At 67.5% G+C, this 53,424-nt stretch carries 64 protein-coding genes (2 of these 64 cut by a window edge); 36 read left to right on the forward strand and 28 right to left on the reverse strand.

From position 1 onward, the window contains the following. From AM590_RS08060 to AM590_RS08085, 6 genes are all read left to right on the forward strand, one after another. A protein-coding gene (locus AM590_RS08060) for an acyl-CoA dehydrogenase family protein (RefSeq protein ID WP_058827026.1) crosses the window boundary here: on the forward strand, positions 1–246 show its 3' end. Its footprint begins 906 nt before the window's first position; 246 of the gene's 1,152 nt are visible here — the last part of the coding sequence; its start codon lies beyond the left edge, outside the window; it ends in the stop codon at positions 244–246. 104 nt (positions 247–350) lie between these two features. After that, positions 351–1,124: a pyrroline-5-carboxylate reductase gene (gene proC, locus AM590_RS08065; protein ID WP_082677690.1), complete on the forward strand. Its 774-nt coding sequence runs from the start codon at positions 351–353 to the stop codon at positions 1,122–1,124. Beyond that, positions 1,117–2,001, forward strand: coding sequence for a glutamate 5-kinase (gene proB, locus AM590_RS08070; RefSeq protein ID WP_058827028.1), 885 nt, complete (start codon positions 1,117–1,119; stop codon positions 1,999–2,001). Before proC ends, proB begins: the two co-directional genes overlap by 8 nt. Beyond that, complete coding sequence (locus AM590_RS08075; protein ID WP_058827029.1) at positions 1,994–3,328, forward strand: glutamate-5-semialdehyde dehydrogenase; 1,335 nt, start codon at positions 1,994–1,996, stop codon at positions 3,326–3,328. The genes proB and AM590_RS08075 overlap by 8 nt, the downstream gene beginning before the upstream one ends. A 113-nt stretch (positions 3,329–3,441) precedes the next feature. Further along, positions 3,442–4,104, forward strand: a complete 663-nt coding sequence (locus AM590_RS08080) for an AIM24 family protein (protein ID WP_058827030.1) — start codon at positions 3,442–3,444, stop codon at positions 4,102–4,104. 154 nt (positions 4,105–4,258) lie between these two features. Next, positions 4,259–5,062 carry an N-acyl homoserine lactonase family protein gene (locus AM590_RS08085; protein ID WP_058827031.1) on the forward strand — a complete coding sequence of 268 codons (804 nt, stop codon included), beginning with the start codon at positions 4,259–4,261 and terminating at the stop codon, positions 5,060–5,062. Positions 5,063–5,237: 175 nt separating this feature from the next. On the opposite strand, the gene AM590_RS08090 is transcribed toward AM590_RS08085, so the two are convergent. Together AM590_RS08090 and AM590_RS08095 are read right to left on the reverse strand one after the other, a co-directional pair. Beyond that, on the reverse strand, positions 5,238–5,819 hold the full coding sequence (locus AM590_RS08090; RefSeq protein ID WP_058827032.1) for a DsrE/DsrF/DrsH-like family protein: 582 nt from the start codon (positions 5,817–5,819) through the stop codon (positions 5,238–5,240). Continuing rightward, the gene (locus tag AM590_RS08095) at positions 5,816–6,067 is read right to left on the reverse strand and encodes a sulfurtransferase TusA family protein (RefSeq protein ID WP_058827033.1); all 252 of its coding nucleotides are present in this window, start codon (positions 6,065–6,067) and stop codon (positions 5,816–5,818) included. Before AM590_RS08095 ends, AM590_RS08090 begins: the two co-directional genes overlap by 4 nt. Before the next feature lie 267 nt (positions 6,068–6,334). Here AM590_RS08095 and AM590_RS08100 point away from each other — a divergent pair, with 267 nt between their 5' ends. The 8 genes from AM590_RS08100 (at position 6,335) to AM590_RS08130 (ending at position 11,497) form a co-directional block, all read left to right on the forward strand. Next, on the forward strand, positions 6,335–7,522 hold the full coding sequence (locus AM590_RS08100) for an MBL fold metallo-hydrolase (protein WP_058827034.1): 1,188 nt from the start codon (positions 6,335–6,337) through the stop codon (positions 7,520–7,522). After that, positions 7,523–8,014, forward strand: coding sequence for a YeeE/YedE family protein (locus AM590_RS08105; protein WP_008093165.1), 492 nt, complete (start codon positions 7,523–7,525; stop codon positions 8,012–8,014). Then, positions 8,011–8,475 carry a DUF6691 family protein gene (locus AM590_RS08110; protein ID WP_058827035.1) on the forward strand — a complete coding sequence of 155 codons (465 nt, stop codon included), beginning with the start codon at positions 8,011–8,013 and terminating at the stop codon, positions 8,473–8,475. Before AM590_RS08105 ends, AM590_RS08110 begins: the two co-directional genes overlap by 4 nt. 505 nt (positions 8,476–8,980) lie before the next feature. After that, positions 8,981–9,130, forward strand: coding sequence for a hypothetical protein (locus AM590_RS20795; protein WP_172795776.1), 150 nt, complete (start codon positions 8,981–8,983; stop codon positions 9,128–9,130). Positions 9,131–9,150: 20 nt separating this feature from the next. Further along, positions 9,151–10,170, forward strand: a complete 1,020-nt coding sequence (locus tag AM590_RS08115) for a sulfite exporter TauE/SafE family protein (RefSeq protein WP_058827036.1) — start codon at positions 9,151–9,153, stop codon at positions 10,168–10,170. Positions 10,171–10,313: 143 nt separating this feature from the next. Then, positions 10,314–10,694 (forward strand): helix-turn-helix domain-containing protein, encoded by a 381-nt coding sequence (locus AM590_RS08120; protein WP_004977164.1) that lies wholly within the window; start codon positions 10,314–10,316, stop codon positions 10,692–10,694. A gap of 109 nt (positions 10,695–10,803) precedes the next feature. Continuing rightward, a complete protein-coding gene (locus tag AM590_RS08125) occupies positions 10,804–11,010 on the forward strand; it encodes a hypothetical protein (protein ID WP_058827037.1) in 207 nt (68 codons plus the stop codon). Between the two features lie 94 nt (positions 11,011–11,104). Then, positions 11,105–11,497: a response regulator transcription factor gene (locus tag AM590_RS08130; RefSeq protein ID WP_058827038.1), complete on the forward strand. Its 393-nt coding sequence runs from the start codon at positions 11,105–11,107 to the stop codon at positions 11,495–11,497. 30 nt (positions 11,498–11,527) lie between these two features. Here AM590_RS08130 and AM590_RS08135 read toward each other — a convergent pair whose 3' ends face one another. Both AM590_RS08135 and AM590_RS08140 read right to left on the reverse strand, forming a co-directional pair. Continuing rightward, positions 11,528–13,282: a bacterio-opsin activator domain-containing protein gene (locus tag AM590_RS08135; protein ID WP_058827039.1), complete on the reverse strand. Its 1,755-nt coding sequence runs from the start codon at positions 13,280–13,282 to the stop codon at positions 11,528–11,530. 156 nt (positions 13,283–13,438) lie between these two features. Beyond that, a complete protein-coding gene (locus AM590_RS08140) occupies positions 13,439–15,454 on the reverse strand; it encodes a PAS domain S-box protein (protein ID WP_058827040.1) in 2,016 nt (671 codons plus the stop codon). A gap of 405 nt (positions 15,455–15,859) precedes the next feature. Between AM590_RS08140 and AM590_RS08145 the strand changes: the two genes are divergently transcribed. Together AM590_RS08145 and AM590_RS08150 are read left to right on the forward strand one after the other, a co-directional pair. Further along, positions 15,860–16,162, forward strand: coding sequence for a UPF0058 family protein (locus tag AM590_RS08145; protein WP_058827041.1), 303 nt, complete (start codon positions 15,860–15,862; stop codon positions 16,160–16,162). Positions 16,163–16,246: 84 nt separating this feature from the next. Next, positions 16,247–17,989: a DNA mismatch repair protein gene (locus AM590_RS08150; RefSeq protein ID WP_058827042.1), complete on the forward strand. Its 1,743-nt coding sequence runs from the start codon at positions 16,247–16,249 to the stop codon at positions 17,987–17,989. Between the two features lie 75 nt (positions 17,990–18,064). Here the strand turns inward: AM590_RS08150 and AM590_RS08155 are convergent, their stop codons facing one another. After that, positions 18,065–18,286: a hypothetical protein gene (locus tag AM590_RS08155; RefSeq protein ID WP_058827043.1), complete on the reverse strand. Its 222-nt coding sequence runs from the start codon at positions 18,284–18,286 to the stop codon at positions 18,065–18,067. 237 nt (positions 18,287–18,523) lie between these two features. On the opposite strand from AM590_RS08155, the gene AM590_RS08160 reads away from it, so the two are divergent. Next, positions 18,524–18,712, forward strand: a complete 189-nt coding sequence (locus tag AM590_RS08160) for a hypothetical protein (RefSeq protein WP_058827044.1) — start codon at positions 18,524–18,526, stop codon at positions 18,710–18,712. Positions 18,713–18,756: 44 nt separating this feature from the next. On the opposite strand, the gene AM590_RS08165 is transcribed toward AM590_RS08160, so the two are convergent. The 3 genes from AM590_RS08165 to AM590_RS08175 all read right to left on the reverse strand — a co-directional run bounded on the left by AM590_RS08165 (position 18,757) and on the right by AM590_RS08175 (position 22,803). Beyond that, on the reverse strand, positions 18,757–21,111 hold the full coding sequence (locus AM590_RS08165) for an ATP-dependent DNA helicase (RefSeq protein WP_058827045.1): 2,355 nt from the start codon (positions 21,109–21,111) through the stop codon (positions 18,757–18,759). Between the two features lie 78 nt (positions 21,112–21,189). Further along, positions 21,190–21,576, reverse strand: a complete 387-nt coding sequence (locus AM590_RS08170; RefSeq protein ID WP_058827046.1) for a winged helix-turn-helix domain-containing protein — start codon at positions 21,574–21,576, stop codon at positions 21,190–21,192. Positions 21,577–21,618: 42 nt separating this feature from the next. After that, positions 21,619–22,803 carry an MFS transporter gene (locus AM590_RS08175; protein WP_058827047.1) on the reverse strand — a complete coding sequence of 395 codons (1,185 nt, stop codon included), beginning with the start codon at positions 22,801–22,803 and terminating at the stop codon, positions 21,619–21,621. An 89-nt stretch (positions 22,804–22,892) separates the two neighbouring features. On the opposite strand from AM590_RS08175, the gene AM590_RS08180 reads away from it, so the two are divergent. Together AM590_RS08180 and moaC are read left to right on the forward strand one after the other, a co-directional pair. Then, the gene (locus AM590_RS08180) at positions 22,893–24,329 is read left to right on the forward strand and encodes an NAD(P)H-hydrate dehydratase (RefSeq protein ID WP_256364937.1); all 1,437 of its coding nucleotides are present in this window, start codon (positions 22,893–22,895) and stop codon (positions 24,327–24,329) included. Beyond that, positions 24,326–24,853 carry a cyclic pyranopterin monophosphate synthase MoaC gene (gene moaC, locus AM590_RS08185; RefSeq protein ID WP_058827048.1) on the forward strand — a complete coding sequence of 176 codons (528 nt, stop codon included), beginning with the start codon at positions 24,326–24,328 and terminating at the stop codon, positions 24,851–24,853. The genes AM590_RS08180 and moaC overlap by 4 nt, the downstream gene beginning before the upstream one ends. A 41-nt stretch (positions 24,854–24,894) precedes the next feature. Here the strand turns inward: moaC and hflX are convergent, their stop codons facing one another. Beyond that, entirely contained in the window at positions 24,895–26,196 is a 1,302-nt protein-coding gene (gene hflX, locus AM590_RS08190) for a GTPase HflX (RefSeq protein ID WP_058827049.1), read from the reverse strand. A 240-nt stretch (positions 26,197–26,436) separates the two neighbouring features. On the opposite strand from hflX, the gene AM590_RS08195 reads away from it, so the two are divergent. Continuing rightward, positions 26,437–26,766 (forward strand): FUN14 domain-containing protein, encoded by a 330-nt coding sequence (locus AM590_RS08195; RefSeq protein ID WP_058827050.1) that lies wholly within the window; start codon positions 26,437–26,439, stop codon positions 26,764–26,766. Between the two features lie 27 nt (positions 26,767–26,793). On the opposite strand, the gene AM590_RS08200 is transcribed toward AM590_RS08195, so the two are convergent. Further along, positions 26,794–27,510 carry a ribosome assembly factor SBDS gene (locus AM590_RS08200; RefSeq protein ID WP_058827051.1) on the reverse strand — a complete coding sequence of 239 codons (717 nt, stop codon included), beginning with the start codon at positions 27,508–27,510 and terminating at the stop codon, positions 26,794–26,796. 125 nt (positions 27,511–27,635) lie between these two features. On the opposite strand from AM590_RS08200, the gene AM590_RS08205 reads away from it, so the two are divergent. Continuing rightward, positions 27,636–27,950 carry a NifU family protein gene (locus AM590_RS08205; RefSeq protein WP_004043595.1) on the forward strand — a complete coding sequence of 105 codons (315 nt, stop codon included), beginning with the start codon at positions 27,636–27,638 and terminating at the stop codon, positions 27,948–27,950. Positions 27,951–28,076: 126 nt separating this feature from the next. Here AM590_RS08205 and trxA read toward each other — a convergent pair whose 3' ends face one another. Both trxA and AM590_RS08215 read right to left on the reverse strand, forming a co-directional pair. Further along, the gene (trxA, locus tag AM590_RS08210; RefSeq protein ID WP_058827052.1) at positions 28,077–28,412 is read right to left on the reverse strand and encodes a thioredoxin; all 336 of its coding nucleotides are present in this window, start codon (positions 28,410–28,412) and stop codon (positions 28,077–28,079) included. A 111-nt stretch (positions 28,413–28,523) separates the two neighbouring features. Then, on the reverse strand, positions 28,524–29,183 hold the full coding sequence (locus AM590_RS08215; protein WP_058827053.1) for a 2,5-diamino-6-(ribosylamino)-4(3H)-pyrimidinone 5'-phosphate reductase: 660 nt from the start codon (positions 29,181–29,183) through the stop codon (positions 28,524–28,526). Between the two features lie 120 nt (positions 29,184–29,303). On the opposite strand from AM590_RS08215, the gene AM590_RS08220 reads away from it, so the two are divergent. Further along, the gene (locus AM590_RS08220) at positions 29,304–30,413 is read left to right on the forward strand and encodes a glycosyltransferase family 4 protein (protein ID WP_058827054.1); all 1,110 of its coding nucleotides are present in this window, start codon (positions 29,304–29,306) and stop codon (positions 30,411–30,413) included. Between the two features lie 15 nt (positions 30,414–30,428). Here AM590_RS08220 and AM590_RS08225 read toward each other — a convergent pair whose 3' ends face one another. Next, positions 30,429–30,806, reverse strand: coding sequence for a hypothetical protein (locus tag AM590_RS08225; RefSeq protein WP_058827055.1), 378 nt, complete (start codon positions 30,804–30,806; stop codon positions 30,429–30,431). 100 nt (positions 30,807–30,906) lie between these two features. Here AM590_RS08225 and AM590_RS08230 point away from each other — a divergent pair, with 100 nt between their 5' ends. The 3 genes from AM590_RS08230 to AM590_RS08240 are packed head-to-tail and all read left to right on the forward strand — an operon-like array spanning position 30,907 to position 34,857. Beyond that, entirely contained in the window at positions 30,907–32,190 is a 1,284-nt protein-coding gene (locus AM590_RS08230) for a Single-stranded DNA binding protein (RefSeq protein ID WP_058827056.1), read from the forward strand. Further along, positions 32,187–34,070, forward strand: a complete 1,884-nt coding sequence (locus tag AM590_RS08235; protein ID WP_058827057.1) for a hypothetical protein — start codon at positions 32,187–32,189, stop codon at positions 34,068–34,070. Before AM590_RS08230 ends, AM590_RS08235 begins: the two co-directional genes overlap by 4 nt. A 4-nt stretch (positions 34,071–34,074) precedes the next feature. Continuing rightward, positions 34,075–34,857, forward strand: coding sequence for a metallophosphoesterase (locus AM590_RS08240; protein ID WP_058827058.1), 783 nt, complete (start codon positions 34,075–34,077; stop codon positions 34,855–34,857). Positions 34,858–34,909: 52 nt separating this feature from the next. Here AM590_RS08240 and AM590_RS08245 read toward each other — a convergent pair whose 3' ends face one another. Then, entirely contained in the window at positions 34,910–35,200 is a 291-nt protein-coding gene (locus AM590_RS08245; protein ID WP_004968107.1) for a hypothetical protein, read from the reverse strand. Next, positions 35,197–35,475 carry a hypothetical protein gene (locus tag AM590_RS08250; RefSeq protein ID WP_058827059.1) on the reverse strand — a complete coding sequence of 93 codons (279 nt, stop codon included), beginning with the start codon at positions 35,473–35,475 and terminating at the stop codon, positions 35,197–35,199. The genes AM590_RS08245 and AM590_RS08250 overlap by 4 nt, the downstream gene beginning before the upstream one ends. A 90-nt stretch (positions 35,476–35,565) precedes the next feature. On the opposite strand from AM590_RS08250, the gene AM590_RS08255 reads away from it, so the two are divergent. After that, complete coding sequence (locus tag AM590_RS08255; RefSeq protein WP_058827060.1) at positions 35,566–38,406, forward strand: DEAD/DEAH box helicase; 2,841 nt, start codon at positions 35,566–35,568, stop codon at positions 38,404–38,406. Positions 38,407–38,430: 24 nt separating this feature from the next. Here AM590_RS08255 and AM590_RS08260 read toward each other — a convergent pair whose 3' ends face one another. Beyond that, positions 38,431–38,820, reverse strand: coding sequence for a hypothetical protein (locus AM590_RS08260; protein ID WP_004977200.1), 390 nt, complete (start codon positions 38,818–38,820; stop codon positions 38,431–38,433). Between the two features lie 91 nt (positions 38,821–38,911). Beyond that, positions 38,912–39,313: a helix-turn-helix transcriptional regulator gene (locus tag AM590_RS08265; protein ID WP_004063545.1), complete on the reverse strand. Its 402-nt coding sequence runs from the start codon at positions 39,311–39,313 to the stop codon at positions 38,912–38,914. Between the two features lie 98 nt (positions 39,314–39,411). Here AM590_RS08265 and AM590_RS08270 point away from each other — a divergent pair, with 98 nt between their 5' ends. Beyond that, the gene (locus tag AM590_RS08270; protein ID WP_058827061.1) at positions 39,412–40,032 is read left to right on the forward strand and encodes a hypothetical protein; all 621 of its coding nucleotides are present in this window, start codon (positions 39,412–39,414) and stop codon (positions 40,030–40,032) included. Between the two features lie 87 nt (positions 40,033–40,119). Continuing rightward, entirely contained in the window at positions 40,120–40,860 is a 741-nt protein-coding gene (locus AM590_RS08275) for a bifunctional 2-polyprenyl-6-hydroxyphenol methylase/3-demethylubiquinol 3-O-methyltransferase UbiG (RefSeq protein ID WP_058827062.1), read from the forward strand. A 73-nt stretch (positions 40,861–40,933) separates the two neighbouring features. Here the strand turns inward: AM590_RS08275 and AM590_RS08280 are convergent, their stop codons facing one another. After that, positions 40,934–41,251 carry a hypothetical protein gene (locus tag AM590_RS08280; protein WP_058827063.1) on the reverse strand — a complete coding sequence of 106 codons (318 nt, stop codon included), beginning with the start codon at positions 41,249–41,251 and terminating at the stop codon, positions 40,934–40,936. Between the two features lie 101 nt (positions 41,252–41,352). Further along, on the reverse strand, positions 41,353–43,569 hold the full coding sequence (locus AM590_RS08285; protein WP_058827064.1) for a CDC48 family AAA ATPase: 2,217 nt from the start codon (positions 43,567–43,569) through the stop codon (positions 41,353–41,355). Positions 43,570–43,647: 78 nt separating this feature from the next. Between AM590_RS08285 and AM590_RS21255 the strand changes: the two genes are divergently transcribed. Further along, complete coding sequence (locus AM590_RS21255; protein WP_004977212.1) at positions 43,648–43,782, forward strand: hypothetical protein; 135 nt, start codon at positions 43,648–43,650, stop codon at positions 43,780–43,782. A 27-nt stretch (positions 43,783–43,809) separates the two neighbouring features. On the opposite strand, the gene AM590_RS08295 is transcribed toward AM590_RS21255, so the two are convergent. Further along, complete coding sequence (locus AM590_RS08295; RefSeq protein ID WP_058827065.1) at positions 43,810–44,046, reverse strand: hypothetical protein; 237 nt, start codon at positions 44,044–44,046, stop codon at positions 43,810–43,812. Then, on the reverse strand, positions 44,046–44,474 hold the full coding sequence (locus AM590_RS08300; RefSeq protein ID WP_058827066.1) for a DUF5796 family protein: 429 nt from the start codon (positions 44,472–44,474) through the stop codon (positions 44,046–44,048). Before AM590_RS08300 ends, AM590_RS08295 begins: the two co-directional genes overlap by 1 nt. 142 nt (positions 44,475–44,616) lie before the next feature. Here AM590_RS08300 and AM590_RS08305 point away from each other — a divergent pair, with 142 nt between their 5' ends. Together AM590_RS08305 and AM590_RS08310 are read left to right on the forward strand one after the other, a co-directional pair. Next, complete coding sequence (locus tag AM590_RS08305; protein WP_058827067.1) at positions 44,617–45,486, forward strand: shikimate kinase; 870 nt, start codon at positions 44,617–44,619, stop codon at positions 45,484–45,486. Then, positions 45,483–45,794: a chorismate mutase gene (locus AM590_RS08310; protein ID WP_004063556.1), complete on the forward strand. Its 312-nt coding sequence runs from the start codon at positions 45,483–45,485 to the stop codon at positions 45,792–45,794. The genes AM590_RS08305 and AM590_RS08310 overlap by 4 nt, the downstream gene beginning before the upstream one ends. 107 nt (positions 45,795–45,901) lie before the next feature. Here the strand turns inward: AM590_RS08310 and AM590_RS08315 are convergent, their stop codons facing one another. Both AM590_RS08315 and AM590_RS08320 read right to left on the reverse strand, forming a co-directional pair. Beyond that, on the reverse strand, positions 45,902–46,903 hold the full coding sequence (locus AM590_RS08315; protein WP_058827068.1) for an arsenic resistance protein: 1,002 nt from the start codon (positions 46,901–46,903) through the stop codon (positions 45,902–45,904). A gap of 220 nt (positions 46,904–47,123) precedes the next feature. Next, positions 47,124–47,510, reverse strand: coding sequence for a CopG family ribbon-helix-helix protein (locus AM590_RS08320; RefSeq protein WP_058827069.1), 387 nt, complete (start codon positions 47,508–47,510; stop codon positions 47,124–47,126). A gap of 103 nt (positions 47,511–47,613) precedes the next feature. Here AM590_RS08320 and AM590_RS08325 point away from each other — a divergent pair, with 103 nt between their 5' ends. The 4 genes from AM590_RS08325 to AM590_RS08340 all read left to right on the forward strand — a co-directional run bounded on the left by AM590_RS08325 (position 47,614) and on the right by AM590_RS08340 (position 50,306). After that, the gene (locus tag AM590_RS08325) at positions 47,614–48,471 is read left to right on the forward strand and encodes a hypothetical protein (protein ID WP_058827070.1); all 858 of its coding nucleotides are present in this window, start codon (positions 47,614–47,616) and stop codon (positions 48,469–48,471) included. Positions 48,472–48,537: 66 nt separating this feature from the next. Continuing rightward, a complete protein-coding gene (locus tag AM590_RS08330; RefSeq protein WP_058827071.1) occupies positions 48,538–49,005 on the forward strand; it encodes a GNAT family N-acetyltransferase in 468 nt (155 codons plus the stop codon). 204 nt (positions 49,006–49,209) lie between these two features. After that, complete coding sequence (locus AM590_RS08335) at positions 49,210–49,776, forward strand: LysE family translocator (protein WP_253805905.1); 567 nt, start codon at positions 49,210–49,212, stop codon at positions 49,774–49,776. 104 nt (positions 49,777–49,880) lie between these two features. Beyond that, positions 49,881–50,306 carry an OsmC family protein gene (locus AM590_RS08340; RefSeq protein ID WP_058827073.1) on the forward strand — a complete coding sequence of 142 codons (426 nt, stop codon included), beginning with the start codon at positions 49,881–49,883 and terminating at the stop codon, positions 50,304–50,306. 75 nt (positions 50,307–50,381) lie between these two features. Here the strand turns inward: AM590_RS08340 and AM590_RS08345 are convergent, their stop codons facing one another. Next, the gene (locus AM590_RS08345; protein WP_058827074.1) at positions 50,382–51,182 is read right to left on the reverse strand and encodes an aminoglycoside N(3)-acetyltransferase; all 801 of its coding nucleotides are present in this window, start codon (positions 51,180–51,182) and stop codon (positions 50,382–50,384) included. 84 nt (positions 51,183–51,266) lie between these two features. Between AM590_RS08345 and AM590_RS20800 the strand changes: the two genes are divergently transcribed. After that, positions 51,267–51,518, forward strand: a complete 252-nt coding sequence (locus tag AM590_RS20800) for a hypothetical protein (protein WP_172795777.1) — start codon at positions 51,267–51,269, stop codon at positions 51,516–51,518. 2 nt (positions 51,519–51,520) lie between these two features. On the opposite strand, the gene AM590_RS08355 is transcribed toward AM590_RS20800, so the two are convergent. The 4 genes from AM590_RS08355 to AM590_RS08365 all read right to left on the reverse strand — a co-directional run. Next, positions 51,521–51,745, reverse strand: coding sequence for a hypothetical protein (locus AM590_RS08355; protein WP_058827076.1), 225 nt, complete (start codon positions 51,743–51,745; stop codon positions 51,521–51,523). A gap of 119 nt (positions 51,746–51,864) precedes the next feature. After that, entirely contained in the window at positions 51,865–51,993 is a 129-nt protein-coding gene (locus AM590_RS21260) for a hypothetical protein (protein WP_256364938.1), read from the reverse strand. 61 nt (positions 51,994–52,054) lie between these two features. Beyond that, positions 52,055–52,846, reverse strand: a complete 792-nt coding sequence (gene surE, locus AM590_RS08360; protein WP_050458986.1) for a 5'/3'-nucleotidase SurE — start codon at positions 52,844–52,846, stop codon at positions 52,055–52,057. Positions 52,847–52,962: 116 nt separating this feature from the next. Then, positions 52,963–53,424 carry the final stretch of a small ribosomal subunit Rsm22 family protein gene (locus AM590_RS08365; RefSeq protein WP_058827077.1) on the reverse strand. The gene runs 942 nt beyond the window's last position, so 462 of the gene's 1,404 nt are visible here — the last part of the coding sequence; its start codon lies off the right edge, out of view; it ends in the stop codon at positions 52,963–52,965.

Genomic DNA, 53,424 nt, shown 5'->3' on the forward strand with positions numbered 1-53,424 from the left:
AACTGGCGCGCCGCCGAGAAGGTCGAAAACAACGAGGACGCCGGCTTCTGGGCGGCCGCCGCCAAGACGAAGTCGACCGAGACGGCCGTCGACGTGGCCGAACGCGGCATGCAACTTCACGGCGGCCGGTCGGTCCTCAACGAGTACAAGATTTCGCGGGTCTACCGCGACGTGCGCATCCCGGTCATCTACGAGGGCGCAAACGAGATTCAGCGCAACCTCATCTACCGGCAGGGCGCGCTGTAAGGCGGTCCGGTCACGGCCCCAGAACTGACAACTCGTTTTCCGGTTTGGCATGGCTTGACCGGAACGCAGTTACTTTCTGAGCGTCGTACCTTGAGTCAGCACCAATGGTACGCACGAGTGTTATCGGCTGTGGAAACATGGGGAGCGCCCTTCTCACCGGTCTCTGGAAGGCGGGCGGCCACTCTGTCGTCGCCTGCGACCTCGACCCCGACGCTCTCGCCGCGGTCGCCGACTACTGTCAAGAGACGACTGACGACGTGTCGCGCGCGGCCGACGCCGACGTGGTGTTCGTCGCGGTCAAGCCCGACATCGTCGAGGCCGTCCTCTCGGAACTCGACCTGTCTCCCGACCAGACGCTCGTCACGATTGCCGCGGGCGTCCCGACCTCGTTCGTCGAGGCGCGCACCGACGCCCGCGTCGTCCGCATCATGCCGAACCTCGCCGCCGAGACCCGTGACATGGCCGCGGCGGCGACCGGCGACCTGACTGACGAGGTCCGCGAACTCCTCTCGGACGTGGGCGAGTTCGTCGAGGTCGAGGAGTCGCAGATGGACATCGCAACCGCGGTCAACGGCAGCGGCCCGGCCTTCGTCTTCTATCTCATCGAGGCCGTCACGCAGGCCGGCGTCGCGGGCGGACTCTCCGAGGAAGACGCCGAAACCCTCGCCGCCCAGACGTTCAAGGGCGCTGCCGAGACCGTCGTGCAGGACGACCGCAGCGCCGACGAACTCATCGACGCGGTCTGCTCGCCGAACGGGACGACCATCGAGGGGATGGAGGTCCTCTGGGACAGCGCCGCCGACGAGGCCGTCACCGAGGCCGTCGTCGCGGCCGAGCGCCGGTCGAAGGAGCTCGCGGAGGAGTTCGCCGATGAGTGAACTGAGCGAGACGGCGGAGACGACGGGGACGACGGAGGTCGCCGAGCCCGACGCCGACGCGGTCGCCGCCGCCCGCGACGCCGCCGCCGAGGCGGACCGCGTCATCGTCAAGGCCGGCACCAACTCGCTGACCGACGAGGACTCCAACCTCGACGACGACAAACTCGACAAGCTCGTCGACGACATCGAATCGCTCCTCTCGCGCGGCAAGGAGGTGCTTCTCGTCTCCTCGGGTGCGGTCGGTGCCGGCATCGGTCGCCTCGACCATCCCACGGCGGACCGCGACACCCTCGAAACGTCGCAGGCGCTGTCGACGGTCGGCCAGAGCCTCCTGATGCACCGCTACACCGAGAGCTTCGAGCGCTACGACCGGAAAGTCGCCCAGATCCTCATCACCCAGCACGACCTGGAGAACCCCGAACGGTTCACCAACTTCCGGAACACGGTCGAGACGCTTCTGGAGTGGGGCGTCGTGCCCATCATCAACGAGAACGACGCGGTCGCCACCGAGGAGCTCCAAATCGGCGACAACGACATGATTTCGTCCAACATCGCGGTCGGCATCGGGGTGGACCTGCTCGTGACGCTCACCGACGTGGGCGGCGTCTACACCGGGAACCCGAAGGAGGACCCCGGCGCCGCGCGAATCGAGGTCGTCGGCGACAACTACAGCGACGTGGAGGACATCGTCACCGCGAGTTCGACCGGCGGCTTCGGCGGCATCCAGACGAAGGTCCGCGGCGCGCGCGACGCCGCCGAGTACGGCATCCCCGCCGTCATCGCACAGTCGACCGAACCCGACGTGCTGGCGAAGATAGCCGAGCGCGAATCGGTGGGAACAATGTTCCTCCCCCTCGATGGTGAACTCGATGACTGAGCGAGACACGACCGCGCAGGTCGAACAGGCACAGTCGGCGGCGCTTCGGCTCGCCAACGTCGACGCGGCCGACCGCGACGCCGCGCTCGGAGCCATCGCGGACGCCATCCGCGACAACAGCGAGGCGATTCTCGCGGCCAACCGCGAGGACGTCGAGGAGGCCGAGGCGATGCTCGCGGACGGCGAGTACACGCAGGCGCTCGTGGACCGCCTCAAACTCGACGAGGCGAAACTCGACGACATCGCCGGGATGGTCGAGTCCGTCGCCGAACAGGACGACCCGCTCGGCGAGACGCTGGCGGCGAGAGAACTGGACGAGGACCTCGAACTCTACAAGCTTTCTGTCCCCATCGGCGTCGTCGCGACCATCTTCGAGTCGCGCCCCGACGCACTCGTCCAAATCGCCGCGTTGGCGCTGAAGTCCGGCAACGCCGTCATCCTCAAGGGCGGCAGCGAGGCGAGCGAGTCGAACCGCGTGCTGTACGAGACGATTCTGTCCGCCACCGAGGAGCTCCCCGACGGCTGGGCGACGCTCATCGAGGCCCACGAGGAGGTCGACCGCCTGCTCGAACTCGACGACATGGTCGACCTCGTGATGCCCCGCGGCTCCTCGGAGTTCGTCAGCTACATCCAGGACAACACCCAGATTCCCGTGCTCGGCCACACCGAGGGCATCTGCCACGTCTACGTCGATGAGGCGGCCGATATCGACATGGCGGCCGACATCGCCCTCGACGCGAAGGTGCAGTACCCCGCGGTCTGCAACGCCGTCGAGACGCTCCTCGTCGACGAGTCCGTCGCCGCCGACTTCCTGCCGACGGTCGTCACGCGCTACCGCGACGAGGGCGTCGTCCTCCGCGGCGACGACGCGACCCGCGAGTACGTCGATATCGACCCCGTGACCGACGACGACTGGGACACCGAGTACGGCGACCTCGAACTCTCCATCAAGGTCGTCTCGGACCTGTACGACGCGGTCGACCACATCAACGCCCACGGCTCGAAGCACACGGAGTCCATCGTCACCGACGACGCCGAACGTGCCGAGACGTTCATGACCGGCGTCGACGCGGCCAGCGTCTTCCACAACGCCTCGACCCGGTTCGCCGACGGCTACCGCTACGGCCTCGGTGCCGAGGTGGGTATCTCGACGGGCAAGATTCACGCCCGCGGCCCGGTCGGTCTCGAAGGGCTGACGACCTACAAGTACTACCTCGAAGGCGACGGCCAACTGGTCGCCACCTACGCCGGCGAGGACGCAGTCCCCTTCACCCACGAGGCGCTCGATGTCGAGTGGAACCCCGGACACCGAAGCCGACGGGACTGACCGCGGACGCCCTTCGGTCGTCGCCCCGCTTCGAGGTCTCGCGGCGGATAGAACTATATCCCTGACAGTCGCCTCTCCGGTAGAGTCGTCTCCGCTGCGACTCGGTGACTCCAATGGATTTAGACGAATTCGTCAGCACGCACGCACCGTCCGAAGGCGGCGAAGCCTTCGAACTCGAAAACTCGAAACTGCTCGACGTGGCTCTCGACGGGAGCGTCATGGCCAAGGCCGGGTCGATGGTCGGCTACACCGGTGACATCTCCTTCGAGCGGAAGTCCGCCGGCGGCCTGAAAGGGATGCTCAAGAAGAAGGCCACGGGCGAGGGCGACGTCATGATGCAGGCGACCGGCACCGGCCACCTCTATCTCGCAGACCAGGGCAAGGAGGTCCAGATTCTCGAACTCGACGCGGGCGAGGAACTGAGCGTCAACGGCAACGACGTGCTCGCGTTCGAGTCGAGCGTGAACTGGGACATCAAGATGCTGACGAGCATCGCCGGGGCGTCTTCCGGCGGCCTGTTCAACGTCTTCCTCGAAGGCCCCGGCCACGTCGCCATCACGACCCACGGCGAACCCATCGTCCTCCAGACGCCGGCCAAGACCGACCCCAACGCGACCGTCGCGTGGAGCGGAAACGTCTCGCCGTCGTCGAACCGCGACATCAACATCAAGGGCCTGCTCGGCCGCTCGTCGGGCGAGTCCTACCAGCTCGAATTCGCGGGCCACGACGGCTTCGTCATCGTCCAACCGTTCGAGGAAGTCGGCCCCGGCCAGTAGTCGGTCGGCACGACACCGACTCCATTTTTGCGCGCAGCGACCGTTTCGCCCGTCACTCGGAACGAACGGATCGAAACGACGCGTATCTCTAGTGCCCGGCGGACATATATTGATTGCCTGAACTGTTATGCCGGATCCGTCCTAATCCCGGCGCATGGGAGACATCAGCGTCCATCTGGTCGACCGCGGTCGCGTTCTCACGGATATGGGGTACGTCCTCGACGGGTACACGATGGGGAGCGCGTCGAACCGGAGTCCCGACCACGAAACGGCCGAGTTCGTCGTCTGGAACGCCGTCGTCGACGGCCCCGACCGGACGGTGCTGTGGGATACCGGAGCGAACCCCGAGGCGGGCGACGGCTACTGGCCCGCCCCGCTGTACGAGGCGTTCGAGTACGTCGACGCCGCGGAACACACGCTCGAAGGCGACCTCGATTCGGTCGGCTACGACATCGCCGACATCGACGCGGTGGTGATGAGCCACCTGCACCTCGACCACGCCGGCGGCCTCGCCGAGTTCGCGGGCACTGACGTCCCGATATACGTCCACGAGGAGGAACTGAAGTTCGCGTACTACTCGGCGAAGACGACCGAGGGCTCCATCGCGTACCTCGCCTCGGACTTCGACCACGACCTGAACTGGAACGTCGTTCACCGCGACGAGCACACGCTGTTCGACGGCTTCCGGCTCATTCACCTGCCGGGTCACACCCCCGGCGTGCTGGGCGCGCACATCGAGACGCCCGAGGGCGACGTGCTCGTCGCGGGCGACGAGTGCTACGTCGAGGGCAACTACACGGACGAGGTGCCGCTCGGCCCCGGCCTGCTCTGGAGCGAGCGCGACTGGTTCGAGAGCCTCCAGAAAGTGAAGGAACTCGAACGCCGGACCGGCGGCGACGTGCTGCTCGGCCACGACCTCGACCGGTTCGAGTCGTTCGGCGACGGCTGGAACGTCTGAGACGGGCGACGACGCGCTCGGAGGACTCTGATTTTCTCGGTCTCAATCGCGCGACGGCGCACAGCCGCAGCTCTCTATGCGTCCGAAAAACGGTGAAAAGGAACCACGGGGGTTGTGGGGGGTGGAGTAGGGTGGGGTGGGTGAGTGGATGGCTGGGGGGAGACGACGGGCCGGCCTAAATCATGAGTTGCACGTCGGCGTCGGCCATGTGCTGGAGGGCCGTCGCCGCGCCGACGCCGGTGGTGACGCCGTCGTAGAACTCGGCTTCGTCGTAGCCCATCAGTTCGATGGTCATCTGGCAGGCCTGGAGGTCCACGCCCATGTCGAGAGAGGTCTCGATGAGCTCCTCGACGGTCGCGGTCCCGTTTTCCTTGATCTTCTTTTCCATCATGCTCGTGGCGACGTTGTCCATGAAGGGCAACGCGGCGACGGCGTTCGGCATCGGCATGCTCGGGTTGCCGACCGCGCTGAGCTTCAGGTTCTTCGACTTCTCCTCGTGGAGGATGTCGAGCCCCCAGAACGTGTGGAAGACCACGACGTCCCAGCCGAAGGCGGCCGCCGTGCTGGCGAGGATGAGCGGCGGGTACGCCATGTCGAGGGTGCCTTTGGTCGCGATGATGGTCATCGACTTCTGTCCGTCGTCGTCGGTCGCCTCCCGGAGGTCGGAGACCTCCTCCTGCAGGGCTTGGACCTGCGCTCTGAGGTCTTCGACGGAGGCGGCTCCCGCGTCGACGGGCGCGTCGGCGTCCGAGCTCATTCCTTCTGGATGAAGTGGCGGAAGACCGCGTCGCCGTCTTCCTCGGCCTCTTCCTGTTCGAGCATGGAGACGCCGTCGGTGGAGTCGGCCCAGCCCTTCAGGTCGCTCATACTACCGGAGTCGGTCGCGACGACCTGCAGAATCTCGCCGCTTTCGAGGTCGTCGACCGCGCCGCGGGTCTTGACGACGGGCATCGGGCAGGACAGTCCTTTCACGTCGAGGGTCTCGGTGGGTTCGTATGTACTCATTTTCGAGGTCACCTGTGTTGGGTGTATTCCACAATATAGGGGTGCTTCGTAAAAGTGTGTCGGTTCTTGGGTAGACTACACAATACTTGGGCTCGGCATCGATGCGTGCCGGAATCGGTGGCTAAACGGGGGTTAGAACCATTGCACGCTCGCACGAGTGCGAAATCGCACTACGTTCTGACGATGGATTCTGAGTTAGTATTGCAAGAAACTCAAACTACCATCCGAAAGCTTAAGTCGGACCCACCGATAGTGGGTGATGCATACATGACCGTTCCAGACCTGCCGGAACTCGAAGTCGACGTGCCAGTCATCGAGCCCGAGACGCTGAAAGCCCGCATCGACGAGGGCGAGGCGCTCACCATCCTCGACAACCGCGTGCCGTCGGAACACGAGGACTGGCGCATCGACGGCGAGAACGTTTCGCACGTCAACATCCCCTACTTCGAGTTCCTCGACGAGGAGCTCGACGAGTCGCTGTTCGAAGACCTGCCCGAAGACGAGGAGTTCGTCGTCCTCTGTGCGAAGGGCCACTCCTCGGAGTACGTCGCCGGGCTCCTGATTCAGGAGGGCTACGACGCCGTGGCGCTCGAACGCGGCATGAACGGCTGGGCGAGCATCTACGAGTACACCGAACTGGAGACCGACGGCGACGCGCTCGTCGCGCAGTACCAGCGCCCCTCCAGCGGCTGTCTGGCGTACCTCGTCGTCGACGGTGACGAGGCCGCCGTCGTCGACCCCCTTCGCTACTTCGCCGACGAGTACGTCGCCGACGCGAAGGCGCTCGGCGCGGAACTGAAGTACGCCATCGACACGCACATCCACGCCGACCACATCAGCGGCGTCCGCACGCTGGTCGAAGACCACGGCGTCACGGGCGTCATCCCCGAGGCCGCGGAAGCCCGCGGCGTCGACTACGACACGCCCTACGAGACCATCGCGGACGGCGAGACGCTCACCGTCGGTGACACCGACATCGAGGCCATCCACACGCCCGGCCACACGACCGGCATGACGACCTACACGGTCGACAACGTGCTGTTCACGGGCGACGGCCTGTTCATCGAGTCGGTCGCCCGCCCCGACCTCGAAGACGGTGACGAGGGCGCGCCTGACGCGGCCGGCATGCTCTACGACTCCCTGCAGGAGCGCGTCCTCTCGCACGACGACGACGCTATCGTCGCCTCCGCGCACTTCAGCGACGCGGCAATCCCCGCCGACGACGGCAGTTACACCGCCACGCTCGGGGAACTGAAGGACACGATGGACGCACTTTCGATGCCCAAAGACGAGTTCGTGGAGTTCATCCTCTCGGACATGCCGCCGCGGCCGGCCAACTACATCGACATCATCGAGACGAACCTCGGCGTGCAGGAGTCGGACGACGACCGCGCCTTCGAGCTCGAACTCGGGCCGAACAACTGCGCGGCCAGCAACGAAGCCCTGACGAACTAAATGTCTGGTCTGACGCCGCTCCTCGTCGAGGGGCTCTTCCCGAACGGTATCGCGCACTACGCGCTCGGCGGCCTCCTCATCGGACTCGGGACCGCCGTCATCTACCTCGGGACGGGCATCATCGCCGGCGCGAGCACCTTCCTCGAATCGACGCTGTCGTACGTCTCCGACCTCCCGCGGTTCAACAAGGCGAAGTACGTCGCCTCGCGGGACTGGCGGGTCGTGTTCACCCTGAGTATCGTCGCCGGGGCCGCGCTCTACACCGTCCTGTTCGGCGATGGCTGGTGGGTCTCTGACGTGCAGCCGTGGCGCTTCGCCGTCGGCGGTGTGCTCGTCGGCGTGGGCACCCGCATCGGGAAGGGCTGTACGTCCGGCCACGGGGTCTGCGGCGTCGGCTCTCGCTCGCGGACCTCGCTCGTCAACGTCGCCACGTTCATGCTCGTCGCCATCGGGGTCGCACAGCTCCTGAGCGCGCTGGGGGTGTCGCCGTGAGCGACGACGAACGCGGACTCGGATTCATGCTGGTCGTCATCGCGGGCGGCCTGATATTCGGGTTCGGCCTCGCCGTCAGCAACATGGCCCGACCGGAGGTCGTCCTCGACTTCCTCCAGTTCGACGACTTCGGCCTCGTCTTCGTGATGGGCGGGGCCGCCGTCGTCACCGGCACCGTCTTCGCGCTCGCCGAGGCGTTCGGCGACCGAGCGCCCCTCACCGGGCGCGACTACGGCCGACGCCTGAAATCGTTCGACAAGAACGTCGTCGTCGGAGGGGTCGTCTTCGGTGCCGGTTGGGGTATCTCCGGCATCTGTCCCGGCGCGGCCTACGCCAGCCTCGGCGTCGGCAACTACCCCATCCTCATCGCCATCGGCGGGATGTTCGTCGGCGCATACCTGCAGGGACTCTGGCGCGCCCGCCGCGCCGAGAGCGCCGCGACCGGCACCTCTGCCGACTGACCCGCCCCGCTGGCGAATCGGACTTCGTTCTTTCCTGTTTTTCGTCTCTCGACCGTAGAGCGACGGCGACTGAGCGCCCCGCCGCTCCGCTCCGGTGAACTGTTGAATCCGGGCGGCGGCTCGCGCGCGGTGTCCCACTCCGGCGTTCGTCTCCGCCGACAGCGGGTTGTTCGGCGGTCGCCGCAATCCCCGTGAATGCAGTGATGAGTGCCTCTCGACCGCGATTTCTCCATTTCAGTACGCTCGGATACAGTATTGCACAATAAGCAAACAGTTATTTTGTCATAGATAGCGGAGAAATATGTTCGTAACGTCGTGTGATACAAAATATGCCCCGATTAAGTGGTATTTCTATGGTCAATCTATAACTTATGAGTATGCAATGACGATATGGTATTGTACAGTATTCCCAAAAGCGTTATATCCTCACTCCGGTTAGCCAGCCATGTACAAGAAAGTATGATGCGTGCAATACACTCTGAGCGCCCCGAGGGGTGCTGGTAAGATGTTCGGAATCGAGACGTTGAGCGGAAACGCACAGGCCGCCGCGCTCGTCGGCGTCGTTCTCGTCGAGGCGATGGTGCTGTACGTCGGCTACGGCGCGCTGACCGCCGCGCTCGGACCGTCCGTGCGGAAGGCCATCGGTGGTGAGTGAGCGTGTTCGAGCTATTCGGCATGTCGGCCGGGATGCTGGCGCTCTTCGTCGCGTTCGGCGTCCTCATCGGCGTTCTGTTCGGCTTCTTCGGCATGGGCGGGTCGTTCCTCGTCACGCCCGCGCTGCTCGTCATGGGGTATCCCTCGCGTGTGGCCGTCGGCTCCGGCCTCGCGTTCGTCTTCGGGACTTCCGTCATCGCGACGCTGAAGCACCGCGACCTCGGGCAGGTCGACTACAAACTCGGCATCTCGATGATCATCGGAACCACGGTCGGCCTCGAAGTCGGGAAGGAAATCGTCCTCTACCTCGAAGAACTCGGACTCGCCGGTAACATCATCAGCGTCACGTACGTGCTCTTGCTCGGCGGTATCGGGCTGTTCGTCACCTACGAGGCGCTAAAGGGCGGGAACGGTGGCGGCGTCAGCCACGACGTAGACGGCGACGCCGACATCGACGCCGACGACATCCCCGAGTTGGCGAAGAAGATTCAGAGCTACTCGCTCCCGCCGATGATAACCCTCCGCGGCGGCGTCAAGGTCTCGCTGTGGATGATTCTCCTGGTCGCGTTCGCCACGGGGCTCCTCTCGGGCTTCCTCGGCGTCGGCGGCGGCTTCATTCGCATGCCCGCGCTGTTCTACCTCATCGGCGTCCCGGTGCCTATCGCGGTCGGGACCGACCTGTTCGAGATCATGTTCTCGGGCGGCATCGGCTCGTTCCTCTACGCGCAGTCCGGCGGCGTCGACCTCTCTATCGTCGCGCCGCTCCTCGCCGGCTCGGCGCTCGGTGCGCGCGTCGGCTCCGCGGCGACCTCCATCGTCGACGAGGACGAGATCAAGATTTACTTCGGCCTGATGCTGCTCCTCGGCGCGCTCGCGGTCGCCGTGCGGCAGGCCGGGAACTACCTCGGCATGGGCGTCCTCGACTACGTCAGTCTCGCGCTCATCCTCGGGTCGGCGCTCATGGTCTCCGGCGCGGTGCTCTACAGCGCCGTCAAGTCCATGCGCGCGCCTTCGGCCGCCGGGAGTTCGACCGCCGACTGAAGGCGACGGCTCGCACGCGAACCTCACTCGCATCGAACCCGAATCCGCGACACCGGGCCGCCGTTTCTCCCCCGGTGTTGTGCAAACTATACAAACCCTTTTGAGGGCTGACCACGTAGCCCGAACCGATAATGGCTAGCTCGATGGTCGAATACCTGCAATCGGACATGGAGTGCGAGGGGCTCCTCGAGTGTCTCCACGGACTGAAGCAACTCGACCGGCGGTGTTTCGAGGTGCTCGTCGAGACCGACGAACACCTGACCGTCGACGAGGTCGCCGAAGCGGTCGAACGGGAGCGCTCGACCGCCTACCGCTCCATCCAGCGCCTGCTGCAGGCGGGGCTCATCCAGAAGGAACAGGTGAACTACGAACACGGCGGCTACTACCACGTCTACCACCCGACCGACCCCAACGAGGTCGCAGACGACATGCAGCGCATGCTCAACGACTGGTACGCCCAGATGGGTACGCTCATCCAGGAGTTCCGCGACAAGTACGACGAGAAAATCGTCCCCGCGGAGTAGTTTTCTTCGACCGACGAGCGGCCGCCGCCTCTCGATTGGTCTACCTCCCAAATCGATTAGGTTCCGCATTCAACCGCACACAGTCCATAGCTACTGCTACGACCGCTCTATGTCGAAGAGTAAAAGCAGTCCCCGAAATAACGAGTTCGTCGAAGAGTGCCAGTCGTGTGAAGCCCGAACGCCGCACGACGTCTCCATCGAAATCAAGACCGAGAGCCGGAAACGCGAGAACCGCGAGTTCTCCCGCGAGCCGTACCGCGTCACGCGCTGTACGCGCTGTGGGAACACGCGGTCCCAGCGAATGAACGACGCGTGAGCGAGACCGCTGCCGACCGGCGTCCACCCTCGACAGACCACGCCCGAGCCCGACCGACCGCCTCCGCGACACCGACGTAGCCACGGTCCGAGCCATGACACAGACACCCACGCCCGACGCGCCGACTGTCCTCCTCGTCGACGACGAGGCCGCCCTCGCCGATAGCCTCGCGCTGTGGCTCGAACGCCGCTACCGCGTCCGAGTCGCGTACTCCGGGCGTGAGGCCCTCCAGGCGTTCGACGACGACGTCGACCTCGTCTTCCTCGACCGCAACCTCCCCGGTCTCTCCGGCGAGTCCGTCCTCGAAGAACTCCGCCGCCGAGTCGACCCGGCGTCGTTCGGTGTCGTCATGCTCAGCGCCACACCCGGCGACGAACTCGCCGACCTCCCCGTTGACGCCGTGCTCACGAAGCCAGTCACCAAAGGCGACGTCTTCGACGCCGCCGACCGATTCGTCGGCAACGCGCCCGAAGCCAAACTCGACTAATCTCCTTTCGACGGTCGGTAGCCGTCCGCCTCAGTCGTCCGCCGCCGAGGGATTCAACTCGTCGAAATACGTCTCGATGAGCTTTCGCTCCGCCGTCCGAAGGTGTTCGTGGAGCGTCGGCGGCGAAATGCCGAGCGAGTCGGCGACCTCCTCGGCCGTGCTCCCGCGGGGCCACTCGAAGTAGCCGGAGACGAGCGACGTTTCGAGGACCGTCTTCTGCCGGTCTGTCAGTTTCGAGTCGAGCGTCCGCCGGAAGGAGTCGGCCGACTGGACGGACCGTTCCACCTCGCGCTTTGCGACGACCGAGACGCCGGGTGCGGCCGCCGTCACCGCCTCCACGAGCGCGCCGTGGTCGGCGTCGGCCGCGACGTGGAGCGCGAGGGTGCCGCTCCCCTCGGAGAGCGTCAACCGCTCCACGCTCGCGCCGTGGTCGATGGCGGTCGACAGCACCGCCTCGGCGTCGGTGCGGAGTTCGACGACGGACTCCTCGTCGCCGTCGGCGACGACGCGGGCCTGCGAGACGTCGTCCGAGTCGATGGCGGCCGCGACCGCATCGCACCCCGACGCGCCGGCGACGCTGACAAAACAGGTGAGCTCGTCGCCGGCGCGGGTGACGCCGTCCAGCGAGAGCCGGCAGTCGAGCGTCGCCGAGAGCCCGGCGAGCACGCCGGCGTCACCCGCGCCGGCGATCTGAAACTCCAGTTCGACGACGCTGTCGCCGTTGAGAAGCTGCTTGCTCTGGGTCGCGTTGATACCGTTGCCGACGGTCGCGCCGAGGTCGGAAAACAGTCCTACGGACTCCTCGTCGAAGCCGTCGGTCTCGTCGTAGACGACGAGTGCGCCGTACGTCGTCTCGCGGTAGTCGATCGCGACACAGAGCGCCGACACGGCGTCGAGGTCGGCGGCGGCGTCGCCGAACACCGCCGCGCGGTGCGCCTCGGAGATGTCCTCGAAGGCGAAGCCGTCTTCGACCGTTCCGTCGATGTCGAACGCCTCGTCGACGAAGTCGAGGTCGACGCCCGCGGGTTCGAGTCCGTAGCCCGCCGCGGCGGTACACCGGAGCGTGCCGGCAGCGGTGCGTCTGAGAACGACCGCGGCCTCGTGGGCGCTCGCGACCGCGTCGCAGACGGTCTGTTCGATTTCGTCGCGGGTCCGCGCATCGATTACCGCCCGGTCGATGTCGCGGAGGAGCTCGTTGGTTCGGTTCAGGCGGTCGAGCTGGGCCTCGCGGTTGCGAATCGCCGCCTCGTGTTCGGCCCGCACCGCCTTCAGCCGGCTGCGGAGGTCCGAAAGCGCCTCGGGTTCGCGGAGTTCCTCCACGTCCCGGCTGTCGAGTGCCGCCTCGGTGGATTCGAGCGCGAAATACTCGCGGACCTCGGACTCGAAGCCCGACCGCACGAGCAGTTCTTCGACCGTCTCTTTGACCTCCGACTCCGAGACGGGCTTGACGAGGTAGGCGTCGAACGGCATGTCGACGATATCGGTGTCCGGCTCGACCGCGGTCATCATCGCTACGCGGCAGTCGAAGTCGCGCTCGCGAATCTCGTCGAGCACGTCGTCGCCCGTGACGTTCGGCATTCGGCGGTCGAGGAGGACGACGTCGACGGTATCGTCGAGTCGGTTGAGGGCTTCTTCACCACCGTAGGCGGTCTCGACGGCGAACCGCTCGCCGTCGAGCCAGTACCGGCAGGTGTCTGCGAGGTCCTCGTCGTCGTCAACGACGAGGACGACCTGCTCGGCGGCCCGCTGTCCGGGGCTCTCGCGCGCCGAGCGTTCGGTGACCATCGTATCGAACACACAGTAACGGCGAACGGTAATATATCTGCCCATCGAAGCAGGTGGAATTTAGGCGGTTCAGTGACCCGATTCGGTCGTCTCTGACGGACGCGGGACTCCCGTGACCGACTGCGAACCGACCCGCGAGCCGACCGCGGGCCGAACTCACGCTCGCGGGAGCGTGACGACGAACGTGGCCCCGCCGCGGTCGTTGTCCTCGATTGCGACCGTCCCGCCGTAGCTCTCGACGATTTCGCGGACCAGAAACAGGCCGAAGCCGTTGCCCGGGTTCGACAGGTCCTCGATGCGCTGGTCGACGATGCGGTGTTTCTCCTCGTCCGGAACGCCCGGGCCGTTGTCGGAGACGCGGAGTTCGACCGCGTCGTCGCCGGCCCCCACCTCGACTTCGACCGCCGGGTTCGGCTTGTCGTTGTGCTGGACGGCGTTTTTCAGCAGGTGCTCGATGACCTCGTCCAGCAGGTCGTCGGCGACGACCGAAACGTCGGGGAGTCGTCCGACTTCGACGCTCGCGGCGTCGGTCTCGCTCCGCAGCGACTCCGCGCCGTGGTCGACCGCCTCGTCGATTCGACGCGGCCGGAACTCGTGGGACTCGCGCTCGACGATGACCTTCATGAACGTCCGCATCGTCCCGACGAGTTCGGTCATCTCGCGGACGCGCCCCTGTATCGTTTCGAGGTGGGTCAGCCCCGCGTCGTCCACGAAGTCCTCGACGATGTCCGCCCGCGCACCGACCACGTTCAGCCCGTTGAGGAGGTTGTGCCGGATGATGCGGTTCACGAACTCCAGTCGCTCCTGTTCGCGCCGCAACTCCCGTTCTCGCTCCTTGCGGGCGGTGATATCGTGGCCCTCGAGGACCAGAAGCGACACCTCGCCGTCGTCGTCGCGGACCGGGGTGACGGAGAAGTCGATGACGACCGGCCGGTCCGTGTTCTCCCGCGAAATCTCGACCTCGTAGCGCACGAACTCGCCGTCGGCCGCGCGGTCGAGGGCGTCCCGGAGGTCGGCGATACGCTCGTCGTCGCCGCGCCACCACGGTGTCTCCCACGCCCGCGACCCGACGATGTCGTCGCGGTCGGCGTCCACGAGGTCGAGCGCGGCGTCGTTCACCCGGAGGACCGTCCCGTCGGGTTCGACCAGCCCGATGTACTGGAACGTGCTGTTGAACACCGCGTCGAGCTGTTGCTCGCGGCGCTTCCGCTCGGTCATGTCGCGGGTCACCTTGGCGAAGCCGATGACCTCACCGGCGTCGTCGGTCAGGGCGGTGATGGTGACAGACGCCCAAAAGCGAGTGCCGTCGGCACGGACGCGCCACCCCTCGTTCTCCGCTCGGCCCTCGGTTCGTGCTCGGTCGAGGAGGCGCTCTGGCAGGCCGTCTTCGGCGTCCTCGTCGGTGTAGAACGTCTCGATGTGCTTGCCGAGTATCTCCTCCGTATCGTAGCCCTTGATGGCCGCCGCACCGCGGTTCCAGCTCTCGACGCGACCCGAGGCGTCGAGGCGGAACAGTGCGTACTCCTCGATGTCCTCGACGATGCGCGAAAACGCCTGCTCGCGGCGTTCGAGTTCGCGCTCGCGCTCCCGCCGGACGTGGGTGTCGATGCCGTGGGCGACGGCGTGGCCGAGATTCGAAATCGGCTCGCCGAGCTCCGCGGTGAACGCCCGCTCGTGTTCGGCGTACATCGTGAGCACGCCGTAGCGCGCGTCGTCGTAGACGAGCGGCACCGACGCCGCCGAGCGGTAGCCCCGTTCGAGTGCCGGCTCGCGGAACGGTCCAAACGCCGGCTCGTCGGCGATGCTGTGGGTCGCCTGCACCGCGTTCGACCGGACCGCGCGGCCGACCGGGCCGTTTCCCTCGGGGCGCTCTGCCGACACCGACACGTCTATCTCGTCGAGGTAGCCGTCCTCGACGCCGGCCCACGCGGTCGGCTCCACGTCGCCGGTCGTCTCGTCAACGACGCCGACCCACGCGAACCGGAGTTCGTCGGTCTGGACGAGTCGCTCGCAGACTTGGCGTTCGATGTCCGCGCGCCCGCCGGCGTCGACGATGGCCTCGTTCACGTCCGCGACGACCTCGTTGAACGTCGCGAGGATGTCGAGTCGCTGGCGCAGTTCGCGCTCCGTCGCAGACGGGTCGTCGACCGACTGCGGAGACTCGTCGGTCATCCGTCTCGACCACCCCTCGAACCGGCGTCCCGTCGTGCGTGCATACCCCGACTCTAACCCCCACTGACTTGTGCGTTTCTCGGTCGGCCCGAACCAGACCTAACCACGTAGGGCCGTGAATTAGTATCGACCGCGCCATCCGACTATATGGCCACAGTGACCTGCCCGGGTCACTCGTCGTGCCCGCACGACCCTACGGCGGAATCGACAACCTACCCCCTCTCTCCGCCCTGGGGACGTGTCCCTGCCCAAACCCCAACTCCCTTTCCGCGAAATCGCCCGACGAGCGACGGGTGTTTCGTTCGTGTCCCCAGGGCGTACATTCATTTCTAGCCGATGCAGATACAAGACCAAAAGCACGCATCACCGCGCCATTTACGCCGGATGAGCACATACGTGCAATCCATGAAGAAAAACGAGCTCATTCACGTGCATTCGCTGCTCGTGGAAATCGCCACAGACTACCGCAACCGCGGGGTGCTCACGAGCGCCGACCTCGAACCGTACCACCAACTCGGAATCGGCCCGATGGCCCTCCGTGACTGCCGCGCCGACCACGAGCGGGCCGTCCGAACGCTCACAACCGTTCTCGCGGTCGGTGCCGCCCGCGACCTCGACCGCGACGCGGAGTCGGTGCCCGGCCGACAGCTGCTCCATCCCGACGAGGCGACCGACACCGACACCGACCAGCGCGTCACGTCACACTGATATTTTCTTCGCGGACCACCCCTCGAACAGCGGCGGCACCGGCCGACGGATGGACCTAAGAGCGCCCGGTGAGACGCCCCCGGTATGCGACTCGAAGACTATTGGGGAGTCGGCCCGAAGACCTCGGACCGACTGGAATCGGCTCTCGGCAGGGAGGGGGCGGTCGCCGCCATCGAGTCGGCCGACGTGCGGGCGCTCGTCGACGCCGGCGTCACCCGCGGGCGCGCGGTTCGAATCCTTCGCCGCGCCGACGGACAGGCCGGTATCGACGCGCTGGCGACCCGCGACGCCCGCGACGTGTACGACGACCTCCTGTCGCTCGCGAGCGACCGCGCGCTGACCGAACACGCCGCTGACCGCATCCGCGTCCTGACGCCGCTTCCGACCGTCGAGGCCCGACGCGACCGCCTCGACCGCATCCTCTCGGCGCGGGAGGCGTGGGCCGACCTCGACGACCACGCCCGCGATGCCGTCGAGGCGGCGTTCCGCGAGTACGACGAGGCCGGCGAGACCGAGCGCGCCGCCGTCCGCGCCGCGCTCGAACTCCGCGAGGCCGGGCTCCGCGGCGAGCCGTTCGACGCGCTGGAGGAAGCTGACCCCGACGCCCTCCGCGACGCGCTCGGCGCGCTCGGCTACGTCGACAAGGACGGCTCGGTCGCCGCGGGTGCCGACGACCGTCTCGACAGCCTGCGGAGCCGGCTCGACACCGCGAACGAACTCCAATCCGGCTCGTTCGACGTGCTCGAAACCATCCAGTCGCGGGGCGTCCGCTCGCTCGACGACTTCCGCGCCGCGTTCGTCCAGTACGTCGCACAGGAGACCGACCTCTCGCGCGGCGAGGTCGAAGCGGTCGCCGCCGAGGACGCCCGCGACGCGACCGACTTCGTGAGCGCGTCGCTCCGGGCGCTCGTCGAGGACCTCGAAGCCGACGCCGCCGCCCGCGAGGAGACCGTCGCCGAGGAGCTACGCGACCGCATCTGGGCCGCCCGCGACGACGTTGACCTCGCGGTCGAGGCCGTCGACGAGGTCGCGCTGTCGCTGTCGCTCGCGCGGTTCGCCGACGAGTACGACCTGACCCGGCCGGACATCGCCGAGACGGGGCTGGCGGTCTGCGGTGCGCGCAACCTCTTCATCGACGACCCACAGCCCGTCTCCTACGCCGTCGGCGACCACGAACTCGCGTGCGCGTCGGGGCCGACGCCGCCGGTCGGCGACCGCGTGTCGGTCCTCACCGGGGCCAACAGCGGCGGGAAGACGACCCTGCTGGAGACGCTCTCGCAGGTCGCCATCCTCGCGTCGATGGGGCTTCCGGTCCCCGCCGAGTCGGCGGTCGTCGGCCGGTTCGACTCGGTCGTGTTCCACCGCCGGCACGCGAGCTTCAACGCGGGCGTCCTCGAATCGACGCTCAAGTCTATCGTCCCGCCGCTGTCGGGCGACGGACGGACGCTGATGCTCGTCGACGAGTTCGAGGCCATCACCGAGCCGGGCCGCGCGGCCGACCTGCTCAACGGCCTCGTGAACCTCACCGTCGAGCGCGACGCGTTCGGCGTCTACGTCACGCACCTCGCGGACGAACTGAGCCCGCTCCCGCCGGAGGCGCGCATCGACGGCATCTTCGCCGAGGGGCTGACCGACGAGTTGGAACTGCGCGTGGACTACCAGCCGCGGTTCGGGACGGTCGGCAAGTCCACGCCTGAGTTCATCGTCTCGCGGCTGGTGGCGAACGCCCGCGACCGCGCCGAGCGCGCCGGTTTCGAGGCGCTGGCTGCGGCGGTGGGCGAAGAAGCGGTACAAAAGACGCTGTCCGACGCCGAGTTCGTCGGCTGAGCCGACGCGGCGGCGAGGGGGCCTATCGGCGACGTGCGCTCTCGTCGGGTGCGCGGCGACCGCGTCGGCGGTGACTCAGCACATCTCGTCGAGCGAGATGAACGCGTCGGCGTCGGCGGTCAGCCACGCCTCCATTCGGTCGCAGCAGCTGTCGCGCCGGGGGTAGACGGTGACCTGGTCCGGGCTCCCTCGATAGGTGACGACGACGCTATGGAGGAAGCAATCCCCGGTGGTATCCGCGCCGATGCGGTCAGCGGTCCCTGCAACCGAATCCTGAGAGGCGGGCACTTCTGACATTCGCCGTCACCTATACACACGCGACGGTGATTACATAACCTTCACTAAGTGTGGTAGTGATTGACAATATCCGTTGGTTACAAAACGTTGCACCAAGTGGGAGTACGGAGTGATACATAGCTTCGGTTCCCCTCGCACGGGTGTGGATTCCACAGTTCCGCGGGGGAATCCGCCCCGTCGGGCGACTTCTGCCGGCGGAGACGGGTTGAAGTGCACGGAACCGCCATCTGGCTGTCGATGGTCGATCCCACGTCCGATTTGGAAGAGAACGTAGACCCAGAAGACGCCCCGGCCTGCGCGACGTGCGGGGAGCCGGTTGCCAACAACCCGACGCACCGCGTCGTCACGTGGGTCGAAGACGGCGCCGTGCAGGCGCGGCACTTCTGCGACGACGACTGCCGGGACGCGTGGGACGACGAACGCTGACGCTCTCCTGACGACACGTCTGCCCCTCGGCACGCCGGCCGCGACTACTCGACCGACGACCAGAACCGGTCGAGGCCGAACCCGAGCATGTCGGGACTGACGGGTCTGGACTCCTCGCGCTCCTGTTCCGGCAGGTAGTCGCGGACGCCGTTCCACGAGTCGCGGGCGTACCGAGCGTCCACGAAGACGCGGACGCCCACCTCGTCGGTGCCGCGGATGACGCGGCCGATGGCCTGCCGCGCCTTTCTGACCGCGGGCACCGTGAGCGCCGTCTCGAACCCGTTGCCGAACTCGCGGTCGTACGCCGTCTTCACCGCGCGGGTCCGTGGCGACGACGTGTTGATGAGCGGGACACCGCAGACGACGGCGGCCGAGAGCTTGTCGCCGCTGTAGTCGACGCCCTCGGTGAGCGTGCCGCGGAGGCTCGTCACGAGCACCTTCCCCTCGCCGCCGAAGAAATCGCGCTTGAGCCGCTCTGTGGCCCCGTCGTCGGACGACTCGTCGAGGAGGACGGGCTTGTCGACGCGGGCTTCGAGCGCGCCCGCCATCCACTCGGCCTCGGCGTAGTTCGGCATCCCGACGAGCACGTTGCCCGGCGAGCGCTCGCACACCTCGACGGCGGCGTCGGTGTACGCGAGCCGCGTCTCGTTTTCCTCGCCGGGCGGCCCGCGGTTGCTGTGGGTGAACTTCGGCACGTCGACGGCGAAGCTCGCGCGGTTCGACTCGGGGAAGCCGAGGCCGAACGTCCGCTCTGCCACCGGGCGGCCGTCGTCGGCGAGGGCGTCGAGGCCGGTCACGCGACGGAACACGTCGATGGGTTCGAGCGTCGCGCTCATGAGGACGCCGCCGCCGAAGTCGCCGAGGCGCTCGGCGATGGCCTCGCCGGGGACGCAGTTGTGGACCGACAGCCGGGCGTTGTACGCGCGCCGCCACGACTCCGGCGGCTCCATCTCGTCCCACGTCCGTTCGAGTTCGATTTCGCGGAAGTGCTTCTCGTGGTCCGCGTAGGCCCACGTCGCCAGCGCCCGGCCCGCCGCGGGCGCGGCCCGCCGCTTGTCGTCTTCCTCCACCGAGTCGAGGATGCGGGCGACCGCCGAGCCGGTCGCCTCGGCTCGGACCCACGTCCCCTCGTCGTGCCCGTTGTCGTCCGCCCACTCGGTGAGTTCGTCGACGCCGGGCTCCTCGGGGTCGCGGAGCGGCAGCTCCTCGTCGTCGAGTTCGGTGAGGTCGGCGCGCCAGCCGACGTACTCGCGGTCGAGATGGGCGGTCACGCGGCGGTCGAGTTCCTCCCGCAGGTCGCGAATGAAGTCGCGCGTCTCCTCCAGTTCGCGGAGCGTCACGTCGGCCTCCTGTAGCTCCCCGCGGACGAGTTTGGCGTCGACGGTGGATTTGCCGGCGTCGTCGAACTTCACCGGCTGGATGACGCGCGTGAACTCGCTTTCGGCGTCGCGGAGCGTCCGGTCGCCGACGCCGACGGAGACGAGGTCGCGGACGCGGGGTTCGAGCATGTGCGCCTCGTCGCAGATGACGAACGTCGAGTCGTCGACGAGCGCGCCGGTGAACGTGCCGACGGTCGTCGGATCGAACGCGTGGTAGTAGTTGCCGACGACGACCTCGACGTGGGGCAACAGCGCGCCCATCACGGAGTGGGGGCACGACCCCGCGCCAGCGGCCAGCGAGACGAGGTCCTCGGTCGCGATGAGCCCCTTATCGTCGAAGTCGAAGGGGACGGCCTCGATTGGGTCGCCGTCTTCGGGGAGGTCCGCGAGGAAGTTCGCGTAAAAGGGGCAGTACTCCACGTCCTCGTACTCCGGCATCGACTTCGGGTACGGCGTCGGGTCGCCCGCGGTTTCGAGATAGTTCGGGCCCGCGGTCGTCGAACCGGTGTCGAGGAGGCCGGTCTGTTGCTCGCGGGCGTCCTTGGCGAGCGCCTCGGCGCTGGTCCGGCCGCCGTCGCCGACGAGCCCGCGGGTCCGGTCGCGAAGGCCCTCACAGCGGTCGTAGACGGTCGCGTCGTCGATGCCGCCGTAGCCCTCGCGGCTGTAGGGACACACGTCGGACTTGCCGACGAGCGTGAGCCCCGAGACGGGTTTCCAGTCGGTCGGGAGGTTCTCGTTGATGGTTCGGAGGTCGGCCTCGAACTGCCGCAACTGTTGCTTGACGCTCGTGAGGACGAAGACGCGCTCGTAGTCGGAGTCGGGGTCGCGGACGAGTTCGATGCCGGCGGTGAGCGCGAGCATCGTCTTGCCGGTTCCGCACGCGCCCTCCACGACGGCGAAGCCGTCGTCTCGGGCGGTCTGTATCGCGGTCTCGATTCCGTCGGCCTGCTCCGGGTACGCCTCCGGGTGGCCGAACACCTCCTGCCAGGTCACGCTCTGTGGTCCAGTTGCGACGGCCATAGGGGTGTCGGTGACTGGCCGCGCCCCCGTATTTGAACGTTCGCGAGAGAGCCGGCCGGCACGCGGAGCGCACCGACGCTATTCGAGGAAGGAGGCGATTGCCTCGGCGAAGGCCTCTCGGTCGCCGCCCTCGCCGCCGACACAGACGACGAACGGCGCGGCGGCGGCGTACACCTTCATCTCGCGCCCCTTCTCGGAGTAGCGGGTGCCGGCGACGCGGACGAGGTCGGCCTCGATGAGGTTTCCGAGGTGGTGGCGGGCGTTCTGGACGGAGGTTTCGACCCGCTTCGAGAGTTCGGTCGCCGTCGCCGGCGAGTCCTGCAGACACGACAGCAGGTCGCGGGCGGTGTCACAAGAGAGGCAGCCGAGGAGCTGCTCCGTCTCGTCGTCGTCGAGCCAGTGGACGCGCGGGGCGGTCTCGACGCTCGAATCGACGGTCCCGTCGGACGGGAGCAACCCTGACATACAATCGACATTTCGGTGGGGGAAGTAAACCGTTTCGGGAGGTCAGGCGCTCGACGGGTCGGTCCGGTCGACGCCCGGCAGTCGGTTCAGCACGTAGAGAACCGCGAGCGCGGCGACGAACACCGCGAGCCCCCCGGCGAGTGTTCTGAAGACTGCCTCGAAGGCGTAGTTTGCCTCGGTCAGGAAGCCGACCGCGCCGCTCCCGTTAGCCTCCAAGAGGAGCGCCGCGCCGCTGAAGACGGCGTAGGCGCTCCCGCGGGCGTCGCTGGGGAGCGACGAGAGCATGAACGTGTCCAGCGCGGGAAACAGGCTGTGGATGACGTAGCCGAGCACCGCGACGACGACGGCGACGGCGACGAAGCCCTGCGCGTACGTCAGGGCGACGAGCGCGCCGATAAAGGCGACGAGCAGGCCGAAGATGTAGGGGACGTGCGGGAGTTTGTCCGCGAGGCGGCCCGACAGCGAGAACGCGGGGACGCCGGCCGCGAAGACGATGGTGAGCATCGTGCTCGCGGTGGCGGCGTCGAACGCCTTCGCCTGCGTCATGTACGACACGAGGAAGTTGAACAGGCCCTGCCAGACGAATCCCGCGGGCGCGATGAGGAGGATGCCCGTGAGGATGAGTTTCCAGTGGCCGAGCGCGGCGGAGAAGTCGCGGTCCGCGCCCGTGCCGGCCCCCGCGCTCCCGTCTCGGGAGACGGCGTAGAGGAGGAGCGTCACGAGCGCGCCGGCGACCGCCAACACCCAGAACGTCTCGCGCCACGAGTACGACGCGAGGATGAAGACGACGACGGGCGCGGCGACGACGGCGGCGACCTGACTGGCCGCGCCGTGGATGCCGACCATGCGACCGACGCGCTCGGGGAACAGTTCGCCGACGAGGGGGGTCGCGGAGACGAAGTACGCGCCCGAGGCGAGGCCGAGGCCGAACGCGCCGATTTGGAGCGTCAGCACCGACGTCGCGCTCGCGGTGAACGCCGCGGCGACGACGAGGAGCGTGCCCGACCCGAGGACGACCTTCGACCGCGAGACGCGCGTGAGGAGGTAGCCGACGGGGATGCGCGGGATGGCGGTCCCGAGCCAGACGAGGCTCGTCACGACGCCGATGGTCGCTGGGCCGACCGAGAACTGCGTCTGGAGTGTCTCGACGAGCGGCGGGAACGCGACGCGGCCGAAGTTGACGAGGAAGACGAGTCCGCAGAGAGTTCCGAAGAGGCGGCGAGTCACTACCGCGGATTCAGTCGCCGCCGTGTCAAACGTTGCGAATCCGACCCGCGACCACATGTGTTAACGCGGCCCCGGGCCAACGGGGGCGTATGATTACGAGTCGACGCATGGCCGCGGTCGACCTGAACGCCGAGGCGCTCGGCGTGCCGCGGAAACAGCTCATGGAGTCGAGTGGGAACGCCGTCGCGCGGGCGTGCCGCGACCTCGCGGACCCCGGCGCGTCGGTCGCAGTCGTCGCGGGCCGCGGCAACAACGGCGGCGACGCGCTCGTCGCCGCGCGGTTCCTGAAGGCGTACGACGTGACCGTCCACCTGCTCGGTCGCCCCGAGACGATTTCGACCGACATCGCCCGCGAGAACTGGGACGCCCTCGTCGCGGCCGAGGCCGACCGGCGAACCGTCACCGACTCGGCCGCGTTCGACCTCGGCGACCCGGACCTCGTCGTGGACGCGATGCTCGGCACCGGCGTCACCGGCGCGCTCCGCGAACCCGAGGCGACGGCCGCGCGCGCCATCAACGGGTCCTCCGCGAGTGTCCTCGCGGTGGACGTGCCCTCCGGCGTCGACGCCGACACGGGCGACGCGGCGGGACTCGCAGTCGAGGCTGACCGCGTCGTCACCTTCCACGACGACAAGCCCGGTCTCGGCGACCTCGACTGCGAGGTCGTCGTCGCCGACATCGGCATCCCCGAGGCCGCCGAGTTGTTCACCGGTCCCGGCGACCTCCTCGCGCTCGACCGCGACGCGCAGAGCCACAAGGGCGACCACGGCGACGTGCTCGTCGTCGGCGGCGGCCCGTACACCGGTGCGCCCGCGCTCGCCGCGCAGTCGGCTCTCAGAGCCGGCGCTGACCTCGCCCGCGTCGCCTGCCCCGAGGCCGTCGCCCGCGAGGTACAGGGCTACTCCGAGAACCTCATCGTCCGCGGCTTCTCGGGCGACCGACTCGCGCCCCAACACGTCCCCGACCTCCTCGACTTCGCCGCTGACCGCGACGCGGTCGTTTTCGGTCCCGGTCTCGGCGACGCCGACGAGTCGCTCGACGCGGTCCGCGAGTTCCTCGCCGCCTACGACGGGACCGCCGTCGTGGACGCCGACGCCCTGCAGGTCGTCCCCGAGGTGGACACCGAGGCGACCCTCATCTGTACGCCCCATCAGGGCGAGCTGCGGAAGATGGGCGGTGAGACCGACGCCGACTGGGAGACTCGGAGCGACCTCGTCCGCGAGTTCGCCGCCGACCTCGGTCACACGCTCCTCGTGAAGGGCGCGTACGACGTGGTCTCCGACGGCGAGGCGGTCCGCGTCAACCGGACCGGGAACCCCGGAATGACCGTCGGTGGCACCGGCGACGTGCTGGCGGGCGCGACCGGCGCGCTCGCGGCCGTTCTGCCCCCGCTCCACGCGGCCGCCGTCGCGGCCTACGCGAACGGCCGCGCGGGTGACCTCGCCGCCGAGGCGTTCGGCAGCGGCCTCGTCGCGACCGACCTGCTCGAACGACTGCCCACGGCTCTGCGAGGTGACGAAGCATGAGCGACGAGCACGCCGGGTCGGAGTCGAACGAGTTGGCCGACGGCGACGACCGCGACCTGACCCATGTCGACGAGGACGGCAACGTCCAGATGGTCGACGTGGGCGCGAAGCCCGACACGCGCCGCCGGGCGGTCGCCCGCGGGACCATCCATCTCAGCGCCGACACCGTTCGGGCTATCCGCGACGACGAAATCGGGAAGGGAGACGTGTTGGCGACGGCTCGAATCGGTGCGATTCAGGCCGTCAAGCACACGTGGGAGACGATTCCGATGTGCCACCAGATCCCCATCACGAACGTCGACACCGAGTTCGAGGTGGCCGACGAGTCGGTCACACTCTCCGTGACGGTCGGCACGACCGGGAAGACGGGCTGCGAGATGGAGGCGTTAGAGGGCGTGACGACCGGCCTCAACGTCGTCTGGGACATGGTGAAAGCCGCGGAGAAAGACGACGACGGCCAGTATCCGGGGACGCGCATCTCGGACGTCGAAGTCGTCACGAAGGAAAAAGAGACGCTCGACTGAGCCGAGTCCCGCCTCGGTGACCCCAGCGTGGGGCATGCGACTCAGGCCGAGTCGGCCGGCGCGGAGAGGTCGGCGGCCTTCGCCCGGGCCTTCTCCACGATGGCGGGGCGCGCCTCGAACTCGATGTGGACCTGTTCGCCCTCGTACTCCTCGGTCTCGACGTGGGCGTGGTCGTAGAGCCACGAGACGAGGCTCATCGTGTCGTCTGCCATCGGCAACAGGAGGCGCTCGTGCTTCCACGCGGGCAGTTCGTCCTCGACGCGGGCGGCCAACTCCTCGACGTTCTCGCCGGTCAGCCCCGAGACGGCGACGGGGTTGGGCGCGAGCGCCGACAGCGCCGCGCGCTTTTCTTCGAGTTCCTCGGCCGCGACCTTGTCCACCTTGTTGAACACGGTCACGATGGGCGCTTCGTTGCGCTCGTAGAGCGTGTCGTGGCTGGTGACGAGTTTCTCCCGCATCTCCTCGATGGGCTCGGAGGCGTCCACGACGAGCAACACGAGGTCGGCCCGGTAGACCGAATCGAGCGTGGACTTGAACGACTCGACGAGCCAGTGGGGGAGGTCAGAGACGAATCCGACGGTGTCGGTGAGAAGCACGTCTCGCTTGCCCGTCTCGGCGCGGCGCGTGGTCGTCCCGAGGGTCGTAAACAGCTTGTCTTGGGACTCGGCGGTCGGGTCGAGGTCCGGGTGGAGGTCGTCGTTCTGGCCGACTTCGAGGTCGGCGGCGAGCCGCTGCATCAGTGTCGACTTCCCGGCGTTCGTGTAGCCCGCGAGGGCCACGAGGTCGAAGCCGGACTCGCGGCGCTGTTCGCGCCGGGTCTCCTCTTTGTCCGCGATGGCGTCCAGTTCGTTCTTGATGCGCGAAATCTGGGCCTTGATGTCCTGTTCGCGGCTCTCGTCGTACTCGCCGAGACCCATGAACCCGGGGCGCTCGTCGCGCTTCGCCAGCGACGCCTTCGCCTCGGCGCGGGGCAGTTCGTAGCGGAGCTCGGCGAGCTCGACCTGTAACTGCGCCTTGCGGGTGTTCGCCCGCTGGCCGAAGATTTCGAGGATGAGGGTGAAGCGGTCGATGACCTCCGCGTCGTCGGGGAGCTTCTGGGCGATGTTGTACGTCTGGTAGGGGCCCAGTCGGTTGTCAAAGACGACGGCGGCGGCGTCCTCGCGCGCGACAAGCGACGCTAACTCGCCGACCTTCCCTTCGCCGAAGTGGAACGCGGCGTCCTCCTCGCGGGTCTGGGTGAGTTCGCCGACCACCTCGTAGCCCGCCGCGCGGGCGAGGTCGGAAATCTCCGTGAGGTCGGCGTCGCCGCGGTCGACGCGCTTTGCGACGACGACGCGACTCATCGCCGCACCTCGATTGTGGGGTACGTAGCCTGCACTGTGTCAGTCGGTACTAGCCGCCGGAGGCACTTAAGCCCCGCTCGGCCGGGATCACGCGTCGAGATGGCGTCCCGTCACCTCCCGTTCCATGGCCGCGTTTGGACGCCGGGACTCTTGTAGGTTGCCCGGAGGCGACCTGACAGTTCGGTGACGGCGACAGTCTCCCCACAAATCACTTATACTGACGGGCGGGATGTTCGCCGTATGGACCCCTTGCAACTGAGCATCGACCCGCAGCAGCTCGGCATCGAGTTCGGGAGCGGGGCCGTCATCGGCGGCATCATCGGCTTCGCGGCCAAGAAAATCGCGAAGCTCATCGCCGTCATCGTCGGCCTCGAACTCGCCGTGTTCAAGTTCCTCGAATCGCGGGGCATCATCACCGTCGACTGGGAGCGCCTCACCGGCGGAATCGTGAGCGCCACGCAGGACGCCGCAACTGGCGCGCCGCCGGACTGGATTTCGACGATTCTCTCGACACTTTCTATCTCCGCCGGCTTCTCGGGCGGCTTCCTCGTCGGCTTCAAGAAGGGGTAGTTCGCGTTCGAGACTCGCCGACGCGCCTCAGAGGTCGTCTTCGTCCTTGACGATGCGCGTCTCGGCCGTGCCGCTCGTGATGTTGTTCACCTTGTCGTAGAAGTCGTTTTGCATCCCCGCGGGGAACGTGATGACGCCGACCCACGAGCCGTCGTTCTGCCACTCCTCGCGTTCGAGGTCGCCGTAGCTCCGAATCTGGGCCTGCCCGCTGCCGGCGTACTCGGCCGGGAGTTGGACGGCGACGGTGACTTCGGCGAACTTGATGGGCAACACGGGTCGAAGCGCGTCGAGCGCGTCGTCGACCTGCGACTCGACCGGCTCCATCGGGTCGATTTTGAAGCCGGCCTCTTCGAGCGCGCGCTCGATTCGCTCCGGCGGGTGCGGCGTGTCGTTCATCTGCGGATTGACCGCGTTGCGAGCGATGCGGTTAATGAGCGACTTGCGCTTCTGTTCTTGCATCTCGCGGCGCTGTTCGGCCGTGATCTGAATCTCCCCTTTCTTGACGACCTCGGGGATTATCTGGAGCGGGTCGGTCGTTCCGAACACCTTCTCGAGGTCGTTCTCGGCGGGGCGGTCGCCGCGGGAGGCGTCCTCGAACACGTCTTCGGCGGCGATGACCTCTTCGAGGTCGCCGTCGAACTCACCGCGCTTTATCGAGAGCGCCGCGTCGGGGTCGATGAGCACCTCGAACCGCGCGCCGTGAGATTCCAGGCGGGCCGTGACTGCCTCGTCGAGTGAAATCATAGGTTCCGATACTCTCTCCGTGGTAAAAAGCCCTCGCCGACCGACTCCCCCGACAGTGTCTCGCGAAATTCGCCGCGACCTCGTTCGGAGCAATCGTTATGCTCGCCCGCACCCCACGTCTCGGTATGAGTTCGCAGACGTCGGAGAAGTCCCTCGAAGAACGGCTCGACCTGTTCATGCGGCGGAACTTCCCCCAAATCGAGATGCACGGCGGCGACGCGGGTATCGAGGCCATCGACGAGGAGACCGGTGAGGTGTGGATTTCCCTCACCGGCGCGTGTTCCGGATGCGGTATCTCGCCGATGACGATTCAGGCGTTGAAGGCGCGCATGGTCGCCGAGTTCGAGGAGATAGACGCCGTCCACGCCTCGACCGGCGGCTTCTACGACGACGAACCGGGCGCGGGGTTCGAACCCGACGTGTCCGACGCGCCCTTCTGAGCAGTCTTCTGACATCGATTTTCGACCGAACCGTCCCCGCGAGCGACGCCGCCCCGAGCGCGCGCCGCGCCGTCGCTCGTCATGATAGAAAAACGAAGAACCGGGCCGAGCGGAGCGGACGTCGGCTTACGCGGCGGCGTCGATGATGTCGACGAGGTCCTCTTTGCTCTGGACGCCGATGACCTCCTTGACCTGCTCGCCGCCGGCGTAGAACTGCAGGGTCGGGACGCTGCGAATCCCTTTCTCGCGGGCTAGCTCCTGGAGTTCGTCGATATCGACCTTGGCGACCACGGCGTCGGTCTCCTCGGCGATCTCCTCGACGGTGGGTTCGAGCATCTTACACGGGCCGCACCACTCGGCGTGGTAGTCCACGAGGACGATGGCGTTGTCGGCGATGAGTTCGTCGAGGTGGTCCGAACTCTCGACGTGGACGGGAGCATCGGTTGTCTTCGGAGTGCTCATACTCCCACGTATCGGCGCGACACTCTTACCCATTGCGCCTGTTTGCGTGACGGTGCACGACCGCGAAACTCCGTGTTCGCGGCGAAAGCGGCCGGTTTCGGGCGACGAGGCTCAGCAGTCGTAGATCAGAAGCACCCCGTCGTCGACGCGTTCCACGTCGCGGAGCGACACCGTCGGGAAGTCGGCGACGAAGCCCTCGCCGTCGGCGAGTGTCGGCGCGTCGCGGCCGCCGATGACCATCGAACCGACGTAGAGCGTGAGTTCGTCGACGAGGCCGGCCTCGAACAGCGAGAAGATGAGTTCGCCGCCGCCCTCGACCATGAGCCGGTCGACGCCGCGCGATTCGAGCGCGTCGAAGGCGTCGGGGAGTGACACTCGTTCCGCGCCCGCGACGACGAGTTCCGCGCCGGCCGATTCGAGCGCGTCGCGGCGGTTAGCCGGCGCGGCCTCGGAGACGAGCACGTAGGTTGTCGCCACGTCGTCCAGAATCCGGGCGTCGGTCGGGGTTCGAGCGCGCGAGTCGGTGACGACGCGCGCTGGATGCGGCGGGTCGCCCCGGTCCTCGCGAGTGGCGACGAGGCCCGGGTCGTCGAGCGTGAGGTGCGGGTCGTCGGCGAGAACGGTCCCGACGCCGACGGCGACGGCGTCGGCGGCCGCGCGAACCTCGTCCACGCGGGCGAAGTCGTCGTCGCCGCTTATCTTCACCTGCTCGCGGCGGCGAGACGAGAGCTTGCCGTCGAGGCTCGCGGCGGCGTTGACGTGGACGTGCATACTCGCGGGTCGTCGCCGCGGCGAAAACCCCTTTCGGTGGGGTGCCGTCGCAGTATTGCCGGACAGGAATTAAATAGGCCTCTGTGGTACATTGTGTCATCTATGACTGCCAAGGTCCTGATGCTGGGGTGGGGGTTTCCGCCGAACGTCAGCGGTGGGCTCGACACGCACGTCGGCGAGATGTTCGAGCGACTCGAAAAGCGGGAGGACGTGGACATCGAACTCGTGCTTCCCGCCGAGTACGCGCCGGACCGCGAGGGAATCGTCGGAGTTCCGACCGGCGAAGGTGACATCATCACCCGAATCGGGCGGCTGGGGTCGACGTTCGCCGAGCGCGCCGCCGACGCCGACATCGTCCACACGCACGACTGGTTCGGCTACGGGCCGGGGTCGCGCGCGAAATCGAACAACGAGGACGTGGAGTGGGTGACCACGTTCCACTCGCTTTCGTCGGACCGCAACATCGACCCGCCGCAGCGGGAAGTCGAGACTGAGCGCCGAATCGCCGAGCGCTGTGACCACCTGCTCGCGGTGAGCGAACTCCTCGCCGACAAGGTCAAACGGGAGTACGGCGGCGACTGCCACGTCATCTACAACGGCTTTTCCGAGTGCGAGACCACGGGCCGCGACCTCAAGGAAGAACTCGGAATCGACGGGAAGATGCTGTTTTTCGTCGGCCGGCACACCGACCAGAAGGGCATCTCGCATCTCGTCTACGCGATGGAGAAACTCGCCCGCGACGACGTGACGCTCGTCATGGGCGGGTCGGGCCACCTCACCGCCCAGCTCAAGCGCTTCGCCGAACTGCTCGGCGTCGAAGACCGCATCAAGTGGGCCGGCTACGTCCCCGAGGAGGCGCTCGGCGACTACTACGCCTCGGCGGACCTGTTCGTCTCGCCGTCGCTGTCCGAGCCGTTCGGCATCACCATCGTCGAGGCGCTCTCGACCGGCACGCGCGTCGTCGCCACCGAGAGCGGCGCGGCGGAGGTTCTCCCCGACGACTGCGTCATCGAGGTCGAACCCGACTCGCGCTCCATCGCCGACGGCATCGAGTACGGCCTCTCGCTGGAGGGTGAACCGGAGTACGAACCGTACACGTGGGACCGCGTCGTCGACGAGACCGTGGACTACTACCACAGCATTCTCGACGGGGACGCCGGCGTCTCGGCCGGTGCGGAAAACGAGGTCGAAGCGGCCGACGCGGACGCCGACGAGGCGGACGCGAACTGAGCGGGCGACCCCCGTTCAGCGGAGGAGTCGCACGTCGGTCACCGGCTCGGGGTGGCGAATCCGGTAGCCGCCGCGGGTCGGCACCATCCCCTCCCGCGGCATCGTGCCGCGGGCGGACTGATACGGCGAGTCGTCGGTCTGGACCGACTGGTACGGCGAGTCGTACGCCGACTGGTAGGGGCTGTCCGACGACTGATACGCGCTGTCGGTGGCCGCCTCGGCGTCGAAGCCTTCCGGCGGGAGGTAGATTCGCTCGCCGGACGCCGAGCGGACGACGACTGCGGTGTCCTTGTCGCCTTCCATCACGATGGTCGTCCAGCCGTCCTCGATAGTCACGGAGAAGGAGACCTCCTCGTCGGCGGCGTCGGCGTCCGGGGTCTCGTCGTTCGACATACGAGTCCAACTGGCACGCGAGCACTTAGTGATTCGCCCGTCGGCCGCCGCCCCCTAGCCCGGCAACACTTTTTATCCGACGGGGGCGAATCCCGACTCGATGGAACTCGACCAGCATGCCGAGGAGCTTGCCTCCGCCCTCGGTGTCGACAAAGAGGAGGTCAAATCCGACCTGCAGAACCTGCTGCAGTACAGCGTCCCGATCGACGAGGCGAAGCAGAGCGTCCGCCGCAAACACGGCGGTGGAAGCTCCGGCGGGAGCGACGGCGCGCCCTCGACGAAGCGAATCGCCGACATCGACCCCGACGGCGGCAACGTCTCCGTGACGGTCCGCGTGCTCACCGTGGGCACCCGCTCTATCGTCTATCAGGGCGACGAACAGACCATCCGCGAGGGAAAACTCGCCGACGAGTCTGGCGTCATCTCCTACACCGCGTGGCAGGACTTCGGCTTCGAGCCGGGCGACTCCGTCGTCATCGGCAACGCCGGCGTCCGCGAGTGGGACGGCAAGCCCGAACTGAACATCGGCGCGTCCTCGACGGTCGGCGTGGAGTCCGAGACGGTCGAGACGCCCTACGACGACCGCATCGGCGGCGAGGCCGACCTCATCGACCTCCAGGCCGGTGACCGCGGCCGAACCGTCGAGGTCCGCGTCCTCGAAGTCGATTCGCGCACTATCGACGGCCGCAACGGTGAGACGACAATCCTCTCGGGCGTCGTCGCCGACGAGTCCGGGCGGCTCCCCTTCACCGACTGGGCACCCCGCCCCGACGTGAAAGAGGGCGCGAGCCTGCGTCTCTCGGACGTGTATGTCCGGGAGTTCCGCGGCGTGCCGCAGGTGAACCTCTCGGAGTTCACGACGCTCGAGGTCCTCGACGACCCCGTCGCCGTGACCGACTCCGCGCCTCGCCTGAAAATCGGCGAGGCCGTCGACGCCGGCGGGATGTTCGACGTGGAAGTGCTCGGCAACGTCCTCGAAGTGCGCGACGGCTCCGGGCTCATCGAGCGCTGTCCCGACTGTAGCCGCGTCGTCCAGAACGGTCAGTGCCGACAGCACGGCGAGGTCGACGGCGAGGACGACATGCGCGTGAAGGCGATTCTCGACGACGGCACCGGCACGGTGACCGCCATCCTCGACCGCGACCTCACCGAGGAGGTCTACGGCGGGACGATGGCCGACGCGATGGAAGCCGCCCGCGAGGCGATGGACAAGGAGGTCGTCGCCGACGACATCGCCGACAAACTCGTCGGCCGCGAGTACCGCGTCCGCGGGAACCTCTCGGTGGACGAGTACGGCGCGAACCTCGAAGCCGACGAGTTCGAGGAGACCGACGACGACCCGGCCGAACGCGCGGCCACCCTCCTCACGGAGGTGCGCGCATGAGCGCCTCGCCGGTCGTCGGCACGCGGGAAATCGCCTACCGCGTCTTCGCCGCCGAGTTCGACGACGCCTCGCTGTCGTACTCCGAGAGCGATGAGGAGCGCGCGCCGAACTACGTGGTCACGCCCACCGGGGCGCGGCTCAACCGGACGTTCGTCGCGGGCGTGCTCACCGAGGTCGAACACGTCAACGACGAGGTGCTCCGCGGGCGCATCGCCGACCCGACGGGCGCGTTCGTCACCTACGCCGGGCAGTACCAGCCGGAGCCGATGGCCTACCTCGACGCGGCGACGCCCCCGGCGTTCGTCTCGCTCGCGGGCAAGGCCCGAACGTACGAACCGGACGACGCCGACGTGGTTTACTCCTCGGTCCGTCCCGAGAGCGTCAACACCGTCGACGCCGACGTTCGCGATCGGTGGATCGTCTCGGCCGCCGAGGCGACGCTCCGCCGCATCGCGGTGTTCGACGAGGCGCTGTCGATGCCCTACCGCGGCGACGACCTGACCCGCGCGCTCGAAGCTCGCGGCGTGGACTCGACGCTTGCGGCGGGCGTCCCCCGCGCCATCGACCACTACGGGACGACCCGAACCTACCTCGAAGCCCTGCGCGAAGTCGCCGTGCAGGCGCTCGAACTCGTCGCGGGCGACCGCGACCAGGTGGACCCCCTCGAAGTCGCACCCGGTGACGGCGGCGACGCGGTCCTCGGTCCGCTCCCGGAACTCGACCTCGAACCGGCCGACAGCGTCGATATCGAGGTCGGAGAAGCGGATGCTGACGACGGAGAGGCGCTCGGCGAATCGGAGCCCGACGCGGGCGAGTTCGAGACCGAATCCGACTCCGAACCGGCCGCAACGCCCGATACGGAGCCGGAACTCGCCGACGGGATCGAGTCGGAACCCGACGCGGAACCTGTCTCTGAGCCGGAGTCCGCATCCGAACCCGAACCAGTCACCGCCGAGACGACGGCCGCGACCGAGAGCCAGCCGGAGGCGTCCGAGCCGGAACCGGCGTCTGAGCCGTCCGCGACGGTCGACGCCGAATCGGAGCCGGAACCCGCCGCAGAATCTGAACCCGCCGCGGAACCCGACCTCACGTCTGAACCCGAACCGGCGGCCGACTCGCTCGACGCCGATTCGGAGCCCGACTTCGACGCCGGGACCGACGACGGCACGCTCGGTGACTTCGAAGACGACGCCACCGACGCGGATACGGCCGACACCGACACCTTCGGCGGCTCCGACGACGGCACGCTCGGCGACTTCGACGACGGCTTCGACGACCCCGAACCCGAGGCGGACGTGTCTGCCGCGACCGATGAGTCGGCGACCGACTCGACCGACTCCGCGTCCACCGACGCCGACGACTCGGTCGACCCCGACGGGATGTACGAGCTCGACGAGGACGAGCGGGCCGAAATCGAGTCCGAGTTCGGTACGGAGTTCACCTCCGGCGCGGATGTCGACCCCGCCGGCGAGGCGGACATCGACGTGCCCGACGCGGACGACCTCACAGAGCAACTCGAAGACGACCCCGCCGACGCCGAGTCAGAGCCGGAACCGGAACCCGCGGCCGAACACGTCACGGAGTCCGACCCGGCGGTCGAAGCTGAACCCGAACCCGAACCGACAGCCGACGCGGCGTCGGCCGGGGACGAAGACGAGGCCGACACGGACGAGTCCGCCGAGGACATCGACCTCGAATCGGTCGTCGTGGACGCCATGGACGACCTCGACGACGGCGACGGCGCGACCCGCGACGAGGTCGTCGCGGCCGTCGTCGACGAGTACGGCGCGGACCCCGGCGCGGTCGAAGACGCCATCCAGGAGGCGCTCCTCGGCGGCCGGTGCTACGAGCCGCAGGACGGCGTGCTGAAGGCCATCTGAGGCCGTGTCGGGACCGCTCGTCGAACCGATTCCCGGCCATCCCGCCGCGGTGGCGCGGACGAGCAGGCGCGGATTTCCCGAGCGCTCGCTCGTCATCGCCGACTACCACGCCGGCATCGAGGCCGGCCTGCGGTACGAACGCGGGGTGGAACTCCCGTCGAAGGCCGCGGTCCGCCGCGAGCGCCTGCTGTCGCTTCTCGACCGGACCGACGCCGACCGACTGGTCGTCCTCGGCGACCTCGGCCACCGCATCGGCGACCCGAAGGGAGACGAGGCCGACGAACTGCGCGACCTCGCGGCCGGGGTGGCCGACCGCGCCGAGCTGACGGTCGTCCCCGGCAACCACGACGGCGGCCTCGCGGACTTTTTCGGCGACGACGTGGAGGTGACTGACCCCGCGGGCGTCCGCCTCGGCGACGTTGGATTCTGCCACGGACACACCTGGCCCTCGCGGGAGGTGCTCGCCGCCGACGTGGTCTGTTCGGCCCACGAACACCCGGCGGTCAGGCTGGAAGACGAGGTCGGCGGCGCGCGGAAAGAACGCGTCTGGCTCCGCGGCACCCTCGCTCCCGAGGTGTTCGCGGAACACTACGAGGTCGACCCCGCCGAGGTGACGCAAGCCGACGCCGAACTCGTGGTGTTTCCGGCCTTCAACGACACCTCGGGCGGGACGTGGGTCAACGTCCCCGGGCAGGGATTTCTCTCGCCGTTCCTGCCCGACGGCCTCGCGGACGGGGAGGCCTACCTGCTCGACGGCACGCGGTTGGGCGACTACCGGAACGTCTGAGTAGCAGGGGCGGTGGTCGCGGTCGCCGCAGACGCCGGGATACCCTCGGTCGTCAGAACAGCCCCGAGCCGAAACCGAACGTGAGCGTGCCGAGAACGAACACGGCGACGGCGGCCACGCGGGCGAGTCGTTGCCAACCGGTCCACTCGCGGAAGAACTCCGGCACGCCCTTTTCTCGTTCCTGCACGGCGTAGCCGACGAACCAGAGGGTCGAAAGCACCAGCACCGCGGCGAAGACCAGTTGCCACGCCGCGAGGTCGCCCCACTGATTGCCGAGGACGATGAAGAGGTTCCCGGCGGTGAAGCCCGCCTGCGACAGCCAAAATGACCGCTCGGGCGTCATGTCACCACCGAGTACAGTTGAAGCGCGACGCCGAACGTGTAGAGCGCCGCGCCGAGGACGACGAGATAGACGAGCGGGCTCCAGTCCGTCGGGACTCGGGCGCGGTCGGGGTCGCGGAGGGCGACGACCGACGCGTAGCCGACTGCGACCACGCCCGCGGCCGCCGCCGCGGTGCCGATACCGGCGTCTCCCGCCGAAACGTCGAGCGCGATATCGACGGCGGCGCAGAGACCGAAGACGAGGAACGCGGACCAGTAGACACGTTTCGGGGACACGCCCGAAATTGATTTACGGGCGACATGAATCTCCCGGTGGGGACCGCCCCGAGCGGTGCGCTTAATCGCCTCGAAGCGTAACCTCGAGCGATGCCAGACGGCGAGGCCGCCGCCGGAATGGACGCCTTCGCGACGCTCTCGTCGCCCGTTCGGAACGCGCTCTCGGAGCGCGGATTCACGACACCCACAGAGCCGCAGCGCCGGGCGATTCCCCCGCTGGCGGACGGGAAAAACGGCCTCATCATCGCGCCCACGGGAACCGGGAAGACGGAGACGGCGATGTTGCCGGTCTTCTCGGCCATCGCCGACGCCGAGGACCGATTCGGTATCTCGGCGCTCTACATCACCCCGCTTCGGGCGCTGAACCGCGACATGCGGCAGCGGCTCGACTGGTGGGGCGAACAGCTCGACATCGACATCGACGTTCGCCACGGTGACACCACGCAGTACCAGCGCCAGAAGCAGGCGAACGACCCGCCGGACGTGCTGGTGACGACGCCCGAGACGCTGCAGGCGATGCTCACGGGGAAGAAGCTCAGGACGGCGCTGTCGGACGTGCACCACGTCGTCGTCGACGAGGTCCACGAACTCGCGTCGGCCAAGCGCGGCGCGCAGCTGACAATCGGGTTAGAGCGCCTCCGCGAGTTGGCCGGGCCGTTCCAGCGAATCGGTCTCTCGGCGACGGTCGGGTCGCCCGACGAGGTCGGGAAGTTCCTGACCGGCGACCGCCCGTTCGAGGTCATCGAAGTAGACGTGGACAACCGCGTCGAGTTCGAGGTGGTCCGTCCCGAGGTGACGAACGAGGACGAGGCGCTGGCCGGAAAACTCGCCACCGACCCCGAGATAGCGAGCCACGTCCGGACGATTCGAGACATCGTCCGCGACCACGAGTCCGTGCTCGTCTTCGTCAACACCAGACAGACCGCGGAGGCGCTCGGCTCGCGGTTCAAGGCGCTCGGCGACCCCATCGAGGTCCACCACGGTTCGCTGTCGAAGGACGTGCGAATCGACGTGGAAGACCGCTTCAAGGCCGGCGAGTTGGACGCGCTCATCTGCACGTCGTCGATGGAACTCGGCATCGACGTGGGCCGGGTGGACCACGTCGTCCAGTACAACAGTCCCCGCGAGGTGTCGCGGCTCCTCCAGCGGGTCGGTCGCGCGGGCCACCGCTTGGGCGTCGTCTCCCGCGGGACCGTCGTCACCGACCACCCCGACGACACGCTCGAAGCGCTCGCCATCGCCCGGCGGGCCGTCTCCGGCGAGGTCGAACCCGCCCGCGTCCACCACGGGAGTCTCGACACCGTCGCCAACCAAATCGTCGGCGTCGTCATGGACTACGGCGACGTGTCGGCCCGCCGCGCCTACGAGATTATCACGCGGGCGTACCCCTTCCGCGACCTCGCCGAAGCCGACTTCCGCGCGGTCATCCGCGAACTGTCGGGGAACCACCTCCTCTGGCTCGACGAGGACAAGGACCTCCTCGAGAAGTCCGGCGGCACGTGGCAGTACTTCTACGCCAACCTCTCGATGATTCCCGACGAGGAGACCTACGACGTTCACGACATCTCCTCGCGCCGACAGATCGGGACGCTCGACGAGAAGTTCGTCCTCAACTTCGCCGCGCCGGGCGCGACGTTCATCCAGCGCGGCGAGATGTGGCGCGTCAACGACGTGGACGACGAGGAGGCGCGGGTGAACGTCTCGCCCATCGAGGACCCCGGCGGTGAGGTGCCGTCGTGGGTCGGCTCGGAGATTCCGGTGCCCGCGCCCGTCGCCGGCGAGGTGGGCGAACTCCGCGACGTGGCCGCGCCGCAGTTCGAGTCCGGGGCCGACCGCAAGGCCGTCGCCCGCGACATCGCCATGCGCTATCCGACCGACGAGGCAACGGTCAGGTCGGCGCTCGGCCCCATCGAAAGACAGGTCGAGGCCGACGCGCCGATCCCGACGGCGAACCGGCTCGTCCTCGAAGGCTCGCCGCGGAAGGTGACGCTCAACTCGCCGTACGGTCACCGGGTGAACGAAACGCTCGGTCGGCTCCTGTCGGCGCTCATCGGCCAGCGGACCGGCTCCTCGGTCGGCATGGAGGTCGACCCCTACCGCGTTGAGTTCGACGTGCCGGGGAAGGTCCGCCCGACGACGTTCGCCGAGGTGCTCCGCGAGACCGACCCCGACCACGTCGAGGCGCTGCTCGAACTCGCGCTCAAGCGGTCGGACTCGCTGAAGTTCACGCTCGCGCAGGTGGCCGCGAAGTTCGGCGCGCTCAAGCGCTATCAGGGGAAGGGCCGCTTCGGCGGCGACCGCCTGCTCGCCGCGCTGGAGGACACGCCCGTCTACGACGAGGCCGTCCGCGAGGTGTTCCACACCGACCTCGCCGTCGAGGAGACGGTCGAACTGCTCCGCCGCGTCCGCGACGGCGACGTGGAACTCGCCGTCGCCCGCGAACCGACCGCCATCGGCACCGGCGGCCGCGGGTCGGGGACCGACCTGCTGGTCCCCGAGAACGCCGACGCGAGCGTCATCGAGACGGTCCGCGACCGGATTCAGAACGACCGCGTGCTGTTGGCGTGTCTCCACTGCAAGGACTGGACTCGCAAGACGAAGGTCAAGCGCGTTCGCGACCCCGTGGAGTGCCCCGAGTGCGGCGCGACCCGCGTCGCCGCGCTCAATCCGTGGGACGACGAGACGGTGAAGGCGGTCCGCGCGCCGGAGAAAGACGACGAACAGGAGCGACTGACGAAGCGAGCCTACCGCTCGGCGAGTCTGGTGCAGGCCCACGGCACGCGGGCGGTCGTCGCGCTCGCGGCCCGCGGCGTCGGCCCGCACAACGCCGCGCGCATCATCAACAAACTCCGCGAGGACGAAGACGACTTCTACCGCGACATCCTCGAACGGGAGCGCGAGTACGCCCGGACCCAGTCGTTCTGGGACTGACAGAGCCGATTCCGGTTCGCCCGCTTACTCCTCGATGGCCCACTCGTCGAGAATCTCGGTCGTCGCGGCCGCCAGCGCCTCGAAGTCTTGCATCGAGATGCCGTCGGTCGTGACGAAGACGCCGAAGTCCTCGACAGTGATGCGGACGAGGTAGCCGTTTTCGAACACGCGAATCGTGTACTCGTAGTCGCCGAGCTCGGACCCGCGGTAGGCGTCCTGGGTCATCTTGAAGTCGTGCCACTCGTTGCCGATAAAGGAGTTCAGGTCGGCCTCCTGTTCGAGGTCCTCGCGGAGGTACACCTGCACGTAGTCGAAGCGGCTGAAGTACGTGAGCGACCGGAGGCTGTCGCCGACGGCCGTGCGGCAGACGGTGACGAGCTTTTCTTTTGCTTCCTCGGGGAGGAGATTGGACATCGCTTCAGCCTGTGCGAGCGAGCGCCAAATAGGCGGCGGCTTCGGCAGTAGGCGGGTGCGAGCTGAGACGCGGCGGTCGTCCGTGACGCCGCTACTCCGACGCGTAGGCGTCCCGATAGTCGCGCTCGCGCCGGATGAGCTCCTCGACGCCGTGTTCGAGGATGTCGGAGCCGAGTGACGTGGCGCGGTAGTACGAAAACAGCCCCTCGTCGTCGGCCTGCGCCCGTTTTCGCTTCTCGACCAAGCCGGCGTCGACGAGTTTGTTGAGGTGGTAGTGGAGCGTGTTCGCCTGCACGTCGAGCGCCTCGGCCAGCGCTTTCGGGCTCCGCTCGCCGAAGTGGACCAGTCGGTACAGCAGGGTAAACCGCGTCCGGTCGCCGAGTGCGGCCTGCATGTCGAGGTACTCGTCCAGCGTGAGGACGCTCGTCGGCGGCAGCAACTCGGCGGGGTCCTCGGGCAGCCCGTCCGAATCGACCGGGTCGTTCGTCGCCATCTCGGTTCGCTAGATGGAGCGCGTCGGCTTAACAGTTCTTGAGTCGAACTTCGCTGAAAAATCCGAATTTTATATACTATCGCGCGGTACGTGTGTCCATGACGGACGCCATCTCGCGCGACGAGATACGAGCGGCGCTCGGACGGACCACCTACGACCGGTTTCTCGTCTACGTGATGGGTCCGTACAAGTCGTTCAACCTCAACTACGTCCTCTCGGAGGAGGAGCTCGCCACCATCGACATCAAGGACCTCCCGGGGCCGATTCGAAAGTTGTTCGCCGCGCGGGACGAGGTGGACGACGCGCTCGCACTCCTCCGCCGCGTACAGGGAACCCTCCGCGCCGACCCGGGCGTGAACGCATTTCTCGCCGTCGACGTGGACCTCAGCACCGACGAGGTGGACGCCGCGACACAGTCACTCGCGTTCGCCGAGGCGAGCAACGCCACCGTGTTCGTACTGCCGTTTCTCGGTCACAACTTCGGCGTCGGCGAGGAGGCGGGGTCGATACTCGAACGACTCTCCGAGACACACGGCGACAGAATCGTCTTCGTCCACGAGGCGAGCGTCACGAGCGGGATGATTCGCGCGGCGCGCGCCCGCTGGGACCTCCGCGTCGAGACCTACGACACCGAAGCGGAACTCCACAAGCGCATCCGACTGTTCGTCGCGGACGTGATGAATCGCGAGCTACACGGCGACTTGGACCGACTGGACTGACGCCTCTTTCACCCCGCCCCACATCTGTTACTTGCTACCAACTAGCTCATTAAATATAATTTACACGAGGGCGACGAACGAGTCGTCATGCCCGACGACGCTCTCGGACTGGCGATGTTGGACCGGGTTCGCGGCTGTCTGCGCGCCCCGTGCATCTACCGCGCCGGCGACGACGCCGGAGCCGCCGCGGGCGACGCGCACGTCTACGAGAACTATCTCGTCCCGTCCGAGCGGTGGCCCGCCGCGAAGCGCGCGTTCGTCGATTCCCTCCGAACCCCGCTCCTCGACGTGGGGTGCGGCGCGGGCCAACACGCCCTCGCCGTGCAGGAGCGCGGCGAGGTCGTCGCCTTCGACGTGAGTCCGAACGCGGTTCGTGCGGCCCGCGAGCGCGGCGTCGAGACAGCAGTCGTCGGCGACATGTTTGACCCGCCGGTCGAGGCGAGCCGAGCAGGGTCGAAAACCGGCGGGTTCGAGACGGTGCTCGCCAACGGGACGCAGGTCGGACTCGCGGGGTCGCCGGCCCGACTCGCCGACCTGCTTGCGTCGTTCGCCGACCTCGTTTCGGCGACCGGCGAGGTCGTCGTCGACTCTTACGACCCGACGCGCATCGACCCCGAGCGGTTCTTCGGCTACCGGTCGGACCCGCGAGAGGGCATCGCTCGGCGGTCGTTCTGCGTCGAGTACGGCGACCTCCGCGGGCCGGCGCTCGACTTCGTTCTCGTCTCGCCCGCTCGACTCCGGGCGGTCGCCGCCGAGGCGGACCTCGACGTACGTGAGGTAACCGTCCCGAACGCCGAGTCGAGTTACTACCGAGCGCGACTGGCGTGAGTCGGCGCGGTCGCGGCGGCGCTTCGGGAGCGAGGCCCGCCGTCGCCGACCGTTTCCTCACACGCGCTACGACCTACTCCCAGCGGTTGGTCGCCTCGTTGCGCCGCGGGAGGAACGGAAGCAAGAGCGCGACGGCGAAGACGATGCCCGCGATGGCGAGGTACTCGGTCGACCCGAGGACGACCGCGACCAGCGAGAACACCGAGGCCTCGCCATCGGCGACGGCCGAGAGGGCGGCCGCGTCGTTGTTCAACAACACGAGAGACATGAATATCGCCTCGGCGAACGCGACCCGGAGGCCGGCCTTCGTGACCCACCACGTCGCGGAGAGCGGGCCGCCGGTGAGCGCGCCCCACTCTCGCCGGACCTTTCGCCGCCACGCCGCGTTCACGACACACCTCTGTTGCGAGTGAACATGGAACACAGTACGCGGTGAGACGAGATAATCTCGCAGGTAAGCGAGAACGGGTCTTCCCCGGCGGTCGACCCTGCTCAGACCAGCGCCGGCGTGACCGATTCCAGCGCCGCATCGAAGTGCGCGCGGGTGATGCGCACCTCGTCGGCGTGGTCGTTCGCCTCGGTGCCCTCGTAGGCGTCGGCCACGTCCTGAATCGCCCGGAGCGCGGCCTCGCGGCAGACCGCGGCCACGTCGGCTCCGGTGTAGCCGTCCATGTGGGCGGCCACGTCGCCGAGGTCCACGTCGGTGCCGAGCGGCTTGTTTCGGACGTGCACGTCGAGGATGGCGCGGCGCGCCTCGATGTCGGGGGCGGGAACTTCGACGTGGGTCTCCAGCCGACCGGGCCGGAGGAGCGCGGGGTCGAGCGCGTCCCGGCGGTTCGTCGCCGCGAGGACGACGAGGTTCGGGTTGTCTGCGGCGTTGTCCATCTCCGTCAGGAGTTGGGAGACGACGCGCTCGGTGACGCCCGAGTCGGACCCCGCGCTGTCGCGGTTGGTGGCGATGGCGTCTATCTCGTCGAAGAAGACGATGCTCGGGGCGGCCTGTCGGGCGCGGTCGAACACCTCGCGGACGGACTTCTCGGACTCGCCGACGTAGCGGTCCAGCAGTTCGGGGCCGGCGACGTGGATGAAGTTGACGCCGCTTTCGGCCGCGATGGCGCGAGCGAGCATCGTCTTGCCGGTTCCCGGCGGACCGTGTAAGAGCACGCCGGTCGGTGGGTCGGTCGAGGCCGCCTCGAACAGCGGCGCGTAGGTCAACGGCCACGTCACCGCGCGTTCGAGCGTCCGCTTTACGTCGTCGAGACCGCCGACCCCCTCGAACCCCTCGGTCGGTTGCTCGGCGACGTACTCGCGCATCGCCGAGGGCTCGACCGTCGCCATCGCCGACTCGAAGTCGGCGCGCGTGACGGTCATGTCCGCGACGGCGACGCTCCCGTTCCCGCCCTCGTTTCCGCTTCCGCCTCCACTCCCGCCCTCGCGGCGGACGCGTCGGAGCGCGGTCATCGCGGCCTCCTTGACCAGCGATTCGAGGTCGGCACCGACGAAGCCGTGGGTTCGGGAGGCCAGCCGGTCGATGTCCACGCCCTCGGCGAGTGGCATCCGCCGGCTGTGCACGTCGAGAATCTCGCGGCGGCCCGCCTCGTTCGGGACGCCGATTTCGATTTCGCGGTCGAAGCGCCCGCCGCGGCGGAGCGCCGGGTCGAGGCTATCGACGCGGTTCGTCGCGCCGATGACGACCACGTCGCCGCGGGCGTCGAGTCCGTCCATGAGCGACAGCAGTTGGCCGACGACGCGATTTTCGAGGTCGCCGCCGTCGTCGCGCTTCGACGCGATGGAGTCGATTTCGTCGAAGAAGATGATGGCCGGCGCGTTCTCGCGGGCCGACTGGAACACCTCGCGCAGTTTCTCCTCGGACTCGCCTTTGTACTTCGACAGCACCTCCGGCCCGGAGATGGTCGTGAAACTCGCGTCGACCTCGTTGGCGACGGCCTTCGCGATGAGGGTTTTACCCGTGCCCGGCGGGCCGTGGAGGAGCACGCCCTTCGGCGGTTCGATGCCGAGGTGCGCGAACACCTCGGGTTCGGACAGCGGGAGCTCTATCATCTCGCGGACCAGGTCGAGTTCGTCGTCGAGGCCGCCGATGTCCTCGTAGGTGACGCCGGTCGCCCGGCCGTGGCTCGCGCCGTCGCTGTCGCCGCCAGTCATGCTCTTGACGGCGTCGCGGACGGTTTCGCTCGCGCCCTTCGAACTGTTCGCCGTCACGGAGACGGTCGTCGCGTCGGTGACGCGGACGACGCCCTCCGGTTTGGTCTCGCTGACGACGAGGGCGGCCCCGCCGAGTCGCTCGACGCGGACGCGGTCGCCCTCGCGGAGCGGGCGGTTCCGAAGCTCCGCCTTCACGACCTCCTCGATGGTCTCGCGGTCCACGCTGGTCCGCTCGAAGGCGCTGGGGCCGGCGAGCGTCACAGACCGCGCGTCCTCGACGGCGATCTTCCTGACGCGGACGCTATCGCCGATTTTCACGCCGGCGTTGGCCCGCGTGTCGGCGTCGACGAGCATCTCGCCGGGGGAGGAGCCGGGGCGAGCGGGCCACATCTTGGCGACCGTCTCTCGGGAGCCTTCGATGACGACCGTCTCGCCGCTGAGCACGCCGAGTTCCCGGCGGGCGGCCTCGGGGAGGCGGGCGATGCCGCGGCCCGCGTCGCGTTTCTCCGCGGCGCGGACGACGAGCGTCACCCCATCTTCTGACATACCCTCCGGTTCGGTCGCTCGACCCTTGAGGGTTCGCCCGGAGTAACCGTTTTCCGGGACGGCGCGGTAACATTAGTCATGGTTGCCACGACCGAGAAAGACGGTGCGACGTGGTACCGGTGCGAAGAGTGCGGGATGCTGTTCGACGTGGAACCCGACGCCGAGGCCCACGAGGAGAACTGCGACACGGACAGTCCGTCGTACTTGCAGTAGCGGCGCGCGCGGCGAGGGCGACGCCGGCTACGCCGGGTCGTGTTCGTCCGCGAGTCGCTCGGCGTGGTCCAGCGAGGCCGCACGCTCCCAGCGGACGCGCTCGGCGTCGCCGTAGGCGAGCGCCTCTTTCAGTTCGTCGCGAAGGACGCCGACGCCGCGGCCGACGAGGTCGCCGTCCGCATCGCCGAGTTCGTAGTAGCCGTAGGCTTCCGGGGCCTTTCCAATGGTCCGCTTTTCCAGCGGTTCCCAGCGTTTCCGGAGCATCACTCGGCGACGAACTCGTAGGAGTCCTCGCCCCAGTCGTCTTCGACGAAGACGAACACGCGACCGCGGGCGACCTCGGGGTCGGCCTCGATTTCGAATCGGTGGCCTGGCACCCGCCGGACGAGGACGCCGGGGAACAGCTCTTCTTCGTCGCCCTCGCCGAGGATAACGCGGCCGACGCCGCTCGATTCGAGCACGTCGTCGTGGCTCTTGAGGTCGTTGACGTACATCATGACGCCCTCGGTCTCGGTCGGGTCGGTGACGAGGACGTGGACCTCCTTGCCAGGGGCGGTGCCGAGCGTGCCCGTGACCGCTTCGGGAACGCCCCGGTAGACCGTGGTTCGGTTGTCGATGTACTCCACTTCGACGCCGTAGTCGTGGAGTTCGACGCCGAGTGTGCTCGGGGCGATGTCGCTGCGGGCGCTCATGGCTCACCGTTGCCGCGGGGACGGCAAAAACGTCGCGTCTCGGGACGGCTCACGAGCGACGGTCTCGAACGCGTCGCCGAACCTACGGGCGAAAACAGCACGGACCGCCACACATAACACGATGTGCCAACCTCCGGCAAGTATGCACGGCCGAGCCACCGCCCTCGGGGCGGGCACCGTCTTGAACGCCCTCGCGACGGCGACCGGCTCCGCGTTCGCCATCGACGCGGAGACCACCGCGTCGGTCGAACTGGACGACTCCGGCGAGGTCCGCGGCAGCATCGCGGAGGCCCCCGACGCCGACACGCGGCTCATCGAGCGCTGCGTCGAACTCGCCGTCGAGGCGTTCGGCGACGGCGAGGGCGGCACCGTCGAGACCGAAAGCGACCTGCCGATGGCCGCCGGCCTCAAGAGTTCGAGCGCCGCCGCCAACGCGACGGTGCTGGCGACGCTGTCCGCGCTCGGCCGCTCGGTCGGCCCCGGCCCGGACGCCGACATCTCCCGGCTCGACGCCTGCCGGATGGGTGTTCGCGCCGCCCGCGAGGTCGGCGTCACCGCCACCGGCGCGTTCGACGACGCCTCGGCCTCCATGGTCGGCGGCGTCGTCGTCACCGACAACACCGAGGACGAACTCATCGCCCGCGACGAGGTCGACTGGGACGTGCTCGTGTGGACGCCCCCCGAGCGCGCCTACAGCGCCGACGCCGACGTGAGCCGCTGCGAGAACGTCGCCCCGATGGCCGACCTCGTCGCCGACCTCGCGCTCGAAGGCCGCTACGCCGAGGCGATGACCGTCAACGGCCTCGCCTTCTCGGCCGCCCTCGACTTCCCGACCGACCCCGCCGTCGAGGCAATGCCCATCGCCGACGGCGTCTCGCTGTCCGGGACCGGTCCGAGCGTCGTCGCCGTCGGCGACCGCGCTAACCTCGAACGCGTCAAGGAACTGTGGGACGCCCGCGAGGGGGAGACCCGACTGACGACCACCCGAACCGACGGAGCACGAATCCAATGACAGACGACACCGTAGACGCCGCCGCCGAATCGTTTCAGGACATGTCCCTCGACGAACTCCGCGAGGAGATAGAGGATATCGACCGCGGCATCGTCGAACTCATCGCTCGCCGGACCTACGTCGCCGACACGGTGGCGAAGGTCAAAGCCGAGAAGGACCTGCCGACGACCGATGAGTCCCAAGAAGAGCGCGTGATGGAGCGCGCCGGGAAGAACGCGGCCCACTTCGAGGTGGACTCCAACCTCGTGAAAGCGATTTTCCGACTGCTCATCGAGATGAACAAGGCCGAACAGCGGCAGAATCGGTAGTCGATTTTCGGGGTTCTAAGACCGCATATCGACCGTTGTTAGTTACTTCTTCTTCGGGGTTCTCTGTTGTTCCTCGGTCGTTGCACGCAGACACGGTTCCATAGACCTCACTCACGGGTCACCAGTTCGGCAAGTGAGATTCGTTTCGGCGAGTCCGGGACGAGCCACGCTGGGACGACTCGCGTGAGAGTGACCATCCCGACCAGTTCGACGAGCGTCTGCGTCACGACGACCGCAGGTGCCAGTCGGTAACTTGCCGGAAGCGCAAGTGCGAGTGGCAGGACGACCAGCGAGTTACGGGTAACAGACGTGAACACGAGCGCCCTGCTCTCCCCGGCATCCATCTGCAAGACACCCGCTGCGAGCCGTCCGAGTATCGGCATGACGACGAGGAAGGCGACGTACACCGGGATGACGACTGCGATCTGTTCGATCGAACTCTGTACCCGGGGGAGTTGTGACGCGATGACGACGAACAACGTCGCACCCATCATCGGAACCGGTAACCAACCCATCGCCTCCTGCCACGCGTCGCCCCTCAACGACCGTTCCGCCCACGCTTCGGTAAGCCACGCGAGCATCAACGGGAGCGCGATGATTACCAGGAACGCCTCGACGAACGGTCCCGGTTCGATGACCGCTGCGACTGCTGAACCCATGAACAGCCACAGATACAACGGGAGCAACAACAGTTGGACGAGCATCAGGGCCGGGGTCGTCGCTGTAATCTGCTCGGAGTCTCCGTCTGCGAGTTCGGTGAAGGTAATTACGTAGTCGATACACGGCGTCAGAAGCACCATGAACGCACCCACGAGGATAGCCGGTCGTTGGGGGAGGAACCGAGTGAGACACCAAACAACGACGGGGACGACGAAGAAGTTCATACCCAGTGCCGCCGCGACAAACCGGCCGTTCCGAAACGCGCGACGAAGCCGAACGAACGGAATTTCGAGGAACGTGACGTAGAGCAGGGCGGCCAGTACCGGGTCGATGAGCGACTCAGAGAGCGGGGCCGAGTTCGGAAGATAGACGGCGACCCCGACGGCCAAGAGAACGAAGGCCGTATAGACGACAACCTGATGTCGTTGGAGCCACCGCTTCGAGTTCATCTACTGGCTCATTCGTCGGTCGCTGGTAAACCCTCGTCGCTCCTCTATGTCGGACAGGAAGGGCAAAGGTGGCGGTGGCCTGGCGCTCTTTTTCGTCGGGACCGTCGTCGCGTTCGCCGTCGTTGGTGGCGGCGTCGCCGGGGGTAACCTGACCAACCTCGACCCGGACAACACGCGGCGTTCGAAGTTCGACTCATCCGGGACGAGACGCGCCGCCGCGTCACTCCCGGATAACCATCACCTTCACCCGCCGGACCGCGTCGAAATCCCGGAGTCGGTAGGTCAGTTCTCTGACGCGCGCCGCGGGGCCGCGGCAGAACAGCGATTCGAGACACCACTCGCCCTGATGGGTGTGGCTCGTGTTGAGGATGACGTCCTGAAACTCGTGTTGCGTCCCGTGCAGCTCGCGAATCACGTCGTGGTGGCGGTAGTCGAAGCCGACGAGCGCGACGACTTCGCCGGACACGTCTTCGAGACGGGCGTGGGATTCGATAAACTCCTGCATGGCCTCTCGGACCGCCCGCGACCGGTTCTCGATGCCCTCGTCGCGCCACGCCTGGTCGAACTCCTCGACCAGTTCGTCGGGGATGTTGAAACTCGTCCGCATCGTGTGCCAACTGGCGCGCACAGCTACAAGAGTCCCCGTTATGACGACACCCCCGATTCGGTATTAACAACCGCTATAGACCTCGTTTTCCACGGATACAGTAATGGCCTCAAACGAACTGCTCGGCCTCGTCGTCGGCGCGGTGGCCCTCGGAGCCATCCACGGCGTCGAACCGGGTCACGGCTGGCCCGTCGCGGCCTCGTACGCCCTCGACCAAGCGAACAAGTGGGTGTACGGGTTCGCGGCGAGTTTCATCCTCGGGGTCGGCCACCTCGTCAGCAGTATCGCGATGGTGGGCGTGTTCTTCTACGCGAAGGAGTACTTCGACCTCACGCAGCTCAACGAGCCGATTACGATACTCGGTGGCGTCCAAATCGGCGGGCAGGTAAGTCTCGTGGCCGGCGTCTTACTCATCGCGCTCGGTGTCCGCGAATACTACCACGGACACGCTCACGGTACTCACGGGCACGACGACGGCCACGGGAGTCACAGTCACGGAGATGGCCATGAAGACGGTCATGACCACGGGCACTCACACGATGACGGCGGCCATAGCCACTCAGACGACTACGACGGCCACACCCACGACGACGGCGGATTGGGCTCTCGCCTGAAGGGGTTCGTCCCCTTCGTCGGCAGACACTCTCACGCACACGGCGACCTCGACGACGCCGCGGACCGCGGGCTCCTCGGTATCGCGTGGTTCGCGTTCGTCCTCGGGTTCGCCCACGAAGAGGAGTTCGAGATTATCGCGCTCTGTGCCGGGTCGAACTACTGCCTCGAACTGATGAGCGCGTACGCGCTCACCGTCATCGTCGGCATCGTCGGACTGACGATGTTGCTGATTGCGGGTTACGAGCAGTACGAAGACGAAGTCGAGAAGTATACCCCGTATCTCCCGATGTTCTCCGCGGCCGTGTTGGTCCTAATGGGCCTCGGATTCATCACGGGGCTGTTCTAATCGGCCGCGACACGCCGGCACCAACTTGATTTTCCCGGCGGACCATCCACCACGGACGACAGACCGATGCGACTGAGAGAAGCGACGGCGGCGGACCTTCCCCGACTCGTCGAACTGTGGTACGACCTCGCGACGGAGATGGAGCGGTACGACGACCTCAACGCGCTGGTGTACGAGTCGCGGGCGGAGGTGCCGGAAGACCCGTTTCAGGCTCACCTCGACAGCGACGACGTGACCGAGTATCTCGTCGAGGTCGACGGCGACACTGTCGGGTTCGCGACGACGCGACGCGGCGAGCATCCCTCGCGGGAGTACTCGAACTACACGCGGCTGGTGAACCTGTTCATCGAAGACGGCCACCGAGGGCGAGGATACGGCTCGGCCGTCGTCGACGAGGTGCGACGGCGGGCCCGCGAGTCGGGTTGCGACCATCTCAAGGTGTCCTGCGAGTGGGACAACCGCGGCGCGCGGTCGTTCTACGAGGACGCCGGTTTCGAGGAAAAGCAGGTGGAGTTCGCGCAGAAACTCGACTGATGGGCAGTCTCGGTCGGTGAGCTGGCACCCGACTCGGGCCAGTCCAGTCCGCGTTGGGACCTCGGCGATAGAGCTATCAGCCGGCGACGCATCGAGGTGGCCACGAGGTGATGTCTATTAACCACCACAATCGGAATCTTCGTCCGTGGACTCGTTCTCGGCGTCTCGATAGCCGCGCCGGTCGGTCCAATCGGTGTACTGTGCATCCAGCGAACGCTTTCTAAGGGCCGCCGTTCGGGCTTCGTCAGCGGACTCGGAGCGGCGTCTGCGGACGCGGTCTACGGGGCCATCGCGGGGTTCGGTCTCGCTGCGCTCTCGTCGGTCCTGCTCGGACACCGCAACGCAATCGCTCTCGCGGGCGGCGCAATCCTCCTGTACATCGGCGTCCAGTCGATTCGGGGCGACCCGGCGTCCGTCGAGTCGGCACCGACGACCGAGCGGTCGGCCGTCGCACCGCTCGACTCGAACGCCCGGATCCTCGCGGCCGACTTCGGGTCGACGTTCCTCCTGACGCTGACGAACCCGGTGACGATACTGGCGTTCGTCGGCATCTTCGCCGGCCTGGGCGTCGGCGTCTCGGGCGACTACCTCGCGGCGGCGGTCCTCGTCGCGGGCGTCTTCGCCGGGTCGGCGCTCTGGTGGTTCGTCCTGAGCGCCGCCGTCGACCGCGTCCGAGAGCGCGTCACTCCGGCCGTGCTCCGCCGGGTGAACCAACTCGCCGGCGTCGTCATCGTCGGATTCGGCGTCGCCGCGCTCTGGAGCGGCCTGTAGCGCGCCGCCCCGGCACTCCCGACACCGGCCGAGTCCCGTCGAACCTCTCCGAATCCATCGTCGTCGTCACCTCCATATCGCTGGCGGTCATATGTGTGCGTGAGATGCCCACGCACAAAGCAGAGACGACGTGGACCGGTGGCAAAGACGGCAGCGGCGAGTTCTCGACCGAGAGCGGGACCGTCGAGGGGACGTTCACGTTCCCGACACGATTCGAGGACGAACCCGGGTCGAACCCCGAGGAACTCATCGGCGCGGCTCACTCCGGCTGTTTCTCGATGCAGTTGACCGCGTTCCTCGAAGGCGAGGGCTACACGCCGACAAGCCTTCACACCGCGGCCGACGTGCACCTCGACCCGGCGGACGGCGGCGGCTTCGAAATCTCGCGCATCGACCTGACGCTCGACGCCGACGTGCCCGACATCGACGAGGAGACGTTCGCCGAACTCGCCCAGCGCGCCAAGGAGAACTGCCCGGTGTCGAAGGCGCTCGCCGGGCCGGAAATCACGCTGACCGCGACGCTCGCCTGAGCGCGCGCGTCTGGCGTCGCGTCCGACACCGCGCCCGGCGTCGCGCCCCGACCGAGTCGGCCGCGACATCCTACTTCAGCGGTTCGACTCGAACCAGTCTTCGGCGAAGTCGACCAGCGCGGGCTGGTCGAGGAGCGTCGCGGCCGCGACCGCTCCCTCGGTCGCGCCGACGGCCCTCTCGAACGCCTCGCCCACTTCCTCGAAGTCGTCGGTCTCGACCTCGATGTCGTCGTACTCGACGACGACGCGCTCGCCGTCTCGGAGAAGCGGCGCGCGCTCGGTCGTCCGCTCCTTTTCGAAGTCGGCGCGGTGTTCGGCGAGGTGGAGCGAGGTGTTGTTTCCGTGGCCGACGCCGAGCAGGAGCACGTCGCCGCCGCGGTCGTACACTCGCGCCAGCGGCGACCCGTCGCCGAGACCGTAATCGAGTTCGTGGCCCGTGACGATTTCCTCGGCGGCTGCGCCCCACGCCGCGAAGGAGACCGTCGGATGCTCGCTGCGGACGACCCCGGGGTAGTTGCGGAAGCACTCGGGTACTGCGCCCATCCCGCGGGTTGGCGTCACGTCGGGGCGGAACGGCGGCATCGACTCGCCGATGATATCGACCCAGTCGTCGGGGACCGGAGGGTTCTCCCACGCCGACGGGTCGGTGTACTGGCCCGTGTGGGTCGGCATGACCAGCGTCCCGTCGTCGGTCAGCACCGTCCGGAGGGCGTCCACGACCGCCTGCGGGCCGCCGGCGACCCAGCCGAGCGAACTGAGCGACGAGTGCACGAGGAGGGTGTCGCCGGCCGCGACGCCGAGCGCGCGGAGGTCCGCGGCGAGCGAATCCACAGTACCCGGTTCGTCCACGCGCTCGATGGCGTCTGCTTCGGACATACGCGTCCGTCGGCCGGCCCGAGATTCAATCTTTGGTGTCGGCCGACCGAAAGGACCACCTTCGCCCCCCGCGACGCGTTCGGTATGTCACGCGTCTCCGCCCGCGACGCCCTCCGCTATGCGACCGAAGACGACGCTGTCGTGCTGTTCGCCGTCATCGTCGGCGGTTGGGTGTTGCTGACCGTCGGCAGTTTCGCCCTCGCAGGCTACGGGTTTGGACTGATGTTCGCGCTCGGAACCGTCGCCGCCCTCGCCGGGGCGCTCGCGGTGTTCGCCGGCGTCGTCGGCCTCGCGTACAAACTGCTGGTGGACAGCCGGCGGGCGGCGTCGGAATAACGTCAGTTCACGCCCCGAGAGAAGCCGACGTAGGTCACGTAACAGAGTCCGCCCATCACGAGAAAGACGAACTGGTAGCCGGTGTTCGAGACGATTTCGACGACCGACTGCGCCGGGCGGAGCAGTTTCAGCCACAGCAGCATACCCACACCGAGCATCGCCACGAGCCAGAGACCTCCCAAGAGCGGTCGCTGTTTCAGATACTCGTTGAGTTCGTCGCGGTTCATGTCAGGTGACAGATGCCCCATCAATGAAAAGACTGCAATGACTGTCAGGCTGTCGCGTGCGAGATAGCCCGCGAATTGTCGATGGGTCGCTCCATTCGCCAAGGCCCGAACTCGCGGCCTCAGAAGAACTGTTCGAACAGCCGACCGAGGAGGAGAATGACCAGTGGGATGCTGAACAGTACCGCGATAGTGACGAGAAAGCCGGTGACGCTTCCCGACTCGGCCGCGGCCTGCAAAATCGAGTTCATCGGTCTCGTCGGCGCTTCAGGGCCCTCGGATATACGCTTTGTTGCCCGTGTCCCGTTTCGCTCACTCCAGATACGTCTCGGCGAGCGCGTCCAGCGCCTCGTGGCGGTGGGTCGTGTGCGGCGCGGTCAGCGGCGAGACCGACACGCGGCCCTCGACGACGGCCCGACGGTCGGTGCCGTCGGGGTCCGGAATATCGCCGGTTCGCATCCGCTCCCAGACGCGGTCGTGGAGCTTCACGGTCCCGTTTTCGAACTCCGCGGTCATGTCGTACAGCTCTGAGGGAACCGTCACCTGCATGTCCGCCGGGTCGCCGCTGGGGTCGCGCATGGGCGCGTTGACGTTGAGGTAGTCGCACTGCTCGAAGACGCCGGCCGGCTCGGCGTGTTTGACGAGGTACGAGGCCGCGTGGGTCGCCTCGCGGAAGTCCCGCGGGTCGGTCGCCTTCTCGTGCCACGGCAGGTCGCCGCCGGCGGGGACGTACAGCGAGAGAGCGATGGCGGGCACGTCGAAGAACGCGGCCTCGACGGCGGCGCTGACGGTCCCCGACCGGCCGAGGACGTACGCGCCGATGTTGGCTCCCTTGTTGATGCCGGAGACGACCATGTCCACGTCGGGACACAGCGCCTCCAAGCCGGCGACCGTGCAGTCGGCGGGCGTCCCCTCCAGCGCGTAGCCGAGTTCGTGCTCGGTGACGACCGCGTCGGTGGACATCTTCCGGCCGACCGCGCTCTGGTCCGTCGCGGGCGCGACCGCTGTCACGTCGGCGAACTCCGAGAGGGCGTCGTAGAGCGCGCGGAAGCCAACGCTCTCGATGCCGTCGTCGTTGGTGAGGAGGATGCTGGGTTCGCTCATGGTCCGACTGGGGACGGAACCCGCAAAAAGCCACCCGTCGGACGCAACATGTCCCGAGACACGGCGGCGGCCGACGGCAAGTAACCGCGAACGTCGCTGGGGACGATGCGACCCGGTCAGGCGACGCGGTCCACGAGCGTCTCGTCGTCGACGACGAGGTTGTACGCCTCTTCGTCGTCGTTCCAGAGCGCGAGGACGTTCTCGAAGACGAGCACGTCGCCGTAGTCGGCGTCGGCCACATCAGCGTTTAGCACGGTGTCGCGGGTGCGGACGGCGTAGTGGTCGACCGCCTCGCTCCCATCGCCGATTTTGAACACCTGGTTGTTCCCCTCCGAGAGGTCGTGGCTCAGTTTGACCGCCAGCAGGTCGATGCGGTTCGTGACGTGGCGCTCCATCTCGGCCATCTTGGCGAACCGCGCGGGGTTTCCGCGAACGTCGAGGCGGCGCTCGCCGTCGGTCCGGAGGACGCTGTAGGAGTACTGCACGTCCACGTTGACGAAGGTGCCCTCGTCCTCGTCGTCGTCGCGGCCCTCGTCGAGGCGGCGCTGGAACCCCGGCACGTCGAGGTCGGGCTTCAC

This window comes from Haloferax sp. Q22 (genome assembly GCF_001482285.1).
In the GTDB taxonomy this organism is placed as follows: Archaea; Halobacteriota; Halobacteria; order Halobacteriales; family Haloferacaceae; genus Haloferax.

Bases quoted from the DNA above. Each gene is read 5' to 3' on its own strand.
- AM590_RS21255 (WP_004977212.1), top strand. From the start codon at position 43,648: ATGGTTGCCACGACCGAGAAAGACGGTGCGACGTGGTACCGGTGCGAA.
- AM590_RS21260 (WP_256364938.1), bottom strand. From the start codon at position 51,993: ATGAACTCGATTTTGCAGGCCGCGGCCGAGTCGGGAAGCGTCACCGGC.
- AM590_RS08315 (WP_058827068.1), bottom strand. From the start codon at position 46,903: ATGAACTCGAAGCGGTGGCTCCAACGACATCAGGTTGTCGTCTATACG.
- AM590_RS08125 (WP_058827037.1), top strand. From the start codon at position 10,804: ATGTCGAAGAGTAAAAGCAGTCCCCGAAATAACGAGTTCGTCGAAGAG.
- AM590_RS08220 (WP_058827054.1), top strand. From the start codon at position 29,304: ATGCTGGGGTGGGGGTTTCCGCCGAACGTCAGCGGTGGGCTCGACACG.
- AM590_RS08130 (WP_058827038.1), top strand. From the start codon at position 11,105: ATGACACAGACACCCACGCCCGACGCGCCGACTGTCCTCCTCGTCGAC.
- AM590_RS08080 (WP_058827030.1), top strand. From the start codon at position 3,442: ATGGATTTAGACGAATTCGTCAGCACGCACGCACCGTCCGAAGGCGGC.
- AM590_RS08340 (WP_058827073.1), top strand. From the start codon at position 49,881: ATGCCCACGCACAAAGCAGAGACGACGTGGACCGGTGGCAAAGACGGC.
- AM590_RS08165 (WP_058827045.1), bottom strand. From the start codon at position 21,111: ATGGCCGTCGCAACTGGACCACAGAGCGTGACCTGGCAGGAGGTGTTC.
- AM590_RS08100 (WP_058827034.1), top strand. From the start codon at position 6,335: ATGACCGTTCCAGACCTGCCGGAACTCGAAGTCGACGTGCCAGTCATC.
- AM590_RS08330 (WP_058827071.1), top strand. From the start codon at position 48,538: ATGCGACTGAGAGAAGCGACGGCGGCGGACCTTCCCCGACTCGTCGAA.
- AM590_RS08265 (WP_004063545.1), bottom strand. From the start codon at position 39,313: ATGGCGACGAACGACCCGGTCGATTCGGACGGGCTGCCCGAGGACCCC.
- AM590_RS08320 (WP_058827069.1), bottom strand. From the start codon at position 47,510: ATGCGGACGAGTTTCAACATCCCCGACGAACTGGTCGAGGAGTTCGAC.
- AM590_RS08085 (WP_058827031.1), top strand. From the start codon at position 4,259: ATGGGAGACATCAGCGTCCATCTGGTCGACCGCGGTCGCGTTCTCACG.
- AM590_RS08150 (WP_058827042.1), top strand. From the start codon at position 16,247: ATGCGACTCGAAGACTATTGGGGAGTCGGCCCGAAGACCTCGGACCGA.
- AM590_RS08275 (WP_058827062.1), top strand. From the start codon at position 40,120: ATGCCCGACGACGCTCTCGGACTGGCGATGTTGGACCGGGTTCGCGGC.
- AM590_RS08090 (WP_058827032.1), bottom strand. From the start codon at position 5,819: ATGAGCTCGGACGCCGACGCGCCCGTCGACGCGGGAGCCGCCTCCGTC.
- AM590_RS08260 (WP_004977200.1), bottom strand. From the start codon at position 38,820: ATGTCCAATCTCCTCCCCGAGGAAGCAAAAGAAAAGCTCGTCACCGTC.
- AM590_RS08300 (WP_058827066.1), bottom strand. From the start codon at position 44,474: ATGAGCGCCCGCAGCGACATCGCCCCGAGCACACTCGGCGTCGAACTC.
- AM590_RS08075 (WP_058827029.1), top strand. From the start codon at position 1,994: ATGACTGAGCGAGACACGACCGCGCAGGTCGAACAGGCACAGTCGGCG.
- AM590_RS08140 (WP_058827040.1), bottom strand. From the start codon at position 15,454: ATGACCGACGAGTCTCCGCAGTCGGTCGACGACCCGTCTGCGACGGAG.
- AM590_RS08120 (WP_004977164.1), top strand. From the start codon at position 10,314: ATGGTCGAATACCTGCAATCGGACATGGAGTGCGAGGGGCTCCTCGAG.
- AM590_RS08145 (WP_058827041.1), top strand. From the start codon at position 15,860: ATGAAGAAAAACGAGCTCATTCACGTGCATTCGCTGCTCGTGGAAATC.
- hflX (WP_058827049.1), bottom strand. From the start codon at position 26,196: ATGAGTCGCGTCGTCGTCGCAAAGCGCGTCGACCGCGGCGACGCCGAC.
- AM590_RS08205 (WP_004043595.1), top strand. From the start codon at position 27,636: ATGAGTTCGCAGACGTCGGAGAAGTCCCTCGAAGAACGGCTCGACCTG.
- AM590_RS08135 (WP_058827039.1), bottom strand. From the start codon at position 13,282: ATGGTCACCGAACGCTCGGCGCGCGAGAGCCCCGGACAGCGGGCCGCC.
- AM590_RS08170 (WP_058827046.1), bottom strand. From the start codon at position 21,576: ATGTCAGGGTTGCTCCCGTCCGACGGGACCGTCGATTCGAGCGTCGAG.
- AM590_RS08310 (WP_004063556.1), top strand. From the start codon at position 45,483: ATGACAGACGACACCGTAGACGCCGCCGCCGAATCGTTTCAGGACATG.
- AM590_RS08270 (WP_058827061.1), top strand. From the start codon at position 39,412: ATGACGGACGCCATCTCGCGCGACGAGATACGAGCGGCGCTCGGACGG.
- AM590_RS08355 (WP_058827076.1), bottom strand. From the start codon at position 51,745: ATGAACCGCGACGAACTCAACGAGTATCTGAAACAGCGACCGCTCTTG.
- trxA (WP_058827052.1), bottom strand. From the start codon at position 28,412: ATGAGCACTCCGAAGACAACCGATGCTCCCGTCCACGTCGAGAGTTCG.
- AM590_RS08155 (WP_058827043.1), bottom strand. From the start codon at position 18,286: ATGTCAGAAGTGCCCGCCTCTCAGGATTCGGTTGCAGGGACCGCTGAC.
- AM590_RS08160 (WP_058827044.1), top strand. From the start codon at position 18,524: ATGGTCGATCCCACGTCCGATTTGGAAGAGAACGTAGACCCAGAAGAC.
- AM590_RS08325 (WP_058827070.1), top strand. From the start codon at position 47,614: ATGGCCTCAAACGAACTGCTCGGCCTCGTCGTCGGCGCGGTGGCCCTC.
- AM590_RS08225 (WP_058827055.1), bottom strand. From the start codon at position 30,806: ATGTCGAACGACGAGACCCCGGACGCCGACGCCGCCGACGAGGAGGTC.
- AM590_RS08200 (WP_058827051.1), bottom strand. From the start codon at position 27,510: ATGATTTCACTCGACGAGGCAGTCACGGCCCGCCTGGAATCTCACGGC.
- AM590_RS08195 (WP_058827050.1), top strand. From the start codon at position 26,437: ATGGACCCCTTGCAACTGAGCATCGACCCGCAGCAGCTCGGCATCGAG.
- AM590_RS08295 (WP_058827065.1), bottom strand. From the start codon at position 44,046: ATGCTCCGGAAACGCTGGGAACCGCTGGAAAAGCGGACCATTGGAAAG.
- proB (WP_058827028.1), top strand. From the start codon at position 1,117: ATGAGTGAACTGAGCGAGACGGCGGAGACGACGGGGACGACGGAGGTC.
- surE (WP_050458986.1), bottom strand. From the start codon at position 52,846: ATGAGCGAACCCAGCATCCTCCTCACCAACGACGACGGCATCGAGAGC.
- AM590_RS08215 (WP_058827053.1), bottom strand. From the start codon at position 29,183: ATGCACGTCCACGTCAACGCCGCCGCGAGCCTCGACGGCAAGCTCTCG.
- AM590_RS08105 (WP_008093165.1), top strand. From the start codon at position 7,523: ATGTCTGGTCTGACGCCGCTCCTCGTCGAGGGGCTCTTCCCGAACGGT.
- AM590_RS20800 (WP_172795777.1), top strand. From the start codon at position 51,267: ATGTCACGCGTCTCCGCCCGCGACGCCCTCCGCTATGCGACCGAAGAC.
- AM590_RS08230 (WP_058827056.1), top strand. From the start codon at position 30,907: ATGGAACTCGACCAGCATGCCGAGGAGCTTGCCTCCGCCCTCGGTGTC.
- moaC (WP_058827048.1), top strand. From the start codon at position 24,326: ATGAGCGACGAGCACGCCGGGTCGGAGTCGAACGAGTTGGCCGACGGC.
- AM590_RS08180 (WP_256364937.1), top strand. From the start codon at position 22,893: ATGATTACGAGTCGACGCATGGCCGCGGTCGACCTGAACGCCGAGGCG.
- AM590_RS20795 (WP_172795776.1), top strand. From the start codon at position 8,981: ATGTTCGGAATCGAGACGTTGAGCGGAAACGCACAGGCCGCCGCGCTC.
- AM590_RS08285 (WP_058827064.1), bottom strand. From the start codon at position 43,569: ATGTCAGAAGATGGGGTGACGCTCGTCGTCCGCGCCGCGGAGAAACGC.
- AM590_RS08115 (WP_058827036.1), top strand. From the start codon at position 9,151: ATGTCGGCCGGGATGCTGGCGCTCTTCGTCGCGTTCGGCGTCCTCATC.
- AM590_RS08305 (WP_058827067.1), top strand. From the start codon at position 44,617: ATGCACGGCCGAGCCACCGCCCTCGGGGCGGGCACCGTCTTGAACGCC.
- proC (WP_082677690.1), top strand. From the start codon at position 351: ATGGTACGCACGAGTGTTATCGGCTGTGGAAACATGGGGAGCGCCCTT.
- AM590_RS08245 (WP_004968107.1), bottom strand. From the start codon at position 35,200: ATGACGCCCGAGCGGTCATTTTGGCTGTCGCAGGCGGGCTTCACCGCC.
- AM590_RS08235 (WP_058827057.1), top strand. From the start codon at position 32,187: ATGAGCGCCTCGCCGGTCGTCGGCACGCGGGAAATCGCCTACCGCGTC.
- AM590_RS08095 (WP_058827033.1), bottom strand. From the start codon at position 6,067: ATGAGTACATACGAACCCACCGAGACCCTCGACGTGAAAGGACTGTCC.
- AM590_RS08345 (WP_058827074.1), bottom strand. From the start codon at position 51,182: ATGTCCGAAGCAGACGCCATCGAGCGCGTGGACGAACCGGGTACTGTG.
- AM590_RS08255 (WP_058827060.1), top strand. From the start codon at position 35,566: ATGCCAGACGGCGAGGCCGCCGCCGGAATGGACGCCTTCGCGACGCTC.